This window comes from Bradyrhizobium sp. LeoA1Lang (assembly GCF_055413685.1).
Genome location: NZ_JBVAPG010000043.1, coordinates 1 through 57,635, shown reverse-complemented (window position 1 = coordinate 57,635; position 57,635 = coordinate 1). Strand labels below are relative to the sequence as shown.

The window sequence follows — 57,635 nt, the reverse complement described above, 5'->3', positions numbered from 1 at the left end:
TGCGGCCCTTCAAGCTCACCACAATCCCATGACGATCAAGCCCGTTGCCCATGTCACAAGGGCCGCGTAACATTCATTCTGGCAACGTCGGCCCGACGTAGTTCAACACCGATCGGGACATCCCCAAGTCGCCCGTGCTTCATGCGTTAGAGCATGATCCGGAAAAGTGGAGACCGGTTTTCCGAAAAAGATCATGCTCGTGAATATCGCTTTTGGCTCAAGAGTGGAGGGGGAGCCGAGTGGAGGGCCCGACGTCCGGCTTATTTGCTTGAAGTAGGGCAGCGGCTTCACGCTCAGCATGCTGCCGGCGAAGGCGAGGGGCATACCACCGATGACGAGTCCGGCAACCGCACTCCAGCCATCAGCTAGGTTGCGCTAATCGACTGTCCTCCAGCACATGTGCAGCATAGGCGTCATGAACGTTGCGATCCACTGGAACTGGTGAGCTAGTTCACAATGCCCGAGATCATTGAGTGTTAGATAGGTTTCATGCGGAGCCTGACCATGCGTGCCATCATCGTATTTGCTGTTCTTTTCGTGATCGTGGCTGCAACGCACCACGGTGCTTATCGACCGTATCCAACTGCTCCAATGCCTGCAGTCAATGTTCCTTGACCGGATTAGCCTGGGTTCGTAAAACATGGGCTCTTGAAGAGGAGTTGTAATGGCGAAGAAAAAGAAAGCCACGCGGGTGTTATGGTCGAAGGACGACCTGAAGACGCTCAAGACCATGGCGAAAGAGAAGCGTGGTCGAGACAAAATCGCAAAGTCTCTCAAGAGGTCGCCCGCAGCGGTGACCGTGAAAGCATCGGCCCTCGGCATTTCACTGAGCACCAAGTAGCTTGACATCCCTGCTTGCGAGGCTCGCGATGGGGAATGCGTAGGCCGATTCCGTCTCCGCGCGGCTCGGCCCATATCTTAGATAGATAGCTTCATCGCGTCGATGCAAGGCGTTCGCGTCAGCGCGCATCCGCCTTGCCTCCGCAATGCACATGTCGCTTCGATAGCGACCAGGTCGATCCGGATTCCGCATGCGAGACCCGTCCCGCGTGACGGCGTTGTCTCGCGCGTCGAGCGGATCGGCCAGCATCGAACTGATGAGTCCAAAAGACGCACCGGTTCGCGCAGCAATGAGTTGCGCGACCACGCAGCGCATGCCGCCAGGCAGGCGGCGCGATGCAATTCGCATGCGGGCGCCTTGCCTGCTCCATTCAAGCGCAAATTGAATATCCCCCGATTTGAAATTTATTTATCCGCGAAGAGACGTTCGGCTGGATTCAACTCATTAGAAAATCACGATTATCCACGTTTGGTTTGACGAAGATCGACATCTGGTTGTTCAGCAAAGGGCTGGGGTGCGACACAACAGCAAATTGAATTAAATCACGACTAATATTTAATTCGCGAAAATTAAACATTTTCAGACGGTGTCATAGCATGAGGCAGTTATACGAAGAGTCCGGTTTGGGCCGCATGGCTCTCGGAGTGCAGACGTGGCCACGCACGCTTCTGCGAAGAAATGTCCGAGTGTCAGCTTCAGACGAAGACGAGTCGCTGTCGCTGCTCGCCGCGCGGAATTTGCAGGAAGGTCTGGGCCTGAGTGCCTCAGGTGTCGCGGCGTCGGCATCCACTGCAACGTCGGACGCCGGATTTGCAGCGTTGACGACCGAGGTCCGGATGCCAACCTCCGCGGCGGCCGAACCAGCGCCGACAAATCCTGTGGTCATCCTTGGTCACGTGCCTTCGATTGCGACCCCGAACATTTTCGGATCTTCCACACCTCCAGCAGTCGCGCAGGTTTGTGGCTGCGGCTACTTCATTGCCCCAACACAATTGCTCGATCAGAAAGCAGCCAATGCGGCGTCGGCGCAGTTGCACGGCAGCCGCGTGTCTGGCGGAGCAGATTTCGTGTTGACCGGCCGCGCCGGGGTCATGGGCGCCTCTACCAGTGTCTCCATGTCCTTGGAGAACGTTGCGCCGCTCGCAAATTGGAATGCACCATCAGGCGGAGGGGCGATCAGAAGTTGGGGCATGCTGCCGGGCGGCGGAGAGACTGGTACCGGCACGGGGAAGGGTGAAATCGGAATTCTGTCGGGCTCGGTAACGACTGCAGAGCTTTCTCCTGCCGCGCGGCAGCCCAACACAACCGCGTCGCCTAACGGGCTTGCGGCCGCCGCGACTTCTACAAATCCAATCGTGCTCGAGAACCAGAAGCTGGGAAACCCGCAAAGCGAATGGGATATCGAGGGTGCTGGCAGCTCGAATATCGAAGGTTTTGCCACCGACATCAGCGTGAATCGTGGCAACCAGATCGATTTCAAGATCAATACGGATTCTTCAAACTACCGGATCGACATCTACCGCCTCGGCTATTATGGCGGCATGGGAGCGCGAAAGGTCGCGACCATCCAGCACACGGGCGTGCAGAACCAGCCGGCGCCGCTGCGTGACGACATGACCGGCCTTGTCGATGCCGGCAACTGGTCCGTTTCGGCTTCCTGGGATGTTCCGGAAGATGCCGTGTCGGGCGTCTATATCGCAAAGCTCGTACGCGAGGACGGCGTTGAAGGCGCCAATCACATCCCGTTCATCGTCAGGGATGACAGCAGCACCAGCGATGTCGTCTTTCAGACCTCCGACACGACCTGGCAGGCCTATAACGGCTGGGGCGGCGCGAATTTCTATGGCGGCAACGGCCCTGCCACAGGTCAGGGTGCCGGACGCGCCTACGCGGTGAGCTACAATCGGCCGATTGCCACCCGCGGCAGCGTTGGAAGCTTTGCAGGTCCGCAGGACTATCTGTTCGGCGCTGAATACGCGGCGATCTACTGGCTGGAGCAGAACGGCTACGACGTCTCCTACATGTCGGGCATTGACACGGACCGTTACGGCAGTCTGCTCCTCAATCACAAGCTCTATCTCGACGCTGGTCACGACGAGTACTGGTCCGGGCAACAGCGCGCCAATGTCGAGGCGGCCCGCGATGCCGGCGTGAATCTGGCGTTCTGGAGCGGCAACGAGATGTATTGGCGCACGCGCTGGGGCAACAGCATCAGCAGCGACGCCACGGCGTACCGCACCTTGATCTCCTACAAGGAGACCTGGTCGCCAGACGCGTCGATCGATCCAAGCGACCAGTGGACCGGAACGTTCCGTGATCCCCGTCTCAGCCCGCCGGCGCTCGGCGGAGGGAGTCCGGAAAATGCCTTGATCGGACAGATGTTCCAGGTCGATGATGTCGGCCAAGGCAGCGGCCTCCAGGCCATCACAATTCCCTACGACGACGCCAATCTGCGCTTCTGGCGCAATACCAGCGTTGCGGCGCTTCAGCCGGAGCAGATAGCGACGCTGACCAGGAACTATCTCGGCTATGAGTGGGACGAAGCGGTCGACAATGGATTCGATCCCGCCGGCCTCGTCCGGCTCTCCTCGACGACAGTCCCGGTTACCTCCTATCTCCTTGACTACGGCAACACGACCGGAAGCGCCATCTCGACCCATAACCTGACGCTCTATCGCGCGGCGAGTCGCGCATTGGTCTTCGCCGCCGGAACGGTCTACTGGGCCTGGGGTCTGAGCGACAATCACGACCTGACGCCAACGCCCACCGACGTGCGCGTGCAACAGTCGATGGTCAACCTGCTCGCCGATATGGGTATTCAGCCGGGAACGCTGCAGCCGGACTTGGTCGCCTCCACCGGCTCCACGGACCAGACCGCGCCGACCTCGAGCGTCAACGCGCTGGCAAACATCAGTGCCGGAGACGTGGTCACGATTTTCGGCACGGCATCGGATTTCGGCGGCGGCGTGATCGCCGGCGTGGAAGTATCGACGGACGGCGGCTTGAGCTGGCATCCGGCGATTGGTGACGAGACATGGTCCTATAGCTGGTCTCCGCAGGTCGCCGGGACCTACACCATCATGTCGCGCGCGGTGGACGACAGCATCAATCTCGAAACGCCTTCCGTGGGTCGCACGGTGACCGTCGCGGCTCCGACTTACATCTCGCTCTTTCCGGGCTCGGCCACCCCCGATACCGTCAACACCACGGATGCAAGCGCCGTCGAACTGGGCGTGAGATTCCAGACGTCGGTTGCCGGCACCGTAAGCGGCATCCGCTTCTACAAGGGCAGCCAGGATATCGGCACCCACACCGGCCAGCTCTGGAGCAGCACCGGCACCTTGCTGGCAACCGCCACATTCACAAACGAAACTGCAAGCGGCTGGCAGAGCGTGACCTTCTCCAACCCGGTTTCGCTGACGCCTGGAGCCACCTACATCGCCTCCTATCACACGAGCGTGGGCCATTACTCCTCGAGCGTAAACTACTTCATGAGCAATGTGACGAGCGGTCCGCTGACCGCTCTCGCCAGTGGCAATGGCGTCTATGCCTACAGCAGCAATATCGCGTTCCCGACAAGCACGTTCGCGGCGACGAATTTCTGGGTTGACGTCATGTTCAATCCTTCTGCCGCCAACAGCGCGCCCATAGCCGCCAACGACGACGGACCGATTGCGACACGCGATCTGGCCCTGACGATCGCGGCGTCGTCCCTGACCGGGAACGACAGCGATCCCGATGGGGATGCGGTCAGCGTCATCGCCGTGAGTGCAGCAACGCACGGCACCGTCGTGCTCAACACGCAGCCCAATCCGCAGAACAACACCATCACCTTTACGCCCGATGCCGGCTACACCGGTCCGGCGAGCTTCACCTACACGATCTCAGATGGGCGCGGCGGTACGGCATCGGCCACTGTCAGCTTCACCGTGGTACCGCCAGGAGCGGCTCCCGTCAGCCTGTTCAGCGCGTCAAGCACGCCGGCTCTGACCGACCTCAATGACGGATCCCAGATCGAAGTCGGGATGAAGTTCACGTCCTCGGTCGCCGGGCAGATCACGGCGCTCAGATTCTATCGCAGCGCGAGCGACACCGGCATCAACACCCTCGATCTCTGGTCGTCGACGGGCACTCGCCTCGCCACCGCCACCTTCACCAATACGTCAGCCAGCGGTTGGCAGACCGTCATGCTGCCGTCAGCGGTTTCGATCGACGCCAACACCACCTATGTCGCGTCCTATCACACCACCGGCGCCTATGTGGCGACCAACAACTACTTCACCACGGCCATCGCAAACGGCCCGTTGACCGCGCTTTCCAGCCTTGCCGCCGGCGGCAATGGTGTCTACTCCTATGGCGGCACCAGCACGTCCGGCATCTTCCCGACCAGTTCCTATAACGCCGCCAACTATTGGGTCGATGTCGTGTTTGCGCCGTCCGGCGGCGCCAGCAATCTGCCGCCGGTTGCCAACAACGACAGCGGCTACGACACCACGCAGAACACGGCGCTGACGATTGCGGCGGCGGCGCTGCTTGCCAACGATACCGATCCGGACGGCGGCACACTGGCAATCACGGGCGCGAGCGGCGCCGTCAACGGCACGGTCAGCTTCAACAGCCAGACCAATACGATCACCTTCACGCCGACCGCCGGCTATACCGGGCCCGCGTCCTTCAGCTACGACATCGCAGACGGACAGGGCGGCACGGCCACTGCAACGGTCAGTCTGACGGTGAATCAGGCAGCCAACCAGCCGCCGGTTGCGAACAACGACAGCGGCTACGACGCCGCGCTGAATACGGCTCTGACCATTGCCGCGTCAGCCCTGCTTGCCAATGATACTGATCCGAATGGCGATCCGCTGACCATCACCGGTGTGAGCGGCGCCGTCAACGGTACCGTCAGCTTCAACGCCCAGACCAATGTGATCACCTTCACGCCGAACGCCGGCTACACCGGCGCTGCGTCCTTCAGCTACGCCATCTCCGATGGGCGCGGCGGCACCGCGACTGCAACAGCCAATTTGACAGTGATCCCGCCGTCGGTGAGCTTGTTCTCAGGCTCCGACACGCCGGCGATTCTCTCGGATTCCGACCCGGCCCCGGTCAATCTGGGGATGCGGTTCACGTCCTCTGCGTCCGGCACCATCAACGGCATCAAATACTACAAGAGCGCCGGTGACACCGGCACCCACACAGGTTCGTTGTGGAGCAGCACCGGCACGCTGCTGGCGACCGCCACATTCACCAACGAGACCAGCAGTGGATGGCAGACGGTGACCTTCAGCAATCCTGTCTCGATCACCGCCGGCACGACTTACGTGGCAAGCTTCCACAGCAACGGCCGCTACGCGTCGACCAGCAACTACTTCACCACGTCGCGCGTCAACGGCCCGCTCACCGCATCCGGCGGCAACAACGGTGTCTATACCTACGGCACTGATAACCTGTTCCCGACCAGCACCTTCGGTGCGACTAACTACTGGGTGGACGTGCTGTTCAGCCCGGTGGGCGGCGCTGCCAACCAGACGCCGGTCGCGGCAAACGACTCCGGCTTCAGCGCCACTCAAAACTCGCCGATCTCGATTGCAGCCTCCGCGTTGCTTGCCAACGACACCGATCCGGATGGCGATACCCTGACGATCACGGGCGTCAGCAACGGCGTCAATGGCACCGCAAGCTTCGACGCTCAGACCAACACCATCACCTTCACACCTAACTCCGGCTATACGGGACCGGCGTCATTCAGTTACGCCGTCTCCGACGGCCAGGGCGGGACGGCGAGCGCATCCGCCTCCCTGACCGTCAACGCAGCATCCGCGAGCATCACAAGCCTGTTCGGCTCCGATCCGACACCGAGCGTGGTGTCAGTCAATGATCCGCAATCGGTGGAGCTCGGGTTCAAATTCCAGTCGTCCAGCGCCGGTGACATCACCGGGCTGCGCTTCTACAAGGGCCCATCGAACACCGGCACCCATACTGCGAATCTCTGGAGCAGCACCGGCACCCTGCTGGCCACCGCCACCTTCACCAGCGAGACGGCCAGCGGCTGGCAGCAGGTCAACTTCGCCGCGCCGGTCACGATCACTGCAGGGACGACGTATGTTGCGTCCTATCACACCTCAGGAAACTACTCCGCCGATCCCAACATGTTCAGCTCGGCGATCAGCAACGGGCCGTTGACCGCACCATCATCGGCTTCGATCGGAGGCAATGGCGTGTATGCGTATGGATCGGGCAGCCTGTTCCCGACGAACAGCTATAATGCGACGAGTTACGGCGTCGACGTGCTGTTCCGTCCACAACTCGCGGCATGAGGAAAGGAGTCAGTTCATTGTCGTCTCGGCGGCGATCAGTTCTTTTCCATCCGTGGTCCTGATCGTCAGCTTCACCTGTTCGCCGCTGCTGCCGTCAAGAATCGTTGCCGAAATGCGATTTCCATTTTTCGGATCGGCTTTCACGATGTCGTCGAACAGTGCCGTGTCGCCGCGTTTCAACGTTACGCGGAGCGGGGCGGCCGGTTCGATACTGAAGAACTGGAGAGACACGCCAGACGCCTTGGCCGAGAGATTGATCAGGATATTCTCATTCGCATGCGTCACGTTGCTCATGCCGACAGTCGGACTGTAGGTCTCCGGAATCGAGACCTCACCCAGCGCGGGAAAGTCAGCGCTATGGAAAAATTGGTCTGACACGCCCGCCCATAATTCGACGTACGGTCGCCACTCATTCGGCTCCTTGCGGGGATCGGTTTCGCTGGTGAACGCGTGGAATCCCCACGTCCACATTTTCAAGCCCGGCGTCAGCGTGTTGTCCGCGATGCGGATAATTCCCTCTTCGTTGTTATGGTTGATCACGCCCCAGAAATTCCCGCCCTGCATATCGGGTGCCGCGTAGGCGATGCCCATCGTCGGCCAGTTCTTGAAGAAGCGCAGGCTTTCGAAGCGCCGCGTGCCCATGCCCGCGCTCTCGTCGCCGTCTGCCAGATTGGCCGACCAGGCGGGCGTGCTGTAAGTTCGGATCGGCGCGATGATTTCGGCGCCGGCGGTCGTTTTGGGGCTTTTCGGCTCCGATCCCGGAGCGAGCGTCGTGCATGTCCAGTACTCGTACTGGATCGCCTTGTCGTGCGGATTCTTCAGCACCATGCGCGCATCGAGTGCGGCCCGACCGGCCTTGAGCGTGACGTAATAGGTCGCTTCGATCCCGGTTGAACTCCTGAATTTGCCAGGCCGCGCGGAATAATCGAAATTGTCTTTAAGCGACATCGCGACCGTCACTTCGTCGGCGCTCTCCTTCACCACCTCGAAAGCCCACGGCTTCAGCCACGTTTTGCCGTGCTCGGGATCCGGGAATGTAGGGAAGATGCCGCCGTATACCATCAGCCAGTCGTAGTAGAAATTTCCGGCCTTGATCCCGTAGGGCACGCCGACATCCGTGCGATAGAGTTGTTCGTGGCCGGTCGGCTTGTAAATGATGGAAAGAATGCGCCCGCCGAATTCGGGCACGAGTGTTACCTTCAGATATCGATTCTCGAGCACGTGAGCCCTGAACGTGCGATCGACGATCGTGTTCTTGTCGAGGGACCCGCTGAGAAATCCGTTCTCCGCATCGGTCGCGTACTTGACGGTACTCCACGTCATCGCCGTCTCTCTGAGAGACGCGCTGTCTGGCGCCGGCGAAGCTGCACGCACGACGTGAAACGCACAGAGCGCCGAAACTGCTGCTATTCCGAAACAAGCAAGAGCACGCGAGGGAACCCCGACCGGCATCTACGTCGCCTTTGAATGAGCACCAGCAGAATTCTAGTGCGCGTCGCCTCGAAACGGAACGCCAAAACCGCAATGGGTCAAACGCCGACGATAGGGACTGCGCAAGCTCGTTCCGCTTTAGATCTGAAAGCGGACGCCGACGGCTCGAGTGGTCGGGTCGGCTATGGGCCCAAGATCGGAAATACTGGACGCGACGTTGCGGCAGGCAGAAGCAGCGGACCTATTCTCGCGTTCAATCCGACGGACGAGCAACGCGACGTATGGATGCGAGCACCATGGGATGTGAGGCAAAGGCGTTACAGCATTGCTGGACGAGGCGCTAAGTATCGCTGCGCGTGGGCTTCGGCCGTGAATTCGACGAGCCGATCGCTCTGCCGAACGGGTGCGATCCCCCATGACTTTGGCAGCGCCGGCGTTTTGAGTTACGCCAGCCGTCAGCCGCCGGACCGAACCAAGAACGGATCCACGGACTCAGCTAACTGGGTCGCCAATTGGGCGGCGGCAGGCGGGGACTGCTTTTCGGGCGGCAGCGAGCCGACAGAATGGACCGCCAGTCCAGTACCAGCGGCAAAGGCGGCTATCGCAATTGCAACAAAATATTTGATCCTCATGGCGATGTTTCCTCCATCGGCCCTACGGACTAACCGGACATTCTCTGAAATGGTTCCACCGTCCGAACGGCGTCCGATCAAAAGTCAGGGAACGAAAGCTCCGGTCAAGACTTTAGAAGCACGAGACCGTCGCTCGCCGTTAACTACATGGCGCATGTCGCGGGATAGCCAAAGGTTCCTGCTGCGGGGCCCGCTGTTCTAAAAGAAGCGCTCGCGCAGATAGCCAAAAGCGGCGGTCTCCGGTTCCGTTCAAAATTGCCAGCCGCGTTCGCACGCGGGAGAGCTGCCGGAGGGGTAGGCGCGCTGGGTCTCCGATGCTGGCGCTTTTTCTTGCCCGAATGAGGCCGCGCTATGCGCAACCGCATTAACATAGACCACGGACACAGCCGAGCAATCGTTCAAGAGATTGGGGAGAGACTGCGCGCATTACTGAAGGAAGAGCCGGAACTACCGCGGCGCCTTAGAACACAAATCGACCGGCTCCGCGAATTGGAAGAGCAGTCGCCATCAATCATTCCCGATGTTGAGCGCTGGGACAAACGTCTGCGTTGAGCCGCCTTGGGACAGCACACCCGGCTCGGCCGAACAGGACGAGCAATGCCATCGGTGAAGCTCCGTGCGTCAAGAATTTTGAGTGAGTATGGTGCGGCGCAATCCGAATTGATCGGCAGCGCCGTCGTCCTTACCGACGGAAAGGCAGGCACGGTCGAGAACGTTTGGCTGGATGAACTGCACGGGCTTCGGATTTCGATCGAAGGTCATGATGGAAGATGGCCGGTCTCAACCATCAAGTTCCCAGAGGACTAGACCGTCGTATCGGCTGCTAACTGCCCAGAGCGCGCGCTCCTTTCAGAGCATTCCAATCAAGATGAAAAAGCCGACCTCGATCAGGAAAGTGATGGACATGATCGTGATCGTAAGGAACACGTCGCCCGCCGAGAGAGGGTCCATGAATGCCTCGCATCTTGCGAAGCCCCGGGAGTAAATCAGTCAGGCTAGAAAATGTTTCGGTTCCAAACGCGGACAAAGCGAGCTGCCGAGCGTCGACCAGCATGGGCGGCCTTAAGGCGAAGTCCGCAAAGGGTCAAAATCGCCGTTTTGACAGCCGGCTATCCGGAGACGCGCGGCGAACGCCCGGCAGATTTGGAGAGGCGGCTCAAATACAACGCCGCCCTGACCAGGGTTGCGATGCAGGATGCCGCCGTTCACCGGCTGCTGGTGGAGGTTCAGCGCCTGCTCAGGTCGCCACGCGTCCTCCAGGATCCGGCTGTCGACCGGCTCGGTCAGCGTGAGCTAATCCAACTGGCATCCTCTTCCTTTTCCAGAAGCGTTACGAAATGGCAGACCGACTAATGCCTATCCTTGAGCAGCCCTTCGGCTTCTTTGATTTCGGGGAGATCCTGCCACCCCGCGTCGAATTCAGCGAGGACGGGAGCGAGCACTGCGGATACCGCCCCAGGTCGGCCATTTGTGTTGTGCAGGCGCGCAAGTCCAAGTGCGCCGCGTAGCTCGAACGTCCTTGCCTGTTGGTGTCGGGCGATTTCCAGGGCTCTGTTGAAGGCATCTTCGGCACTGGAAAGGTTCGCAGCGTCATGACGCAACAAAAGTTCACCTTGGACGCGATGCAGTTCGGCATCAAGCCAATGCTGGCCGGATTGTTGCGCCCACCCGATCAATTCCCTCAAAGTTTCCAACCCGGCCTCGGGTTGGCCCGCCTCTGCATCCGCCACGGCAACATGCATCCCCCAAAACGGTTCACAGAGGTAGCAATCATTCTCGTGCAGCAACGTCCAGCCTCGGCGCATTTCCGTGAGCCCAACCATTCGCTCGCCTGCACGCCACTTTGCCAGGCCGTTCAGATAAGTGCCCGCCGCCACATACAGCGGCATCGTATGGTCGCGCGCCAGACCCAAGGCCAGGATTGTCTCCGTTTGCTCCAGCATGCCCCCGCATAGTCCGTCGAAAACAGCCCGATGAACGAGCGCATTGGCTTGAGCAAGCGCTCGCTTTTCACCTGAACCACTCACCGCTTCTGCAGCGAGCCGGCGCGCGCGATCGATCGCTCCAAGCGGCCAAAGCACCAGGGCAAGAAACCTCATGATAACGAACGGCAGATCGAGCGCGGACGCCCTGAACGTCGCGGGATCCGGCTCGGCACCATAGATCGCGAGTGCCTGTTCGAGATGCATTCGCGCGTTCAAGTACTCGCCGGCGAACCAGCAGGTCACCCCACTGGTCCAGTGTGCGACAATGGCGGCTATCGGCGACTCCGGCCGTCGGTCGGCGGCACCAATGATCGCATCCGCCAACTCCCGCATCGGCGCGATCTCGCCGTGAGTGAGGCATGCATTGAACAGGCCGGAATGGATCGGCGCGAGTTCAGCCGGATCATTGGTGTCAGCCGCGAACTGTCGGGCGCGCGTCCATGCGGCCACCGTCTCGGGAGCGCTGTGCCCAAGGCTGCCCCGCAACGCGCGGCCATATGCGATTTGAAGATGGAGCCGACTCATCATCCGATCAGGCTCAGCAGGCAGTTCATCGGCAATGGCAACGGCCTTGCCGAGATGTGCAATCGCCTCGGAATAGGCCGAGCGTTTCAACGCCTGCTGGCCGGCCTTGCGCCACCACTCAAGGGCTGACCCGCTCAAGCCCGCCTGGGTAAAGTGGTATGCCACGACTTCCGGCTCGGTCTCGGCCATGCTCGGAAACTGATCGCGAAGGACATCGCCAATGTGCTTATGCAGCAGTTGCCGGCGGCTCTTGAGCAGGCTCTCGTAGGCCGCTTCCTGAACGAGTGCATGCTTGAAGCTATAGCTCGCTTCGGGTGGCGTCCCGCGGCGCAACAGCAGTTCGGCCTGTTCGAGCTGCGCCAGCGCGGCGCTCAGCGTCAGCTCATCCCGCCCCGCTACGCATCGCAGCAGCGTGTATGGGAAGTCGCGGCCAATGGCTGCGCCGATCTGGGCAACCTCCTTGACCGGCGCCAGCCGGTCGAGCCGCGCCATGAGCGAGTCGTGCAGCGTCGCGGGAATGGCGAGTGGCGGTAGCGGACTATCGAGGCGATAGCGCCCGGCTTCTTCCACGAGCAGTCCGGACTCCAGCACCATCTTGGTCAATTCCTCGACGAAAAGCGGGATGCCATCCGTCTTGTTGATGATCTGCGTCATCATTTCGCGCGGCATCTGTCGACCGACAGCCACCTGCTCGACCAGTGCGCGCGTGTCCTGCCGGTCAAGCCGATCGAGCCGCAGCAGGCTGACATTGGCAAGGCCCGCCCAAGGCGGCTCGAACTCGGGCCGGAATGTCATGAGCACGAGGATTGGCAGTCCCCTGATCCGATCGACCGCGAGGTCGTACAGCTCGAGCGTCGTGGCATCAGCCCAATGCATATCCTCGCAGACAATCAGCACAGGTTGCTGCCGTGCCAAGCCCTCAAGCTGGTCGAGGAGCGCAGCGAATGTCTGTCGCCGCTGCTGCGCTGGAGTCAAGCCGAGCGGCGGATAGCGCTCGCCGGTTGCGATCGACAGAAGCGCGGCAATAAGCGGCGTCACACTCGCCACCTGCCGCGTTCCGAGCGCCAGCATTGCCTCAAGCTTGTCGAGCGTTTGCGCGGGTGTGTCCTGTGACGTGATGCCGGCTGCCCGCTCGAGCTGAGCGATGAAGGGATGAAGCGCACTGTTGGTATGGTAAGGCGAGCACTGATACCGCACCCGGCGGTGCGACCCCAGCGCGAGGCTCTCGGCCAGCGTTGCCACAAGGCGCGATTTGCCGATTCCGGCCTCACCGGAAATCAACACCACTTGACCCTGGCCCTGCCATGCCAGTTGCTGGCGCGAGAGCACGAATTCGATTTCTGCCTTGCGGCCGACAAAGCCAATCGAGCGCGCCGTGCGCACCGCCTCGAAGCGGCTCTCCGATGCCGCTGCACCTTCGACCGCCCAGACCGCGATGGGATCGGAGATCCCCTTGACCTCGCGGTCGCCGACATTGCGAAAAGTGAAGAGGTCGCCGAGCAGCCGGCGCGTTGAAGCAGAAACCACAACCACCCCCGGCTCCGCCAGGCTCTGGAGCCGGGCAGCGAGGTTCGGTGTATCACCGACCATCGCCTGCTCCTCCGACGCACCTCCGCTGATGAGGTCGCCGACCACCACAAGCCCGGTCGAGATCGCGATCCGCACTTCGACCCGTTCTTCCACGCGCGTTTCGAGCTTTCCCATTGCGGCGATGATATCGAGGCCCGCTCGCACTGCGCGCTCCGCGTCATCCTCGTGTGCGCGGGGATAGCCAAAATAGGCGAGGATTCCATCGCCAACGAACCTGGCGATCATGCCGTCATAGGCGGCAATGACCCTCGCGCAGGCGGCCCGGTAGGCTCTGATCACCTCCCACATGTCCTCGGGATCGAGGCGCGCCGAGAGCGCAGTCGAGCCTACCAGGTCGCAGAACATAACGGTGAGATGGCGTCTCTCGGCGTCGTGCCGATGCGCCGAGCCGGTGATGAGTTCGGCTTGATCGAGTTCGGCGACCGCACGGAGCATTTTACGGCGATGGCCGAGCAGGACTCCGAGCCTGTCGAAGTCCTCATCTTTCAGTTCGGGCAGGATGCCAATATCGATCCCGTTCTCGGCAAAACGCTTCGCGTATTGCCCAAGCCCAAGCTTATCGAGCCAGTCCGCAATCTGCTGCATTGGGCACCACCCACCCTCTGGTTGGCGGCTAGCCGAACTGAATTACCATGCTCCGACCACGATCTGCCTGCCGACTGATCCCCTCAAGTCTGATAGCCCGGCCGGTCTGGAACGAAATGTGAGGCCGCTGACAATAGGACCGAATTTTCTCCTGCCGAGGTAGAAAGAAAAACCGCCAGCGCGCCCCGGGTGAGGGAGGAGGCCGGGCAGCAGGCACAATCATCTGTTGGTACGTCTCTGCCTATTGGCTAAAGGTTCATGAGCGCAGGTGGGCTGAATGGGCGAACCTGAAGCGGTTATGCGCAGCATCGCTGCGACCTGTCGAGAATCGGAGGGAACCTCCAACCAAGTCTGTCCGAAACTGCGCTCTCGTCGACTGTAGAGCGGGTATTTCGAGGGTGGTTCGCGGCTCTCTGGTCGTCGGCGACCACAACCTGTTATATAGGTCTGCGTCCGAGAATTACTTAGGCTTAGGCGATCATGGAGGAACTGCATGTCCGCAGCTACCGACGTCATGGCCGAACTGGCCTTGCTGGAAGATCCAAAGCTGCGCGCAGCCAATGAAGAACGCGGCGACGATCATGGCGTCAATCTGTCTGCAGTGCGTGCGGTCGCCAAGCGCGTGAAGACCCAGCATGAACTGGCAAAAGAGCTCTGGGCCACCGGTGACACGGCTGCACGGCTGCTGGCGACCTTGATCGCCAGGCCAAAAGCCTTCTCCGCCGATGAGCTCGACGCGATGATCCACGACATTCGCGCGCCAAAGCTCCTGGACTGGTTTATCACCAACATCGTCAAGCCTGGGAAGCACGCTGAAGAGCTGCGTCTACGCTGGAAGGACGGCACGGATCTGGTCGGACGGGCCGGCTGGAGCTTAACGACTGATCGCGTGATCAAGCGTGCTGATGGGTTGGATTTGGACGGCCTGCTGGACCAAATCGAGATGGAGATGAAGGATACGCCTGCACCCAAGCAGTGGTCGATGAACCACTGCCTTGCCGAGATTGGCATCCGTCACCGCAGATACCGCCCTCGCGCCATCGGCATTGGCGAAAAGCTTCAGGTTCTCGTCGACTATCCGGCGTCGCCGGGCTGTACGCCGCCTTACGCGCCCGTCTGGATTGCTGAAATGGTGCGTCGCCAAAAGGCGTTGGCCTAGTGGCGTGCCGCACGGCGGCGCTTGCGATCGACTGTCGCTACCGCCGTTCAGGTCTTCGCAATGAAGTCCTCAAGATCATCAAAGAACCGCTGTTCAAACCCCAGCATGCGATGCGGATGATGGCCGCACTGTTTGTATTGGACAACTTCAAGACGGGGATTGGTCGCCAGCAGACTGCCGGCGTGTTCATCCGAAAATGCTCCTCCGAACCGTTCCTCGCCTCGAACGAGCTTTGCTGGGCACAAGAACGGTCGCTCGGTTGATATCGATGACAACGCCTCTTTCAAGCAGTCATCACGAAGACAACGCGGGTCGACGCGCTGTATCGCGGAAGCGTGGCTGAGCAAATGGCGGGCCGATATGTGGTCCTTGACGACACCTCCCAGGCGGTCAGGCCCATTGGAAAGAAACTCGACATAGGTTGTGAACGGCGGAGGCTCCTGCTGCCATTTCGTCAGCCGCAACAGCAAGAGTGAGAACAACTTCGAGAATATCGAGTTGCTCCATTCCTCCAGACGTCCCAGGAACCACGGCGGGTCCTCAAGGAATACGGCCCGAATGTTCGGATTGGTTTGGCTGAGCACACCGGCCACGCACGCGCCCAGCGAATGCCCAACGACGATTGCCGGACGGCCTATCGCCGCCAGAGCAGTCTCGGCATCGGAGATGTAACCCGCAAGGTCATAGTTCGGCGCGCGATCGGAGTGGCCGTGACCACGAAAATCGAGCGTCCAAACGCAATATCGATCGATCAATCGTTGCCTGGTTTCGTCCCACGTATCACGACTTACGCTTGCCCCATGCAGGAACAAGACAGGCACCGCATCCATCGGGCCATCGACTGATGCGGCAAGTCGTACATTGCCGTTCGCCAAGGTAAGGTCGGTCATGCATTATGCTCCGCGAAGCGGACCGTGGACGGCAGATTGCCGCAGGAGAGTGCGAGTTCCAAAATTGAGTCTCAAGAGCTGCTGTATCACTCCTGCGCGAACACAAAAATCGCTCAATTGCGTGCCATTTCTGCCACGTCCTTGGAAAAAAGGATCGTAGCAGTTGCTGGCTCCGGAGCCGGTTGTTGCACCCGTAAGAATCATCAGCTTAGCTCCAGTACGCCCTTGCCGGGGCTAGGTTCGTCTCGTAAGGGGATGGACCGAGACATGGGCCATCTTAGGACACGCCATCTTAGGACACATGGACACGCCGCGTACGTGCAACGTGCTTATGCTCTATCCGCGCTTCGCCGCGGACTCGTTCTGGAGCTTTGGCGAATCCTGCAAGTTGATGGGCGTTCGCCGCCCCGCGGCTCCCCTCGGCCTGATTTCCGTCGCCGCGATGTTACCGGGCCACTGGACGGTGCGCCTGGTCGACTGCAATACGGCGTCGCTCTCGGACGATGATCTTGCCTGGGCTGACGTCGTCTTCACCGGCGGAATGTTGCCGCAACAGGCTGACACGCTGCGGCTGATCGAGCTTTGTCGCTCACAGGGCAAGCCGGTGGCTGTCGGTGGCCCCGACCCGACCTCCAGTCCGCACATCTATGCCGCAGCCGACTTTCAGGTGCTCGGTGAGGCCGAGGGTGTTATTGGCGAGTTCATTGCGGCTTGGGAGAGCGGCGCCCGATCGGGCGTGTTCACAGCGCCCAAGTTCCAGGCCGACGTCACCAAGACGCCAGTGCCGCGTTTCGACCTGCTCAACTTTGAAGACTATCTCTATCTCGGTGTGCAGTATTCGCGCGGCTGCCCCTTCACCTGCGAGTTTTGCGATATCATCGAACTTTACGGACGGGTGCCGCGGACCAAGACCACCCCGCAGATGCTTGCCGAGCTCGATGCGCTCTACGAGATGGGATATCGCGGCCATCTCGACTTCGTCGACGATAACTTCATCGGCAACAAGAAGTCGCTCAAGCTGTTTCTTCCGGAACTCGCCGCCTGGCAACGCGCGCACGATTATCCGTTCGAGTTTTCGACGGAAGCCTCGATCAATCTGGCCGATGATCGGGAACTCCTGGAGATGATGGCCGCGGCCAACTTCTTCGGCATTTTCGTCGGCATCGAAAGTCCGGACCCGGCGACCCTGGCCGCGACCAAGAAGAAGCAGAACACCCGACGCGATATCGCGGAGAGCATTCACAGGATATACGGCGCCGGGATGCTCGTCACCGCGGGCTTCATCGTGGGCTTCGACAGCGAGAAAGTTTCGATCGCGGGCGCCATGGTCGACTTCATCGAGGAGGCAGCCATCCCCGTCTGCATGGTTGGCCTGCTCTATGCCTTGCCAAACACGCAGCTCACACGCCGCCTTGCCCGCGAGGGTCGGCTGCACCCCAATCATGATATGGGGCCAACCATCGGCGGCGATCAGTGCACCGACGGCATCAATTTCGATCCGACGCGTCCGATGCGCGACATCCTGATGGACTACAGACAAATTCTGGAGAGCGTCTATCACCCTGCCGCGTATGCGAGCCGTGTCGACCGATTGATGACGATGCTCGACCGTTCGAGGCAACGCCAGGAACTGCCTGTCGGTGACATCCGTGGCAAGGTGCGGGCGCTGGAGACCGTGCATCGCGTCGTCACCGCCATTCCCGAAGCGCACGATCCGTTTTGGCGAACGTTCCTCAACAGCGCCAAGCGAGACTCGTCCTCGGCACGAATCGCGGTAGCCATGATTGCGGCCTACGCGCACCTTGGACCTTTTTCACGCCAGGTCATCAGCGCCATCGATCGTCGTCTGGCCATTCTGGATGGGCCACCCTCAAATTCGACGGCTAACATCGCGATGGCCGAGAACAGAGCCTGACGCCCGCGAGATGCGGCGGACGCAGATCTAACAAGCTGCACAAGGCAAATTGAGTGCTCGACGCCACCCCGAGCTCGCTCCGCTTTACATCTGAAAGCGCAATAAAATTAATCTACATGCATTTTTATCTTGACACAACTAAAACTAGAACGTGTCATTCGAGAATATCGCCTTGCCGACCCGTGTGACCGAATTTGAATGATGGTGATAGCCGGCCCCGCGAGCGCATCGGCCCAACGCTTCTGAAATGGCAACAGGCAGATGCAAAGTTGTTTGATGTTCCGGAGGCCGCTTCGGGTCATAAGCCGGCGGTGGGATTCCACGGAAAGAGGTCTGGTCTACTTCTCAGAGCGAACATTTGGGAGAGGTCGGTCTGTTTCAGAAGGCCAACAGCGGAAGCCGCGATTGGACTACAGGGACTGCGTACTATCGTCAGCGATAAATATCTTGCGTGAACCGGTTCACAGATGGATGGGCCAGACCGCGATACGTTAACGCCGGCTCTTGTCCGACGGGCGCCAGTGCGATCAGCATGTTCGAGAAAGCGTCGAACATCGACGTCCACCGCTCCGTCGCACACACGTGTTTCGCAATTCTGGGTGTTTCGCAATTCTGGATCTATGAGCCTGTCCAAGAACGACTGATCTCGTCATCTCTACGCAATTCAGAAATTCGATCGGAGAATGAGCCACACGACAGATTAGATGGAGGAACCAATGGTGAAGAGAGCGATAGCGCTCGGCGGTGGCGGTCCGGCAGCAGGCCTGCACATTGGGGTTCTGGAAGCTCTTGCCGACGCAGATATAACCTTTGATGTGTGGACATTGTCCTGCATCGGCGCTTGGGTTGGGATCGTCTACAATCAGTTTGATCGAGTTGCAAATAAGGATAGGGCGGAAAAGACCTATCAGTTCTTCAAAAATGGCGTGTTTCGAGACGATGAAGGCTATAGGCGCTTTCCCATAAACACCGTGTTCGGTCCGGATTGGGAGAGCGTTGGCAAGGCTGTGACCAACTTCGTCACAGATCCCAATACCTATAAGGATATATGGAGCCCATCCAGCATCATGAATGCCTACAGGGAGTCCATGTCGCTCTGGTTCGCTCAACAGCCTGACACAGACGGCGGGAAGAGGTTCGCGAACCTGGACAGGGGAGACGTAAACGGATGGATTCTTAATCAGGTGCTGGCACCTAATCCTTTCGTTCGTTATCTCACGTCCATGATGTATCTGTCCCACGTCACTGGCCTCTCCAGGATCAACTATCCGCACAGCCAGTTTATGAAGAGCATAAATTTCGAGGCGCTGAAAAAACCTGGAACGCCATGCATATTTCACAACGCCTGGAATCTTGACGCACATAAGCTTGCGTTGTTTTCCAACCGTCCAATGACCCAGAAAGCCGACGAGAAAGAGTACAAGGGGCCCATCAGCGCATCCAGCCTATGTGCGTGTTCAGCCCTTCCCTTCGTCGAAGAAACCGTACGGATCGACGGAGTTACATACTGCGAAGGAGCCCTGGTCGACACGGTCAACTTCGAGAGCTTGCTCGAGGAGCACCATAAGCCAGACGATCCGCTACACGAAATATGGGTGAGCAGGATCGTCGATGCCAAGCAAGTCCGCAAGCCGCAAAACCTTCACGATGCGCTGGCAAATCTCTGCCAATTGTTCGCTGCGACCGTTGGCGAAGATGACGTCAGGCTGTTCAAATACCATGTGCGGTACGACCCACCAAAACCCGGGGACAAGAAGTGGGAAGGCACCGTCGTCGAGATTCGGGTGCCGGGGCACATCAGTTTCAAATGGAATCACAGCAACCTGGATATGGGGCGAAAGCTGGGGAAGGCTGCTACGGAACAAGCAATCAAAGCATACAACAAACACAAAGGGCTTCCGGAGCATGCCGGGCCACATTTCATAAATGAGGATCCGAAGAAGAACGACCCGCAGGGATGGGGGGAGGTGCTAGATACGTATCATGATTGTCAGAAGCGAGCGGCTTAACGCCAAGGTAAAGTAGCGTTACGGCCGACCTTCTGAGCCAGGCCACGATATCGGGCGTCCAAGCGAAATTACCGCAGCCGGTCGAGTAATGCCTTTGCTTGCCTTAGATCCTGCGTATCAAGGCCCTCGGTGAACCAGGCGTAGATGGGCGCGAGCAGCTCGAGCGCTTTCTCGCGCCTGCCGCCCTGATCGATCCACAAGGCGGCAAGGTCTACGGCAACTCGAAGTTCAAGGGCCTTGGCGTGCTGGCTTCTTGCAATTGTCAATGCGTGATCGAGCATTGATTGCGCCTCGGTGCCGGCTTCCGGTACGCCATGGAAGAGCGACACGCGCGCTTTCAGTCGATACAGTTCGGCCTCAAATATCCGTTCGCTATTACGCCTGGTTGTAGCTAGGCCCTGTTCGATAAGCTCCAGCGTAGCTTCGCATTGTTGGCTCGATAGCAAGGCCGGACAGAGGAGCACGTAGAGTGCTGTGATGCCGAGCTGATAGCCCGCGCTGTGATGTTCCTTCATCGCAGTCCGGATTTCCGCGAGCGCGGCGGACGAAGGATCAAGAAAGGTGGCGCTTATCCCCCGGACGGCGCGCGCCAATCCTCGCCATTGCCGGAATCCGTGTTCCTCCGACAAGGCGAGACAGCGTTCGGCATAGCGGTGTGCAGTCAGGAACTCGCCCCGAAGAGCGTGGAGAATGGACGCATAATAACATCCATAGGCCTGCGAATGCGGATGACTGATGGCGTCGGCACGCCGAATGGCGGCATTCAGGCGTGCGAGTGCCGTATCTGTGCGGCCCAGCAGCCAGAGGGCCCATGACATCAAGGCAAGATCGGCCACGCCCGCATCCTGGCCGGCGGCACGCGCCGCCAATCTGTCCTGCTCGCTGCTCGCCTCGAACGCTTCGAAGGCCCGTTCGATCACGTCGTGGGCGCCCGCAAGATGTCCCATGAAAAGACGAATCATCCCTTGCCCACGCATCGCGTTGAGCAATGTTGGTCGATCGCCGCGCGCCTCCGCGAGATCGAGCAGCGCCGAGATCATTTCCTCAGCGACCGGCAACTCACCACGCATGACGCTCGCGGTGGTCAACCAAAACATGATTTGTAGTTCCTCGGGGGGATCTCCGAGGCGCTGGCACAGCTCGCGCGCACGAGTGAAGGTCGCCACCGCATGTGGCGAGGCCGGCCCCTCGGTCGCGATTAGGCATGGTCCCAGCGCGAATTGGAAATCAAGCTCGCGTCTGTCCTTCTGTGCGCCGTCGGCCGAATGGGCCAAGATCTCGATGCCTTTCCGCAAGTGTGCGATGGCTTCGAGGTTGGCGGAGCGCATGGCCGCCTTATTGCCTGCCTGGAGCCAATATGCTCCTGCCTTTTCGAACAGTCCTGCCTCCGTCAGGTGGAGTGCGAGAGTCTCGGGTTGAGTCTCCACAATTTCCGGGAACCGTTGCTCGAAGACGTCTGCGATGGTGGCATGCAGCGCTGCGCGTCGGCTCTTCAGAAGTCCGGCTTCGGCAGCGTCCCGCACGAGCGCATGCTTGAAGGTGTAGACCGCGCGAGGTATCTCGCCCCGGCAGAATATCAACTCCGCCCGAACCAACTGGGCAAGCGCCTCCTCAAGCCTCTGCCTCGGCAACCCGGTAACGGCCCTCAGCAGTTCGTAAGAGAACTCGCGCCCCACAACTGCGCCGATCTGAGCCACGTCCTTTACCGGGGCCAATCGGTCTAGTCTGGCCATCAGGGATGCGTTCAATGTCGTTGGAATCGCCATCGAGGGTAGCGGACGGCTGAGCATGTAATGGTCGTCCCGCTCCTGCAGCAGCCCGGTTTCGAGCACGGCCTTGGTCAGTTCCTCGACGAACAGGGGCACGCCATCGGTACGGGAGAGGATTTGGTCCATGACCTCCTCCGGGAGCGTCTTGCCGGCTGTGATGCGCTTGACCAATGCCGCCCCGCTGCGCCGGCTCAGCCGTGTGAGCGGGACCGTCGTCACATGTGCATGACCAGGCCAGGGCGGCGTGAACTCTGGTCTGGCGGTGATCAGCAGCAGCACGCGAAGTCGCGGCATCCTTTCCAGTGTAACCGCGAGCAGCTCCAGCGAAGTCGGGTCTGCCCAATGGGCATCCTCAAAGATGACAAACACTGGCTGCCGCGCCGCCAATGCGTCGAGCTGAGCCAGGAACGCCGCCAGCGTCATCTCCTTGCGCTTCTGCGGACTCAGCTCGGGCAGGCGGTAGCGCTCGCTGAGCGGCAGCGACAGAAGGTTGGCCAGAGCCGGCACCACACGGTCTGCTTCAGCGCCAGACCGCAAGAGCAGAGCTTCAAGCTTGGCAAACTTCTCCGTCGGCGTCTCGCCTCGCTCGAACCGGGCAGCACGTTCGAGATTGGCGATGAATGGATACAGCGCACTGTTGGTGTGGTGCGCCGAGCAGAAATGGCGTACCGTAATGTGTGGTTCGGTCCGGAGTCGCTCTTGAAGCGCCAGCGCAATGTGCGACTTACCGATACCTGGCTCTCCAGTTAGAACCACCACGCAGCCTTCGCCTGACGTGGCATGCTGCCAGCGCCGCAACAGCAGCTCGATCTCCTCGTCACGCCCGATCAGCGGTGTCAATCGAGTCTTGCGCTGCGCCTCGAAGCGGCTTTCCACTCGGCTTATCCCGAGCACCTGCCAGGCAGGTACTGGCTCCGCCCATCCCTTGAGCGCGATCGAGCCGAGGTCGCGGTATTCGAAATATCCGGCGGTGAGCTGGTGCGTACTCTCGGAAATCAGCACCATACCGGGTTCGGCGAACTGCTGCAGGCGAGCAGCCAGGTTCGGTGTCTCACCAATGACCGCCTGCTCCCTGGCGGCACCTTCACCGGTCAGATCGCCCACGACGACCATGCCGGTGGCGATACCAATGCGGACCTGTAGCTTGGTGCCGATGTCCGTCTGGAGGTTGGCCACGGCATCGACCAGTGCCAGCCCCGCGCGTGTCGCCTGCTCGGCATCGTCCTCGTGCGCCTGGGGATAGCCGAAATAGGCAAGCACGCCATCCCCCATGTATCGCGCGATGACGCCCTCATTCCGGGAGATAACCTCCGCGATGCAGTCGTGATAGGCGCTGATGACCGAGCGCAAGTCCTCCGGGTCCAGTCGGGCCGAAAGTGCCGACGAATCCACCAGATCGCAAAACATGACCGTGAGTTGGCGCCGCTCGGCGCTGTCCCGCGGCGCTGGTTTGGCGCCCCTTCGGGCCGATACAGGGATTTCACTCTTAAGTTCTGCAATCGCGCGCAGAATCTTGCGCCGGTGCCCAAGCAGGACGCCGAGATCCTTGAGGTCCTGCTCCGTGAGATCGCCGACGACCGAGAGGTCGATGGCGTTCTCGGCGAAACGCTGGGCGTACTCTCCCAAGCCGATCGATGCTAGCCACTCTGCAATACCCGTCATGGTATACCTATGGCCTCTGCGATCAGAATAGCACATTGGAGAGGCCTGCGAAGGCGCATCTGTCGACGGAAGCCCCGATCGCCGGACTTCTCACGCAATTTAACACAGTGGCCCGGGCGAAGGGTGGACGCTGCAAAGCGACGTCTGTTAGGGGGTCCCGGCTTGTAAAAACGGCCTTAAACGGCGTCGGGTGAGAGCCAGGACCCCGAGGGTTGTCTCAGGCTGCAAGCGCGGGGATCAGCGGCTTGATGCCGACAATGTTCATGGCTCGAAGATTATAGACCAGAACCGAGAGCGCCATCTCGCCGGCTACTTTTGGAAGCGTTTTGGTAAGGAAGTGTGTCGCTCCCATACGGGCCTTCATCGTGCCGCGCCGCGATCAAAGACTTGGCAGCGCGACTCGATCGCGTCGAAAGGCGCCTATCGCATTCGGCGCAACAAAAACTCGTAAAACTTCGGATTGTCGGCTCGCGAGACATTGATCCTGATCGCTTTGGCCAGAGAGCTATTTTTGTCCAGGCAAAATAAACTCCCAGGCGCGATAAAGATGCTTTCCTTTGCTCCCTCACGCGCAAGCTTCATGTCGTCCACGCCCTCTGGAAGCAAGAGATAAAGATAATATCCCGCTTTGGTCCCGGAATAGATCTGGTGGCCGGCTCGCAATAGATCGGCTTCAACTCGGCTCAATGCAGCTTCGGTCCGCTGCCCTAGTCTCTTCAAGTGCCTGTCGTAGTGGCCATCCACGAGCAATCGATGGAGCAGGCGTTCGACGTGTCCCGAGCTGTTTACAGTGGTGAGCATCTTGAGCTCTGCAAGCGTCGCGATGCGGTCGCTGCGGGCCGCGATGAAGCCGGATCGCAGGCTCGCCGAGAGAGTTTTCGAAAATGTTCCAATCGATATGACGTTGTTCAGCTGGTCCAGCGTGGCCAATCTGCTGTTGGCTGTCATCGGAAGGTCGACGAATGGATCGTCTTCAACGATAACGAGATTGGATCGCGTCGCCGTTTTGAGGATGGCGTGCGCAACGGGAAGAGTTATTGAACCTCCTGTTGGATTATGACCGAGCGACTGCGTGAAGAACAACTTCGGGCGCTCCGTTTGTATCTTAGCTGCGAGGTCGTCGACGTCGGGGCCATCAGGCATGCGTCGAACGCCCACGATCCGAGCCTGCGCGAGGGTGAGCTTTGCGAACAGGGGATAGTAGCCTGGTTCGTCGACCAGAACGGTGTCGCCAGGCGACAACATCGCTCGGATGATCAGGTCGAGCGCATGGTTAGCTCCGAACGTGAGCAGGAGGCTGTCCTCCTTGATCGCAATCTGCTGCGCGCGTAGCCGCAAGGCGATCTGTTGCCTGAGCGGCAGGAAACCAAGTGCGGACCCGTACGCGTCGGCATCGGCCGGCAGCATCCTTCCATTACTGCTTAGGTATCTCTTGATCTCCGAGTGCTCCGTCCACGATGCGGGTGGTCTTCCATCCCCAACGCGTATTTCGAAGTTCTGCGAGAGTTGGGCGTTCAGCAGCGAGGCGATGTCGACTGCTTCCGTGACGTGCCTTGGCCTTCCCTCAGCACCTCCACGAAATGTAATGACGAAACCAGATCCCGCCTTTGCCGTAACGAGGTTGTCGAGCACCAGCCGGTCATACGCTTCGACAATGGTGTTTTTGGAAACGCCAAATTCTGCGGCGGCTTTTCTGATCGAAGGCAGACGGCTGCCTTCCGGTAAAGCACCGGAAAGTATCTGCACGCGCAGTCGATTGGCTAACCCGCCGGCTAGCGTCGCTCCGCGATCGCGTTGATCAAGTGTAGGCGCCACGCAATGCCTCCTGGTAGGTACAGTGCCGGACAGTTCTTCAAAAGTGTATCTTGGACCCGACAGTACTAAGATGACCTCCAGCGGTCCAATGGGAAGCTTGCGACGGCAGGAGTCACTCCCAAGCGAGATGCCAGACACTTGGCGTACCGACCACGTCGACCCCACCCTCTCCCGGGAAGGGTACAGTTATGGACAGTATTTTGAAACTGTCCCTTTCGATCGCAGTGCGATGGTGCCTAACGTCGCGGCAATCGAAAAACTCTCGATGGGAGGCGCGGCGATGGCCGGAGTGGATGAACAGCCCAGAAATATCAACTCGCGCTTGGAAAACCTGCGCAACCTTCCGCCCGCCGAGAGGATGGGTCGCGTGGCCAATGCGACATCGCTGGGTGACGCCGAGAGAGCGGCCTTCAGCGCCGGCGCGCTGCCGATCGCGCTCGCCAATGGCATGATCGAGAACGTCATTGGTACGTTCGAATTGCCAATCGGCATCGCCACCAATTTCACCGTGAACGGTCGTGACTATCTCGTTCCGATGGCGATCGAAGAGCCTTCGGTGGTCGCAGCAGCGTCGTATATGGCCCGGATCGTCCGCAAATGCGGTGGCTTCCAGACGTCGAGTTCAGCGCCGATGATGCGAGCGCAGGTGCAGGTGTTGGGGGTGACCGATGTGTATGGCGCTCGCGCAAGGGTGTTGAGGGAGCGCACAGCGATCATCGCTGCAGCCAATAGTAGAGACAAGGTTTTGCTTTCGCTTGGGGGCGGATGTCGCGACATTGAAGTTCATGTCTTTGAGCACACCCCAGTGGGGCCGATGCTCGCCGTACATCTCATCGTCGACGTTCGCGACGCGATGGGAGCCAACACGGTCAATACGATGGCCGAGACGGTTGCTCCTATCATCGAAAAGATCACGGGCGGCTCGGTCCGTCTCCGTATTCTTTCGAACTACGCGGATCTGCGCATCGCCCGCGTCATGGTGTCCGTGACACCAGATGCGCTGCAGACCGACGAGTATAGCGGCGCGCGTGTTGCTCAAGGCATCGTCGAGGCTTGCGCGTTCGCGATCGTCGATCCCTACCGGGCGGCAACCCACAACAAAGGCATCATGAACGGCATCGATCCGGTTGTTGTGGCCACCGGCAATGACTGGCGGGCGATCGAGGCTGGTGCCCATGTCTGGGCGGCCCGGTCCGGCCGCTATACGTCGCTTTCCAACTGGGAGATTGACGGCAATGGCAATCTCGTCGGCACGCTCGAAATGCCGATGGCGCTCGGCCTGGTGGGCGGCGCCACCAAGACCCATCCAGCCGCTCGGGCCGCGTTAAAAATCCTGGGTGTCCAGAGTGCTCAGGAACTGGCGGAGGTCACCGTCGCCGTTGGGCTGGCTCAGAACATGGGGGCCCTTCGGGCGCTCGCGACTGAAGGAATCCAGAAGGGGCATATGGCGCTTCACGCCAGAAACATCGCGATCGTTGCCGGAGCTGCTGGCGATGAGATCGAGAAGGTCGCCGCCGCGCTTGCTGCCGATCACGATGTTCGTGTCGACCGCGCCAAGGAAGTTCTCGAGAAGCTGCGTTCGTAAAACGTTGAAACCATGCACGCCACTCTGTGCAGGCATTATGCCGCCTCGACGAGCGGGCATGAAAATGTATCTTCGGTGCTCACGCTCTTGAACGAAAATCACTCGCCATGTCGGCGGGAATTCGTATGGGATGGGAGGATAACGTGAACAAGGAAGAAAAGATTGGTGGACTAGAGGCGCGCGGCGGCCCTCTCGAGAACGTAACGGTTCTCGATATAACGCGTGTCGTTGCGGGTCCATTCTGCTCGATGTTGTTCGCTGACTTGGGAGCCGCCGTGATCAAGGTGGAGCACCCCGGCGAGCCGGACTATGCGCGGACATTCCCTCCGTTCGTTGGCTCGGACGATGAGCAACTCAGCGCCTTCTTCACGCAATTCAACCGCAACAAGCTGGGAATCACGCTCAATCTCAAATCCGATGACGGCAAGGCATTGTTGAAGAAGCTGGTCCGAAAGGCCGACATCCTTGTCGAGAACTTCCGTCCCGGCACGATGGACAAGCTTGGCCTCGGTTACGACGTCCTGCGGGAGATCAATCCCAGGCTCATCTACACCGCTATTAGTGGTTTCGGCCGCACAGGCCCCAACTCGTCCAAGCCTGCTTATGACAACACAGGGCAAGCGGCGGGGGGACTGTGGTCCATGAACGGCTACGCCGACATGCCCCCGGTCCGCGTAGGCACGATCATCGGAGATCTCGCCGCCTCGCTCTATGCCGCCATTGGAACGTTGGCGGCGCTGCGAGAGGCCGAGACAACAGGCGTCGGCCAGGTTGTCGATGTCTCTCAGCAGGATTCCGTCCTGACATTGACCGAGAATGCAGTGGTCCGATACACGGCCCAGAAGGAAGTCGCCTCGCCACTGGGAAATGATCATCCATTTGTCCGACCCTATGGCCAATTTGCCTGTAAGGACGGCTACGTCTTCTTCGGTGGCTATACCGACAAATTCTGGGCGATCACCTGTGCCCTGTTTGGCGAACCGGAGCAGGCCATCGACCCAGCGATCAATACGATGGAGAAGCGGTTCGATCGGGTCGTGGCAGAGACCAAAGTCAAGCCGCTGCTGGAACGTTGGTTCAGTCGCTACACCAAGGCCGAGCTCGAGGCGATGGCGGGCGACAAGATCCCGCTTAGCGCGATCAAGACCATAGCCGAAGTGGTCGAAGACCCCCATATCGCCGCGCGCAATATGATCGTCAACGTGCCGATAGCCGGCAAGCTGATCGGAATGTTCGGTCTCCCGATAAAGCTGTCCGGGACGAAACAGACATCATTCGAGAAAGCGCCACTGCCTGGCGAGCACAACGCGGAGGTTCTCTCCCGGTTGGCGGATGTAACGCCTGCCGAGCTGGAGCGTCTCAGGGCGTCGGGAGCGGTCTGATGTCGATTGATTTCACCAAGGACGGGAACGTCGCGACGGTCCGAATCAACCGGCCGGACAAGCTGAATGCGCTTACCTTGGCCATGTATGATGATCTCGGGCGCGCATTCTTCGAAATCAAAGCTGACGATGAGGTTCGGGCAGTTGTGTTGACGGGGGCAGGTGACCGGGCATTTTGCGTCGGCGCCGATCTTACGGAGTCCATTCCAGAACTTGCCGCCGATAAGATTGACATCTCTGCTTGGGATCCGGCCCACATCAAGTTTCCCGGCTTTTACAAACCGGTTGTCAGTGCCATTCGTGGCTTATGCATGGGCGGCGGCTTCGAGGTCATGCTGGCGACGGACATTCGGGTCGCCGCGCGTGGTGCGGTCTTTCAGTTGCCCGAACCGAAACACGGCATTGTGCCGGCCGGCGGCACGCTCGTGCGTCTGGTCAGGCAGATTGGCTACGCGCATGCGATGGAGATCATGCTGACTGCGGAGCGCTTTTCCGCAGACGACATGCTCGCTAAAGGCGTGGTCAACCGGATCGTCGATGCGAATCAAGTCGAGCCGCTTGCCTTCGAGCTTGCCGCAAAGATCGCTGCGCTAAGCCCGATCGCGATCCAGACGATCAAGGAAGCAGCGCTGACGCTTCAGGATTTCCCGCTTGCGGAAGCATTTCGCCAGGAGGCTGCGCTCGGTCAGCGCACTTTCACGAGCGATGATGCCAAGCGCGGTTTGGCCGCCTTCGCGAATAGAGGAAGCGGGAGGTCATGACGCAAGGGTTGCTTCGAGGAACCGCGGGGCAACGCCGGTGCGGCAGGACGATTTCACTGCGATGGGCGCATTGAGCCGATCGATATCTTGAAAGGTCAATGATATGAGACAATCCGAATTCGGTTTATCTTGCTTTGCGACAGCGGTTGCCAGCCTATTTCTTTGCACCGTCTCCGCCGCTGCGCAAGACGCACAGGTTTCGGATGGCGTTGTCCGCATCGGGCTCATTGAGGATATGTCGGGCGTCTATGCCGATATTACTGGTAAGGGAGCGGTCACTGCCGCGCAGATGGCGGTTGAAGATTTCGGCGGCAAGGTGCTTGGCCTGCCAATCGAAATCGTGTCCGCTGATCATCAGAACAAGCCCGACATCGGCGCCACTATCGCACGCAAATGGTTCGACACGGATAAGGTAGATGCAATCCTCGACGTTGCGTCCTCGTCCCCTGCCTTGGCCGTCCTTGAGATCGCTAAAGAGAAGAAAAGGATCATTGCGCTCAGCTCGCCGGGGTCAACCAGAATCACCAATGAAGTCTGCGGACCCTACGTGGTTCATTGGGCCTATGACACGTTCGCGATCGCCAATAGTACGGGAAAGGCGCTCGTCAGTCAGGGATTCGATACTTGGTATTTCGTGACGGCCGACTATGCGTTTGGCCAGGGCCTCGCAAAGGATACAGGCGACGTCGTCACCAATCTAGGTGGGCGTGTTGTGGGGAGCACAAAACATCCGGTAGGAACAGCCGATTTCGCGTCTGTCTTGCTCACGGCGCAGGGGACGAAAGCGAAGGTCATCGCGCTTGCCAACGCGGGCGGCGACACCATCAATTCGATCAAGCAGGCGGCGGAGTTTGGATTGACTGCAGGCGGCCAGAAGCTCGCGGCACTGGCTGGTTTCATTAATGACGTTCACGGACTTGGATTGAAGGAAGCGCAGGGGCTGACGCTTACCGAAGCGTCGTATTGGGACATGAACGACGACACGCGAAAGTGGGCGCAACGCTTTTACGCGACGATGAACGCCATGCCAAATATGCTTCAGACCGGCACGTATTCATCGGTCCTGCACTATCTGAAAGCCGTTCAGGCCGCGGGCACGGATCGAACCGACGACGTGATGCAGAAAATGCGGGAGTTGCCGGTCAATGACGTCTTCTACAAGAATGGCAAAATTCGAGAAGATGGCCGAATGGTTCATGACATGTATCTGTTCGAGGTAAAGAAGCCTGAAGAGTCCAAGCGCCCGTGGGACTACTATAAATTGCTTGCCACAATACCTGCCGATCAGGCATTCCAACCATTAACTCAATCAAGATGTCCTTTGATCAAGAAATAGGGCACCAATGTCGGCTTTGGGTGTGCGCCGTGTAAAAACGGTCTGCGGACGCAATATGCCGAAGCGTTTCAGGTGGCAGACGGACACGACGTCGCTCCGCTCATGACGTTCGCGATTTCAGCAGTGCCAGAGTGCACACACTAACTTTGCGATGCCGCGTTCGATTCTTGTCTACCTTGTCCCAGGCGCGGCTCTGTCCCAGCCAGCAGCCGCTGAATGTTGGCACGATGGCGCACAATCACGTAAAAGCTGCCTGCAATTACCAGTAACCGATAGGGCAACGGTTGCTCCAAGCCGCAGACGAGGGCAATCGCACTGAGCGCCGCTAGTATCGAACCAAGGGAAACAATCCGAGAAATAGCCAGCGCGACGCCAAAAGCCGCGGCGGCACCTAAACCCACTGGCCAAGACAGCGCCAGTAGTACGCCGAGCCCCGTCGCAGCGGATTTGCCACCTGTAAAGTTCAACCAAATCGAACGGCTATGGCCCAACAACACGGCAAGTCCGGCCAAGCAGACAGCCCAGGGCACCCAGGTTTGTAGATCAAGCGCTGTCGGTGGCGTGATCGATGGCAATGCATAGAGCCAAGAATAAAACCAGCGGGCAAACTCGATCGCTCCCACACCTTTCAGCACGTCTACCAGGAGGACTATCAACGCAGGCCATTTCCCCAGGGTTCGCAACACGTTCGTTGCCCCAGTGGATTTGGAACCATGCTCTCGGATGTCAATGCCCTTGAGCAGTTTACCTGCCAGATAGCCAGCGGGCGTAGAACCGAAGAGATAAGCGGTCGCCAATCCAACCATACTCGCTATCCAAAAAATCATAGGCTTCCCCTCAATGCTCTAATGTCAGGCAATCGTCATTTGGAGTCTACCTCTATGACCGTCTTGGCCGGTTGATGTTCGCATTGCCCCAAAAAGCCCCGAGGCTACAATTGGCACGGAAGCATCGCATTTGCCTGGACGCCCGTGATTCAGGCTCCCGCAGCAGTCCAATCCGCTTCAGTCCTTTTCTCTGCCGCGCCCGCAACCGGGTCGAGCGTTTCTTTAATCGGATCAAGCAATGTCGTCGGGTGGCAACGCGCTACGATAAGCTTGCTGCCAATTACCTTGCTTTCGTCCAGCTTGCGTCAATCAGGTTGTGGTTGCGCGTTTATGAGTCCGCGCCCTAGAACGGACGACACCATGTAGAGATTTGACATGAGGAACAGCGAATGCCACGGGGCGCTGAAGCGCGGCCAGACGGGGTCATCATTTCCGCTTCACGCCTCGATCGTTCGGCCCTCGGCTTTTCCGCCATGCGCGATCTGACGGCAGAGCTGACGGACGTCTTTCTGCTAGGCGCGGCGGAGGAGTTCGGCAACGTCACAGCAACGGCCCACCTTGGTCAGGCTCTTCTGGTCGATGGGCGCGTCAGCTCTCTCTTGTATGACCGGACGCCAGGACATGTGAGGCGCGGCAGCGCCGATCATTACCAACTGCAATTCCATCTCCAAGGCCAGACCCACGCGGAAACGGAAAGGCGCGGCTTCACCGTCCGTCCGGGAGACGTCGGCCTCATCGACATGACGCATGTCGGCCGCTACTGGACGACGGCTCCCGCGAATGGCGGCTTCGCTCACTCGCTGGTCTTGATCGTGCCGCGACGCCTTTTGGCGCCCATGTTGAGCGAACCCGACGCGGTCGGCGGAACCATCCTTCCGGCGGGCTCGCCGCAGGCCAGGCTTGTCGGCGGGCTTTTGCTCTCGCTCTGGCGACGGGCCCGGTTCATGACGCTCGAAGAGGGCGCGGCCGAGGTTCGAGCCGCAATGCCGCTCATAGCGCAGGCATTCGGCGCCCGCGCCCAGTTCGCGGACGAAACGCGGCATCCGCGCAACGCGAAGATCCTGCAGGAGGTGCTCTCGCATGTGGAGCGTCATATCGATGATGGCGCTCTCGATGTCGCCACGATCTGTGCGCGGTTCAACGTTTCGCGCTCGGCCCTCTATCGCGCGCTCGAGGCGGAGGGCGGGCTGGTCAGGCTCATCCAGCGGCGGCGGCTGCTGCATGCCTTTTCGCTGCTCTCCTCGCCGGGTCTGCGCCAGCGCCGCATCATCGATGTGGCCGTCGAATGCGGCTTCTCCAACGATGCCGCCTTCGTGCGCGCCTTCCAACGCAGCTTTGGCCTGACACCCGGCGACGTGCGCGATGCGGCCGACCCTGCAAGGCGTCATTTTGCGAGCCTCGACCTCAGTTGGGCCGGCATGCGGAGGACGGAGCTGCTGGGGTGGATCTCCCAACTGGGTCACGGTGAGTGAAGCGTCCAGGCGTTGGGACGCTCGATCAATGATGCCGCCTTCCTTGCCGCTAGAAAGGATTCTCTGCGTCGATCGACACAAGGGAATTGGTGATGAGTGCGTTTGGGCTGGGGCGGGTTAGGGTCGGTAGCTTCCGCGCGCGCGTGTTACAGCGATCAGCCCTGTCCTGCGGTGTGGCATTACCTTTCCTCGTCGTCCTTGGAGGTCCCGTTTCGGCGGATGACTTCGTCGGAGCGCCAGGCACGCCGGGTGGCGGAGCCGGTGGGACGCCAACCGTCATCATAGATAGCGCCGGCATTATCAGCGGGACCGACAGCTATGCCGGGGGCGCCGGCGGCGCGGGCTCGGGCGGTTCGAGTGGATTCCCCGTCGGAGGCGCTGGCGGTGCCGGCGGGATGGGCGGGACGGGAGGCATTCTCTCGGAGGCGATCCCCTCGAGCATCACCAATCAGGCCGTGATGAATGGCGGCGCCGGCGGTGCCGGCGGGATGGGAGGCACGGGTGCCCTCCCGGGCGCGGGCGGCAATGGTGGGGGTGGCGGCGTCGGCATACGGCTCGACACCGGAATTACCCTCACCAACGGCATATCTGTCACCGGTGGCGCCGGCGGCGCGGGCGGAGGCGGAGTGAACGGCGCCGCTACAGGATCAAAAGGCGGGAACGGCGGTGCCGGCGGCAACGGCATCGTGGTCGATGCCAACAATATGCTGCTCAACTCGAGCGCCATTACGGGAGGGGCGGGCGGAGCCGGAGCCATAGGCGGCAATTCAGGCATATCGCGGGGCGCCAACGGGGGGAACGGCGGCACCGGCGGCGCGGGCGTCACGCTGGGAGCGCCGGAAGGCGCGGCAAATGCGACGCTCATGAATGCGGGCCGGATTGTCGGCGGAGCGGGCGGCAATGGCGGCAATACGGGCGCGGATGGCGGCACCTCGCCGGGAGGTGGCTTTGGTGGAGCGGGCGGGGCTGGAGGAACTGGCGTTCTCATGGCCGGAGGCAACAGCCTCTCCAATTCCGGCTCCATCGAAGGGGGAGCCGGAGGGCAGGGCGGCCTGGGCACGACACTCAATGGCGCGACGCTGCCTCAGGGCGACGGCATCCGGGTGAACGGGAGCGGCGCCTCGATCACCAACGGTGTCGGCGGCCTCATCCGCGGTGGAGCCGGCATAAGCGCCAACATCGGTACCGGCACCATCGCCATCGAGAACCACGGCACCATAGAGGGGACGGGTCCCCTCGGCATGGCGATAACCCAGCAAGGCAACGGCACATCCACTCTCATCAATACCGGCACCATCAATGGAAATGTGGAGCTGAGCGGCTACGACGTCACGCTGAAGATCAGCACGACCTCCATCATCAACGGCACGGTGTCTGCCGGCCTCCTGTCCGGTCCCGGTCCCAAGACGCTGGAATTGTTCGGCGCGGGCACCGGCCAATACGACGGCAGTTATGTGGGCTTCAATGCGCTCGTGGTGGATGGCGGAACCTGGATCGTCTCCGGCAACAACGCCTTCAACAGCGCCACGGTGAGAGGTGGCACGCTCTCCGTCGCCGCCAGCGAGAGCATCGGCAGTGCCGCCGCGAGGCTCACCCTCGATGGCGGTGCGCTGGAGAACACTCAGGCATTTTCCATGAGCCGCAACGTGACCCTCGGCAGCGGTGGCGGCACATTCCTCACAGATGCGCAGCTCACCCTCACAGGCATCGTCGACGGTGGCGGCACACTGGTAAAGAACGGCAGCGGAACGCTGGTGCTCAGCGGTCCGAATACTTATTCGGGTGGCACCCTTATCGAAGCGGGCAGCGTATCAGTCTCTGCCAACGAAAATCTTGGCGCCCCATCGGGCGGGATAACGCTGAATGGCGGCACGCTGCAGGTGACGGGAACGGCATTCACCTCCACCAACCGCGCCATTAATCTGGGCGCCAATGGCGGCGGCTTCGATATTGCGGATACAGCGAATACCTTCACCATCGCCCAGGTGCTTTCGGGCACCGGCAGCCTCACGAAGTTCGGTGCCGGCACGCTCGTCCTCACGGGCGCGAACAGCTATTCTGGCGGCACCACGGTGTCCTCCGGCACGCTGGTTCTGGGCAACTCGACGGCGGCGGGAACCGGAGCGGTCAACGTGCTCTCCGGCGGCCTGCTGAAGGGCAGCGGCACCATCGGCGCTCTGTCGGTGGGCAGCGGTGGCATGGTGGCGCCGGGCAACTCGCCCGGCAGCCTCACGGTGAACGGCGCCGTGAGCTTCAATGCCGGCTCCATCTATCAGGTGGATGTGACGCCCCAGGGCCAGCACGACCTCATCACCTCGACCGGGGCGGTGAGCATCAACACTGGCGCCGGCGTTCAGGTGCTCGCCGTGCCTGGCGTCTATGGCCCCAACACCACCTATGCCATCCTCACCACCTCCAGGGCAGTGAGCGGCAGCTTCGGCTCGGTGTCCTCCGACTTCGCCTTCCTCACCCCGACCCTCAGTTACGACGCCCAGAACGTCTATCTGACGCTGGTCTATGACGACGGAAGCAATGCTGGGGGAGGCGGTGGCGGCGGTGGCGGCTCCAGCCCGCGCTTCGCTTCCTATGCGACCACGGCCAACGAGTTTGCCGTGGCCAATGCCGCCCAGGCTCTGGGGATCGGCAACACGCTGTTCAACGCCATCGTCTCTTTGCCGGTCTCCGGCGTGCCCGGCGTGTTCAATGCGCTTTCCGGCGAGGTCTATCCCTCGGCCATGTCCGTTCTCCAGGACGAGAGCCTGATCCTGCGCCGGGCGGTGCTGGACCGGGCCCGGATGCCGGTGGCGGCGCCCGCTGCCGCGCCGCTCGCTTATGCCGCCAAAGCCCCGTCCGGTGCCGCCGTCATCGAGCTGCCGGGCACGCCTAACGCCTTCTGGGCCCAGGGCTTCGGCGCCTGGGGCCGGATCGACGGCAACGGCAATGCCGCCACTATCTCCGGCGATGTCTCCGGCATCATCGTCGGCTATGACCGCACCTTCTCCGGCGGGACAGGCGACTGGCGCCTCGGCTTCGCCGCCGGCTACTCCTCGTCCAACTACCACGTGGATGCGCGCTCCTCGTCCTTCTCCAGCGACAATGCCCATGTGGCGGTCTATGGCGGAACGAGCTTCGGGGCCTTGGGGGTGCGGTTCGGCGGGGCCTATAGCTGGGCGGACATCAGCGCGGACCGCAGCGTGGTCTTCCCCGGCTTCTATAATGCGCTTTCCGCCGACACCTCGGCCCGCACGGGTCAGGTGTTCGGCGAGGTGGGCTATGGGCTCTCCTCCGCCAGCGTGAGCCTCGAGCCGTTCGCAGGGCTGGCCTACGTCAACGTGGATCTCAGCGGCCTCACCGAGATCGGCGGCTCCTCCGCGCTGACCGGCTACGGCGGCAGCGAGGGCGTGACCTATTCCACCCTGGGTGCCCGCATCAGCGTGCCCTTCCTCCTCGGCCCCATCCCCACGGCCTTCAAGGGCACGCTCGCCTGGCAGCACGCCTTCGGCGATATCACGCCGGAGGCGCTATTCGCCTTCGGCCCCGGCACGACGCCCTTCGCCATCTCCGGGGTGCCCATCGCCAGCGATGCGGCGCTCATCGAGGCGGGCCTCGACATGGCGTTTAGCGCCAACACCTCGCTCTCGATCTTCTATGCCGGCCAGCTTGCCGAGACCGACACCAACAACATGGTCAAGGGACGCTTCACGCTGAGGTTCTGAGAGACCGATAACAAGCGAAAAGTCTGCTCTTGGGATCAGGCGCAGCCACCGCATCGCAGTACCCCATCATCAGCGCCCGCCAAGTGCGGCGTGGCGCGGCTCGCCAGGCTGCAGGACGGTCTGGGACGCGCGTGCGACATCGCAAGTACCCACGCACTGCTTGATACAATCAGGTAGAATAAGGCTCGTCTGCCGGGTCGGGGCCTCGTGTCGAGATCATGAGGAGGTCAGTCCATGAAGATCGAACGCACCACATTCGGCACCATCACGATTGACGGAGAGACCTATGAACACGACGTGATCATTCGTCTGTCCGGCGAAGTGGCAAGGCGGAAGAAGAAGCTGTCGAAGAAGTACTACGGCACCTCGCATGTCCTCTCGAAGGACGAAGCGAAGTTCGTCTTCGAGAAGGGATGTGAGCAGCTCATTCTGGGCTCGGGCCAGTTCGGCAATGTGCATCTATCGCCGGAAGCTGACGCGTATTTTGCGAGAAAGGGCTGCACTGTCCTGCTGCAGCCGACGCCCAAGGCGATTCACACGTTCAACAGCTCGCATGCGAAGAAGATCGGCCTTTTTCACGTGACCTGCTGAATCGGGCCAGGCCGCGACCGCGCTGGGGATGAGCAAAAGTCCGAGAGCGGCATCGATTCACCCTCGTACGTGCCGATCGGCGGCGGAAACGACCATCGCCTGGGTCCGCAGGTCCTGACCAATGTCCGCACTGACGTGAGCAGAGCCGGCCCCGAGAGGAGGCTTTGGGTCAAAGTGCGACTTGGCGTGGAGGGCGACTCCTGGCGCAAAGTGGACATTCGGTCGGACCCGCGAGTCTGAGAAGGGCCAATAACGGAAGTGGTGCGCAAAGCAGAAGGCCGCCTGAAGGCTCTCGAAGTCGAACTGAAGAAGTCAACGGACTTCGCACCGCTTCGAAAGCGGGCACCACGAGCATATTCCATGGATAGACGTGCTGGGGGCAGAGCTTATGAAATTTACAACGCCAGTAGTGTCTCCAGGCGCGGCACGCTGAAATCGATGAAGGCGCGCACCTTCAGCGGCACCAGCTCGTCATGGCGATGGATGATCTGTACCGGCGCCTCCGGCGGCGCGAACTCAGCCAGCACCTCTCGCAGGAGGCCTGAGCGGATGGCGGGGCGGACATGGTAGGAGAGGACGCGGATCAGCCCCATTCCCGCAATGCCGGCATCAATCGCCGATTCGATTGTATCGAACATAATGCGGGAGCGGATCGGCACTGAGGCGGTGCCTTCTGACGTCGGGAACAACCAGCTTCCCGGCGGATCAAGACCATGGAAGCTCACGCAGTCATGCGTATTGATATCGGCGAGCGTGAGGGGCTCGCCGCGCCGCGCAAGATAGTGGGGGCTTGCGCAGACGACACGCTGAACGGTGCAGACGCGCCGGGCGCGCCAGCGGCTGTCCGATAGTGGGCCGACGCGGACCGCGACGTCGATGCCTTCGTCCTGCAGATCGAGATTGCGGTCGTGGAACCGGCAGTTCAGCCGGACATCGACGAACTGCGTCATGAACTCGGCGATGATAGGCACGAGATGCATCCGCCCGAACACGAGGGGCGCCGTCACCGTTAGTTCGCCGCGGGGGCTTTGGTACTCGCCCGCCGCGTTACGCTCCGCCTCACTGATCTGCTCCAGCACCTTGCGGCAGGCCACGACATAGGGTGCACCGGCATCTGTCAGCTTCACCTTTCGCGTCGTGCGCTGCAGCAGCTTGGTGCGCAGATGCGCCTCCAGCTCCGCAACGCGCCTGCTCACGGTTGTCACCGGCACCCGCATCTTGCGAGATGCGCCCGAGAAACTCCCAGTCTCCACCACCGCGAGCAGGGTCGACATCGCATCCAACCGATCCATGATTGTGCCAATCTACAGGAAAATGATTGCCAATCTTAGATGATTATCGCGCCCGATAGGAGGGTCTATCTTCCTTTTCATCGAAACACCGAAAGGAAGCCGAAGATGAATACCTCCACCCGCAAAGCCGCCCTGATCACTGGAGCATCCGGCGGCATCGGCGCCGTCTATGCCGATCGGTTGGGCCGCCGCGGCTACGACCTGATCCTGGTGGCCCGAGATGCCGGCCGGCTGACCGCAGTAGCCGAATCCACCACCCGCCATGGTGTTGCCGTGGAGACGATCCGCGCGGATTTGACCAAGGTGGCCGATCTCCGACGCGTAGAAGAGCGACTGCGCACAGACAGCGCCATCTCCATGCTGGTCAACAATGCCGGCATTGGCGCCGCCCCGGGCCTCGCAGATGCCGATATTGATGCGCTGGACCGCATGATCCACGTGAACGTGGCGGCGCCGACCCGACTGGCCGCCGCCGCTGCCAGCGCCTTTTCAGCCGCCGGGCGAGGCACCATCGTCAATATATCCTCGGCGCTCGCCCTAGCGCCGGAGCTTTTCAGCGGCGCCTATAGCGGCACTAAGGCCTATATCCTGAACCTCACGATCTCGCTCCGCCAAGAAATGGCGCCCCGAGGCGTGCAGGTCCAGGCCGTGCTTCCGGGCGCCACCCGCACCGCCTTCTGGGGTCCCGCCGGCGAGTCCCTGCCGGCCAAAATGGTGATGGAAGCCGAAGAGCTGGTGGACGCTGCGCTCGCCGGCCTCGACATGGGCGAAGATGTCACCATCCCCTCGCTGCCGGACCGCGCCGATTGGGACAGCTTCGATGCCGCCCGCAGCCGCCTTGGCCCCAACCTCTCCCGCCAGCATGCAGCGGCTCGCTACGGCCAGGCAGCGTAATCCGGACCTCTCGCACAAAAGAAATGAACCGCGCGGTGGAGGCTGGACGGCCTTCCGCGCCAGACAATGGAGACAGCAAATGACCACTTTCACCCAACGCCGCGTGCCCACCGCTGGCGGGAACATCTATGTGCGGGACTATGCCGGTAACGGCCCTGCCTTCGTGATGCTGCACGGCTTCCCGGATAACGGGCACATCTACGACGATCTCATCCCGCACCTCGTCGCCGGCGGCCGCCGGGCCATCACCGTGGACTTCCTCGGCTTCGGCGCCTCCGACAAGCCGGAGGGTGCACAGTACAGTTTCGCCCAGCAGCGCGGCGACGTCGAAGCGGTGCTCGATGCCCTGCAGCTCGACCGCGTTGTGCTGGTCGGCCATGACGCCGGCGGGCCGGCCGCCCTCAACCTAGCGCTCCTACATCCCGAGCGCGTCGCATCCGTCGTGCTGATGAACGTCTTCTACGGCGAGGCGCCTGGCCTTCTCGTGCCGGAGTTAATCGAAATTTTCTCGCACAAACCGCTGCAAGCGCTGGCGCACCATTTCCTGGCGAGCCCGCAGCAATTCGCCTGGCTGATCGAGTTCCAGCGCCAGTTGCTGCTGGGCGATGCGGCGGCAGGCCAGACGCGCTACCAGGAATTGCTTGGGCCGCTGATCGACGCCAACTTCCGCCAGCAGCCGAGCGCTGCCGTCGCATTCGCGCAGATGACCAGCCAGCTGAAGGACGAGGTTGCTGCAAATACCGGGCGTATCGTGGCGCTGCGCCGCGCGGAGGTGCCCGTGCAGCTCATCTGGGGCCGCAACGACCCCTACCTGCATCTCTCGACAGCGGCGTTCCTCCAGGCTCAGCTCCGAAAAGCCTCGCTCCATGCGCTAGACGCCGGGCACTGGCCGCAGATCGACGCCGCCGAGGAAGCCGCCCGCATCATGCTCAATGCCTGATTACAAGCGACGCCCGGTCCCTGGTGGCCGGGCGTGCGCTCCCTGATCGCAGGAGACTCACCATGAAACGAACGCTGTGGGCCGCACTTGCGGCCGGACTGGCCTGGACAGCCGCCACCATGCCTGGCCAAGCGCAGACTCAGCAATACGCCGCGCCGACCACCCGCATCCTGGCGATCGGCACGATCACCCCGGGCACCAGCCTTGCCTCCGTTCGCGCCATTCTGCCTACCGAGGTCCGCGAGACTGTGAAGCTCTATCTGGCCGGCAAGATCGAACAGTGGTTCTCGCTCGCCGACCGGAACGGCGTTGTCTTCCTCCTCAACGCGAAGGACCCCAAGGAAGCCCATGCGATGCTGGAAGCCCTGCCGCTAGGGCAGGCGCACCTCATGCAGTTCGAACTCCTGCCGCTCGCCCCCCTCGCACCTCTACGGCAGCTCCCTGGCGTCACAGACGGCTCTCCATGACCGGGGCATTTTGCCTGACGCTCGAAGACTTATAGCAGCGGCCGAATGATGCTCGGCCGTACCCTCAGGAGGGTGAAATGACCGACGCCGTAACACCGGTTGCGTCCGCAACGCAGATTTCCGACAAGCTCTTCATTGCTCCCCAGCCGGAGCTCGGCGCCTTCCCCGATCTTGCCGCGGCCGGTTTCAAGGGCGTCATCAGCAACCGGCCGGGCGGCGAACACCCGGACCAGCCGAGCCCCGCGGCTGAGCGACAGGCAGCCGAGGCGGGAGGCATGGCCTTCCATTTCATACCCGTGACTGCAACGACGATCACCGAAGCCGATGTGCGGTCCTTCCAGAAGGCGGTGTCCGAGAGCACCGGCCCCGTCTTCGCGCATTGCAGAAGCGGTATCCGCTCCGCGAACCTGCATGCCATCGGCGAGGTGCTGGATGGGCGCCTGGCCCGCGAGAATCTGCCCGCACTCGGCGGGCAATGGGGCGTCGATCTTTCGGTTGCCGCCCAATGGCTAGCACGCGAGGCTGAGCGGCGGACGCGCGTAAAGGGCTTCTTCGACCCGCGCACTTTCAGCGTGCAATATGTCGTGTCGGATCCTGCGACCGGACAATGCGCGATCATCGATCCCGTCCTGGATTTCGATGAAAAATCGGGCTCTGTCGCCACGGTGAACGCCGATGCCATCCTGCGCTACGTGGCGGAGGAGAAACTGACCGTACAGTGGATTCTCGATACCCATCCGCATGCCGACCACTTCTCCGCCGCTCACTATCTGCATGAGAAGACCGGCGCGCCGACCGCGATCGGCGCACATGTGGTCGATGTCCAGCTTCTGTGGCAGTCCATCTACAACTGGCCCGAGCTTAAGACCGACGGCTCGCAGTGGGATCATCTTTTCGAGAACGGCGAGCGCTTCACTATCGGCTCGCTCGACGCGCGCGTTCTCTTTTCACCAGGCCACACGCTGGCGTCGATCACCTACGTGATTGGCGACGCCGCCTTCGTGCATGACACGATCTTCATGCCCGACTCCGGCACGGCACGCGCCGATTTCCCGGGCGGCAATGCGGAGCAGCTCTGGGATTCGCTGCAGGCCATCCTTGCCCTCCCGGAGGAAACGCGCATCTTTACCGGTCATGATTATCAGCCCGATGGTCGTGCGCCCCGCTGGGAAAGTACGGTCGCAGAGCAGAAGACGCGAAATGCCCACCTCGCGGGAGTGGGTAAGTCAAAGTTCGTCGCTCTCCGTAAAGCACGGGACGAGAGCTCGCCGATGCCGAAGCTCATCCTCTCCGCCCTACAGGTCAACATCCGTGGGGGCCGACTTCCGGAACCCGAGAGCAACGGTCACCGCTATCTCAAGATTCCGATGGGTGCTTTGGGCGAGGTGGAGTGGGGGCAGTGATCGCAGGATTTATGGATTGCTTGACGAAAGGCAGAACGTACGCGGCCGAATCGTGAAGGTCGGCTCGGGGTCATAATGCGACCCGACGGGGAGAGCAGCTCTTGGCGCAAAGCGGACATTCGGTCGGACCCGCGAGTCTGACAAGGGCCACGTCCGGACATTGGGGCGCGCCTACGCCCCTTCCGCATTCCCGCCATAAACGAGGCAGAGCGTACCTTGGGTCGAGAGGGCGGATGGATGCGGCAATGGAGATGAGCCAGCACAAGGGAGAAGCCAATGACCAGATCAAATGCGATGATTATTCGCAAAGCCTACGAGGACTTCGCACAGGGAAACGTCCCTGCGGTCTTTGCAGCCTTTGATCCGAGCATTTGCGCCTCTGAACGCAAGCGTTCTTGATCGTGTATTCACCGCGCGGGCTAGGTCGCAAGTACAGTCTAGGTCGCCGCACAGGCGACGACAGCACACTGACGCTTGCGGTGTAGCAGCCAGACTGCGATCGCCATATTCACGATGTTCCAGGCGATGCCATTGACCAGCGCCGCTGCGTAGGAACCGGTCCAGTCGTAGATCGCGCCGGCCATCCAGCCCCCCAGCGCCATGCCGGCGAGAGTGACCGAGATGGCGAGGCTGACGCGAAAGCCGGCTTCCTGCGCCGGGAACAGCTCACGGATGATCACCGCATAACTCGGCACGATGCCACCCTGCGCCAGGCCGAAAACAGCGGAAATGACGTAGAGTGAGACCAGCCCGTTGAACGGCAGATAAAGCGCGAGTGCCATGGCCTGCATCGCCGAGCCCAGCAGCAAGGTCGGCAGGCCACCGATGAGGTTCAACACCCAGCCGAAGATCAGACGGCTCGCCACACCAAAGCCGAGCATGACCGCCAGCATCTCGGCTCCGCGCGCAGGGCCGTATCCCAGATCGCCGCAGTAGGCGACCAGGTGGACTTGCGGCATCGACATGGCGACGCAGCAGCACAGGCCTGCGAAGGCCAGCAGACCTTGGGTGACACTCGGAGCCAGGCCGATGGCTTGGTTGGTATTGCCGGTGCTCGCCGCTTCGAGCGCAGCCTTGTGGGATGTCGGCCGCCGCCGCAGAACCAGCGCGAGCGGCAGCATCGTTGCCAGGCAGAATATGCCGATGCCGACATGGGTCTGCCGCCAACCGACCGCAGCGATGGAATGTTGGACGATTGGTGGCCAGACCACGCCGGCAAGAGAGCTGCCAGCAGTAGCCAGGGAAATGGCGAGGCCGCGGTGCCGATCGAACCACAGCGAGGCGTCGGCCACCAGGGGCGCGAAGCTCGCTGCGCCGCCGAGGCCGATGGTGGCGCCAGAAACAACCGCAAAGACGGGCAGGCTCGGAGCGAAGGCCGTAAGGACATAGCCGAGGCTCATCAGGATCGTGCCCCCGACCAGGGGTGGCAAGATGCCGAATCGATCTGCCAATCGGCCGACAATGATGCCGCCGATCATGAAGCCGATGGTTGTGAGTGTGTAGGGCAAAGTCGCGTCGGCGCGAGGCACGTTGAAATCAGCCTGCACGGCTGGTAACGCCACGACCAGAGACCACATGCCCACGCAGCCCAATGTGCTGAGGGTGATGGAGGCGACGAGGCGAATCCAGGAATATGAAGTCTCGATCGACGGCATTTCAGGCGGCACTGCGCTTGGTTTCCTCGATGTCTGCGTGTAAGTCCGCCATAGGTACGGCCCGCCTTCAGCAGCGACAAAGCAGGATTTCTGTTTTGTAGAACGAGCGAAACTCATGCACCCTGCGGCCCTACCGCTTAGCTCGGAGCCGGCCATGACGTATCTGCTGCCGCCACTCAATGCCCTGCGCGCCTTTGAGACCGCCGCCCGGCATCTCAGCTTCAAGCAGGCCGCCCACGAGCTGCACGTCACTGCCGGTGCCGTCAGCCAGCAAGTCCGCCTACTGGAGGAGCGGCTGGGGGTGCAGCTGTTCGAGCGGCGGACGCGGCAGGTAATCCTGACTTCTCCCGGCGAAGCCTATCTGATGCGAGTACGCCAGGCGTTTCGTTGCCTCGCCGACGCCACTGCCGAACTCAGGCCTGAAGGCGTCACTAGTCTGTTGCATATTGGGGTACATGCGAGTTTCGTCGTTGATGGGTTGCGGACGCGCCTGGCGCAGTTCCGCGTGGCCCAGCCGCAGGTAGCCATTCGCCTCAGCCAGCCGGCGGGTCTGCACGAGCTGCTCGAGGGCAAGGTCGATGTCGTGATCGCGCAAAGGTTGCAGCGCTATCCGGGTTACAGGTGCGAGCCTCTGGAAAGCGGCTTCCTGATCGGCCCGCTTGGCACCTCGGATTGTCCGGAGATCGAAACCCTGCGGTCCTGCCTGCATGGCCACGTCGAGCTTGAGCCCGCTACCACAATCAAGGCGCCACTTCTGCCCTTTGCCAGGTGATGTCCGGTTCTGGACCCTTAGACGCCTCCGTGATGAAGGCCGCCAGCTAAGGCGGCCTTCAATCTTGGACGCCGATTGCTAGAGCATGATCCGGAAAAGTGTGAAGCGATTTTCCGAAAAGATCATGCTCAAACAATAACCTAAAGCGCGATGATGATTCATCCTCATCTCATCGCGCTTTAGTTATTGCGGTAGCCCCTCGACGGCGAAGCTGCGGAACTTCGCGAGTTTGTTGCGGAGTGGTAGGAGTTCTTTGAACGCCGCTGAATCGCGATAAGCTTTGATTTTTTCAACACTGTCCCACTGTTGGATAACAATGCGCGGTTTCGGCGGCTCTCCTTCGATGGTTGTGGTTTTGCCTCCAGCGGCGAGGAACTTGCCGCCGGCGGATTTGATAGCGGCCTGCGCCTTCGGGACGTAGTCCTTCAGGTAGGTCTCCATGTCCGAGGGCTCAATTTCAACGACTTGATATACTGGCGGCGTAGCCTGGGCATTAAGTCCTTGAACCGCTATCGCACCGAGCCCGAAGCCCGCAAGCATCGCCAATGTTACTGAATAGCGCGTCTTCATGACGTTACTCCCTGGTCATTGCAAAAATTATTCGGTCGTACTGGCGCGCACGACCAGCGATTGCGAACGCAAAAAGCACCGGCAAAAAGGAGCGTCGGTCTATTAAGGTGAGACACCTGCCGACAGCATGTGTGCTGCCAATACTAAATAGGGATTTCGGCACGTCCCGTTGGCAGCTCGCGGACTAACCCAATGTCCGTCTAATCAGCGTACAACATCGGCCGGGTTGTCGGAAGGGTACAGGACTGCCGCGCCGTCGCAATCTTGGAGCCGGTGACCTATGAGCCACGAACGCGTCCGCACACTTGGGCGGGATAGTGAACCGTATGCCGCCATTCAGCCTCGCCGAAGTGGCGCGCTATGTGTGTTAGGTACCGCGCCCCACAGCCTGTTGATACGAGCTTCGAAGCCCGCGACAGCCGCTTTTGGCCCAAGCGGCGGTTGCAGGATGTCCGCTATGCCGCCGCTGCCAGGGGATAAGCAGACATCCGGCGAATCGGCCAAAAATGACGCGAGTGACCCAACTCGGACGTGATTACCCCAGAACAAGGCCTATCTTGTTCCGGTTATTCGGGAAAGGTGATATTCTTCTGGTCTCCATCAACGGCACGGAGTGGGTCCATGAAACGGTTTCCCCTCGCAGTGGTCGTTGGCCTGGTTGCCGCGACCGTTTCGCAACCTGCTGACTCACAATCTGCTGAACAACGACTGGGCAAAGTGCATTTTGCCACGTCCTGCAACCCGGAGGCCCAGGAGTTGTTCGATCTCGGCATGCTGTATCAGCACTCGTTCTGGTACAGCGCATCGAGACGCACCTTCGAGGAGGCCCTCAAGGAAGACCCGCAATGCGCCATCGCCTACTGGGGGATTGCGCTCAGCTATCTCTATAACCCGCATGCGCCGCCGCCGCCGGACAGTCTTCCTCTTGGTCTCGAAGTCGTGAAAGAAGGCCAGACGCTCGGCGCCAAGACGCAGCGCGAACGGGATTACATCGATGCGATCGCCGCGATGTACGTCGATTATGACAAGGTCGACCATCGCACACGGGTACAGAGGTATCTTGCGGCGGAAGAGCAGGTCGCGACACGCTATGCGTACGATGACGAGGCGCAGATCGCGTACGCGATCACGCTCAACGTCGCAGCGTCCCCGACCGACAAGACATATGCCAACCAGCTAAAAGGTGCGGCGTTGCTGGAGCCGATCTTCAAGCGCCAGCCCGAGCACCCGGGCGTCGCCCACTATCTTATCCACCTCTACGACTATCCGGCACTCGCGGAAAAAGGCCTCGATGCGGCAAGGCGCTATGCAAAGATCGCGGCTCACGCGCCGCACGCCCAGCACATGCCATCGCATATCTTTACCCGCGTCGGCCATTGGAAGGAATCGATTGCCTCGAACCAGGAATCCGCGCGCATCGCCAAGGAGGACGGCGAACAGCACGACCAAGCGCACGCGATGGACTATCTGGTCTATGCCTATCTCCAGTTGGCCGAGGACAAGGAAGCGCGCGCGGTGGTCGACGAACTCGCCAAGCTTGAGTTCAAGCTCGAGCGGTTCCCCGGCCCTTACGCGGTCGCGGCGAGCCAGGCTCGCTATGTGTTCGAACGCGGCGACTGGAAGGCGGCGGCCGCGCTCCAGCTGCGGCCGACCAAATATCCCTATGTAGATGCGATTACTTATTTTGCGCGGGCGGTCGGCGCCGCGCGGTCCGATAACACGGCTGCCGCCAAGGCCGACATCGCCAAGCTCGTCGAGTTGCGCGACAAACTGAATGAGGCAAAGGATGCCTACTGGTCCAACATCGTCGACATCCAGCGGCAGGTCGCGAGCGCCTGGGTGCTGTACGCCGAAGGCCGGTACGACGAGGCGCTCAATGCGATGGGTGCCGCTGCGGACGCGGAAGACAGGACCGAGAAACATCCCGTCACTCCGGGACCGCTGGCGCCGGCGCGCGAGCTCTATGGCGCAATGTTGCTCGACCGCGGCATGGCCAAGGAAGCGCTTGCCGCCTATGAGGCCGTGCTCAAGAAGGAGCCTAATCGGCTCGTGACGTATATCGGGGTGAGCAAAAGCGCCAAGGCGTCCGGCGATCAAGCAAAGGTCCGAGAATGTGCGGTGCAGATTGCTCGGCTCACTGCTGATGCCGATGTATCGCGACCCGAGCTGATAGAAATGCGAGAGACAACCGGAAGCAAACTCTGATGCTGCGCAGGATGTGGCGCCATGGTGGGGCGGCCATGCTCGGCGCCGTTGCACTGTGTCTTTGCGACGTGCCGAAGCTCGGAGCCATGGAGTTCCTTGGTCAGGCCGGTGTGCTGGGCGAATGGGAGCTGACCGGCAATCTCATCGAAAGCGGGTCGGGCCCTCGCAAGGAATTTTCCGGCCCGCTGAAGATGAAGCACGTGGGGATCTGCACTCAGGACGGACCAGAGGAACGAGCCGGAGAGATACGGCTGCAACTCGCTGGCCCGGATGCGCAGGTGACAGCCGAGATGGTGTTGGACGGCGCTCGCTGTTCGTATACCGCCAGCAAAACGCGCGCTTACGAGGGGACGTTGTCGTGCACCGGTCGGGCATCTGTTCCGTTGCTTGTGTGGCTCAAGTAAGCCCTTGCCATCATTCTGTGTAGGGCAGTTGCAGACCGAAGGCAGTCGACAAGGTATCGCGGGGACTAGCCTGTATCCCCGACCTAATCGCTAGAATTGTGGATCGTGCTTAGTTAGTGGCGGGACACCTTCGACCGTTTCCGTGCGCGAACGTCCGCTGTAAAGCCCGAATGTCCGGAACATTCGCCAAGCGGGCACCGTTGGTTTTATCAGGATCCGCGCTAGACTAGACCAGCTTCTCCGCACTTAACGTCGCTTCGATCTCGGCAAGGATCCGGGCCAGCCTGTCCGCCCATGCCTTCTGTCCGGCCTGATCGGTGATCAGGTCCTGGCGGATCTCGATTCCCGTGTTCATCAGGCCGCGCCTCTCGGCGTGAAAGGGGATGGTGTAGTCGGTCTCGTCGCTGACCGCATAGGGCTCGTTGTTGCCGACCACGAGGTCGCCTTCACTGCGCAAATGCTTCAAGAGCAGCGGCGGCAGCACGGTGTCGCGGTGATAGAGCGTGCCGATATGCCAGGGACGCGCGATCCCGGCATAAACAGGCGTGAAGCTGTGCATGGACACCAGCACCGTCGGCTTGCCCGCGTGCAGCCGCTGGTCGATGATCTCGCCGATCCGCCGGTGATAGGGATCGAAGATCGCCTGCCGCCGCGCCTGTGCGGCTTCGCGCGTCAATCCTTCATTGCCGGGGATCGTGATGGCTTCGCTGATCAGGGGGATCGAGCTTGCGACATGCGGGGGGCGGTTACAGTCGATCACGAGCCGCGAGTAGCGCTGCGCGACCAGATGCGCGTCGAGCTGCGTTGCAAGCTGCTCGGCGACTTCGGCGATCCCGATGTCCCAGGCAATGTGCCGCGTCAGCTCGTTTTCGGAAAGGCCGAGATCGCCGAGCCCGCGCGGGATCAGCCGCCCATAATGGTCGCAGGTCAATAGGAACGGCGAGCGGCCATCGGCATTATGTTCGTGGACCGGCGGGGTGTTTTCGTCCGTGAGCAGGAACGTCGCGCCGGTCGTGGTGTCCAAGATTTTATCCTCAACTTTGCCTATCGAAGCGGCACGCCGATCTTAAAAATGAGCAGCGCCCACTATAGATTAGACCGCCGAAAGTCACGATGATTGCCGGACGATGCCGTTACTCAAGATTCATCACAAGACCGTATATCGCTACACCCATCCAGTGGCGTTCGGCGAGCACCGCATCATGCTGAGCCCGCGCGACAGCCATGACCTGCGCGTGGTCGAGAGCGATCTCAGAATCGAGCCGCAGCCGATGTCGCTACGCTGGATCCACGATGTGTTCGGCAACAGTGTGGCGATCGCGGCTTTCGACGAGCGGGCGGACACGCTGTCGTTCGTCTCGACCGCCACCGTCGACCATAATCCGGCCGAAGAATTCGCGCTGACGCCGGACGATCCCGCTTATTTCTATCCATTCCTCTATGACGAGGACGAATTTCCGGATTTGCTGCAATATGTCAGGCCGCAATATGCCGATCCGGACGGCGAGATTTCGGCCTGGGCGCGGCAGTTCCTCGATGCCGAAGCGCCGACGCCGACGTTCAAGATCCTGAGCGGCATGACCCATGGCATCCGTGAAAGTCTTGACTATCGCAAGCGCCATGAGCAGGGCACGCAGCATCCGCTTCATACGCTGCAGACCGGCTCCGGCTCCTGCCGCGACTATGCGCTTTTCATGATCGAGGCGCTGCGGCGCCTCGGCATCGCCGCGCGGTTCGTGTCGGGCTATCTCTCGACGCCTTCGGACAGCTTCCATGTCGGCGGCGGCTCGACGCATGCCTGGGTCCAGGTCTATCTGCCGAGCGCAGGCTGGATCGAGTTCGATCCGACCAACGGCATCGTCGGCACGCGCGATTTGATCCGCGTCGCCGTCGCCCGTGATCCGCGCCAGGCGATCCCGCTGCACGGCGTCTATCTCGGCGCAGCGGAAGCGTTCGTGAACATGGAAGTTGCGATCACCGTCGAGCCGGTCGGCGAGGAGGAGAGGGACGTCGTGCCGGCATGACGGGTTCGCATCGCTAGAAGGATTGGAGCGAGGATGGAGATCAAGGTCGGCTTCGAGATTGCCTATGCGGCCGCGCAGTCGACGCCGATGGTGATGATGCTCTCGATCCATCCCTCGCGCTTCCAGGACATCGTCGGCACCGAGACCATCATAGCCGAGCCCAATGTCCCGATCGGCTTCTATCGCGACAGTTTCGGCAATGTCTGCGGCAGGCTGGTGGCGCCCGCCGGTGGCGTGACCTTGCGCGGCCACGCGCTGGTGCGCGACTCCGGCCTGCCCGATATCGTCAATCCGAGCGCGCAGCAGATTGCGATCGAGCAATTGCCGGACGAGATGCTGCTCTATCTGATGCCGAGCCGCTATTGCGAGACCGACAAGCTCACCGACATCGCCTGGTCGCTGTTCGGCAACACGCCGCCCGGCTGGGCGCGGGTGCAGGCGATCGTCGCCTTCGTGCACCATCACGTCACCTTCGGCTATCAGCACGCCCATCACATGAAGTCGGCGCATGATGTCTACGAGAGCCGCACCGGCGTCTGCCGCGACTTCGCCCATCTCGCGCTCACTTTCTGCCGTTGCATGGGCATCCCCGCGCGCTACTGCACCGGCTATATGGGCGACATCGGCGTGCCGCCCGACCCCGCGCCGATGGATTTCTCCGGCTGGTTCCAGGCCTATCTCTCCGGCGCGTGGTACACGTTCGACGCCCGCCACAACATGCCGCGCATCGGCCGCATCCTGATGGCGACCGGCCGCGACGCCGCCGACGTCGCGCTGACCACGAGCTTCGGCCGCATGACGCTGGCCAAATTCATCGTGATTAGCGAAGAGGTGGCGGCGGCTTAATCTCCGCTCGCAATGACATAGAAAGCCATGATCTCCGACCGTCTCTTCGTCTACGGCACCTTGATGCGCGGCTTCGACCATCCGATGGCGCGGCTGCTCTCGGGCAATGCCGATTTCATCAGTGAGGCGCGCTGCCAAGGCCGGCTCTACCGGGTGGCGCATTATCCCGCGCTCGAGCTCTCCGACGATCCCGCCGACATCGTGCACGGCGAATTGTTTCGCCTGCGTGTTCCGGACGAACTGTTACGCGAGTTCGACATGTATGAAGCCTGCGGCGAGGGTTTTCCGCAGCCGACCGAATATGTCCGCCAGATGCTGCCGCTCACATTGGCCGACGGCACCACGGCCGAAGCGTGGACCTATGTCTACAACTGGCCGCTCGCGCACCTGTCGCGCATCGCCTCGGGCCGGTTCCTGGAGCTGTAAGCCGCCTCACTCCTCCCGCTGCACGCGGATGTCGACCTCGCGCTCGACATAGCTCCATTCTTCGGTCGCGCGCAGCATCGCCACCAGTTCGTCGAACAGCGCCGTGTGCTCGGGCGCGAATTCGAACCAGGTGAGGAAATCGAAGGGCTCGCCGAGGTCGCGGCTGTGGAACAGTTGCCGTGCGATCGCGGGCAGATATTTCAGCGTGCCGGCGATGTGGTGCGACTTGTCCTCGAAGATCTCGCGCCGCTCTTCCGGCGTCAGATTCCACCACGCCACCGTCTTCCGGATCGGGATCAGCGCCGCGCAGCTCGCCTCGCGCCGGCCGAGCTCGGCCTGCTGCGCGTCGAGCTGTTCCTTCTCCGCGCGGTTCGTATAGCGCAGATAGCTGATGACGCCGGCGAGCCGCCAGGCCGTGGTCGACGGCAACAGCGGCAGCGCGATCGCCTCGCTCGCGATGATCGACAGCGCCGCCACGCGCGGCAATGTCTCGCCCTTCACCTTGGAGATCGAGGTGACGCGCCAGCCGCCGCTTTGTCCGCCTCTAAATGTCGTAAACATGCCACTATCCAACAGCGGAACCGGGCGCGGTGCAAGATGCCAGTACCGTCAAGGTGGCCAACAGCGCCCGGAGGGACCTGTGAATACCGGGCGAATCGCCACAATCCTGATACTCTGAGCCCGCGCTCACTATATCGGTGACCCCTTCACGCTGGCCCCAAATCCGCCCCATGCGCTTCACTCCGCAATTCCTCGACGAGCTGCGCGCCCGGCTTCCGGTCTCGGAAGTCGTAGGCAAGCGCGTGCGGCTGAAGAGGGCGGGCAAGGAGTGGAAGGGGCTGTCCCCGTTCCAGCAGGAGAAGACGCCCTCGTTCACGGTCAACGACCAGAAGGGGTTTTATCACGACTTTTCCTCGGGCAGGCACGGCAACATCTTCGACTTCGTGATGGAGACCGAGGGCGTCTCCTTCCCCGAAGCCGTCGAGCGGCTGGCCTCGATGGCCGGCATGCCGCTGCCGGCGGTGACGCCGGATGCCGCCCGTCACGAGCAGCGCCGCAAGACGCTGCATGATGTGATGGAACTCGCGGCCAAATTCTTCGCCGACACGCTGGCCTCGCGGAACGGGGCCAAAGCCCGCGGCTATCTCGCCGACCGCGCGATCTCGCCGGCCACGCAATTGCAGTTCCGCCTGGGTTATGCGCCGCCGGAACGCTTCGCGCTGAAGGAATTCCTGGGCTCCCAGGGCATTTCGACCGAGGACATGGTCGAGGCCGGGCTGCTGGTTGCCGGCGACGACATCCCCGTGCCTTACGACCGCTTCCGCGACCGGGTGATGTTTCCGATCACCGACCTCCGCGGCCGCGTGATCGCCTTTGGCGGCCGCGCGCTGGAGAAGGACGTCCCCGCAAAGTACCTGAATTCGCCGGAAACCCCGCTCTTCCACAAGGGCGACAACCTCTACAATCTCGCCACCGCCCGCCAGGCCGCGCACGACGGCGCTGCCCTGGTCGTGGTCGAAGGCTATGTCGACGTCATCGCGATGGTCACCTCGGGTTTTGCCGGCGCCGTGGCGCCGCTCGGCACCGCGCTCACCGAGAACCAGCTCGCGCTGCTCTGGAAGATGGCGGACGAGCCGATCCTCTGCTTCGACGGCGACCGCGCCGGCCAGAAGGCGGCGTATCGCGCCGCCGATCTGGCGCTGCCGCATCTGAAGCCCGGCAAGAGCCTGCGCTTTGCGCTGCTGCCGGAAGGGCAGGATCCCGACGATCTCGCCCGCTCGGGCGGGCGCGGCGCGATCGAGGAAGTGATCTCGGCCGCCCGCGGCCTTGCCGAGGTGCTCTGGTCGCGCGAGATCGAGGGCGGCAATTTTGCAACGCCCGAGCGCCGCGCCGCGTTAGAGGCCCGCATCGGCGAACTCACCAATGCCGTCCGCGACGAGGTGGTCCGCCGCTACTACCGGCAGGATTTTGCCGAGCGCCTGCAGCGCAATTTTGCCCCCGAGGCCGCCCGTGGAGGCTATGGCCGCGGCCCGTTCCGCTCGGCCAAAGGCGGCGAATCACCCCGCCGTTTCACCCCTCGCGCCCCGGGCGGCAGCCGATTCGGCCCGCCAGCCGGCCCGACCCAGGGGCTTCTCCGCGGCCCCTACCAGGCGGCGAGCCCGCAGCTCGCCAACAGCCCGATCATGCGCGGCCAGCGCAGCGCGCTGTCCCGCCGCGAGGCCCTGATCCTGCAGACCCTGATCAACCATCCCTGGCTATTGCATGAGCATCTGGAGGAGGTCGCGGCTCTCGAGCTCGCCCACCCTGAGGCCCACAAGCTCCGTGCCGGCATCATCGCCGCCTTCGCCAACGACCACCACCATTCTCCCGATGAGGAAGAGCAGGCCGAAAAAATGCGGGCCGACCTCGATGCGGGCGGATTTTCACAAATCCTTCAAAGGGTTGAGCGGGCGATCACGACCCAGGCGGTGTGGGGCGTCAAAGTCGGCGCCGCACGCGAGGATGTTCTTTCCACCTGGCGGCAACTCGTTGCCTTGCATCAGAAAACACATGCATTACTTAGGGAAAAGAAGGACGCCGAGGAGGCTTACGCCGAAGATTCCAGCGAGGCGAACTGGGCGTGGCTGCGGGACATCCAGGCACGAATGGCAGAAGCCGACGGCACTGAGGCCCTGATCGAGGGATTTGGTGAGCTGTCGGGCCGGTTCCAGCGCAGCGTGTGATGAAAGAATCATGCGGACGGTTCGGGCCGGGCCCGCAAAAAGACTCGCCAAATCCATGGTTTGGCTGCAAAAACAGGGTTAAGCGAAACTTAATAGGCACACCCTTATTAGGTGTGCAGACCGTCAGGGCGGACTAATGCGGAATTATGGGGTGGCGACATGTTGCGCCGCCCTTTCCGTATCATGAGTATGGTCGGGGAGGACGTAACGGTTTTCCTGATCCTGCTCAAGCGAAGAGATTGAGTGCGAATGCTTCTACAATGGGAAGCTGTCGCGCTTGTGACGTCAGTGGATCATGAGAGGCGCGCGTCGTAACGCCGGCCTCACGTGAAGCGCGTTTCGGGAGCTTGATGAATGGCCACCAAGGCAAAGACGCTGCAGGTTAAGGACAAGGAAAAAGACGACAAGGCAGCGGATGCCCCCGAGAAGGAACAGGCGGATGCGCCGTCGCCCTTGCTTGACCTCTCGGATGCTGCCGTCAAGAAGATGATCAAGCAGGCCAAGAAGCGCGGCTTCGTGACCTTCGATCAGCTCAACGAAGTGCTTCCCTCCGACACCACCTCGCCGGAGCAGATCGAGGACATCATGTCGATGCTCTCGGACATGGGCATCAACGTCACCGAGGCCGACGACGTCGACGGCGAGGAAGAGGACAAGGACACCGACGACGAGACCGACAACGAGCTTGTCGAGGTCACGCAGAAGGCCGTCACCGAGGTCAAGAAATCCGAGCCGGGCGAGCGCACCGACGATCCCGTGCGCATGTATCTGCGCGAGATGGGCACCGTCGAGCTGCTCTCTCGCGAGGGCGAAATCGCGATTGCAAAACGCATCGAGGCCGGCCGCGAGGCGATGATCGCAGGCCTCTGCGAAAGCCCGCTGACCTTCCAGGCCATCATCATCTGGCGCGACGAACTCAACGAAGGCAAGATCTTCCTTCGCGACATCATCGATCTCGAAGCCACCTATGCCGGCCCTGACGCCAAGGGCGCCATGAACACGGCGATGATCGCGGGGCCGGTCGCTGACGGCGCGTCCGCCGCCGAGGGCGGGGAAGTGACCGGGCAGGCCGCGCCGGCCCATGTCGCACCGCCGGCCGCGCCGCCGTCGCCGACCCCGTTCCGATCGGCGCCCGCCGGCGGCGAGCCTGATACCGAGGAGAAGGATCCGGGCGAGGCCGCCGCCGAAGCCGACATGGACGACGACGAGTTCGAGAACCAGATGTCGCTCGCGGCGATCGAGGCCGAGCTGAAGCCGAGGGTGGTCGAGACCTTCGACAAGATCGCGTCCGAGTACAAGAAGCTGCGGCGTCTTCAGGAACAGGATATTGCCAACCAGTTGCAGAGCGAGTCGCTCTCGCCCTCGCAGGAGCGCAAGTACAAGAAGCTGAAGGACGAGATCATCGTCGAGGTGAAGTCGCTGCGCCTGAACCAGGCGCGCATCGATTCGCTCGTCGAGCAGCTCTACGACATCAACAAGCGGCTGGTCTCGTTCGAGGGCCGGATGATGCGGCTTGCCGACAGCCACGGCGTCGCGCGCGAGGATTTCCTGCGCAACTACCAGGGCTCGGAGCTCGATCCGCGCTGGCTCAACCGTGTCTCGAAACTCTCCGCCAAGGGCTGGAAGAATTTCGTCCACCACGAGAAGGACCGCATCAAGGATCTGCGCCACGACATCCAACAGCTCGCAGCGCTCACCGGCCTCGAGATCGTCGAGTTCCGCAAGATCGTGCACGGTGTGCAGAAGGGCGAGCGCGAAGCGCGCCAGGCCAAGAAGGAGATGGTGGAAGCCAACCTCCGCCTCGTGATCTCGATCGCGAAGAAATACACCAACCGCGGCCTGCAGTTCCTCGACCTGATCCAGGAAGGCAACATCGGCCTGATGAAGGCGGTCGACAAGTTCGAATACCGCCGCGGCTACAAGTTCTCGACCTATGCCACCTGGTGGATCCGGCAGGCGATCACGCGCTCGATCGCCGACCAAGCCCGCACCATCCGTATCCCCGTGCACATGATCGAGACCATCAACAAGATTGTGCGCACCTCGCGCCAGATGCTGAACGAGATCGGCCGCGAGCCGACCCCGGAAGAGCTCGCCGAAAAGCTCGGCATGCCCCTGGAGAAGGTGCGCAAGGTCCTGAAGATCGCGAAAGAGCCGTTGTCGCTCGAGACTCCGGTCGGCGACGAAGAGGATTCACACCTCGGCGATTTCATCGAGGACAAGAACGCGATCCTCCCGATCGACGCCGCGATCCAGTCGAACCTGCGCGAGACCACCACCCGCGTGCTCGCCTCGCTCACCCCGCGCGAAGAACGCGTGCTCCGCATGCGCTTCGGCATCGGCATGAACACCGACCACACCCTGGAAGAAGTCGGCCAGCAGTTCTCGGTGACGAGAGAGCGCATCCGCCAGATCGAAGCCAAGGCGCTGCGCAAGCTGAAGCATCCGTCAAGGAGCCGGAAGCTGCGGTCGTTCCTCGATAACTGACCAAGCCATGACGGCGCAGCGCCTTGTTGTCTGGTACAACACGCGCTGCCCCGTTTGCGACGCCGGCATCGACTGGCAACGCAACAAGCTTCTTGCCGCCGTTCGCGCCGGCACCATCTCCTTCAAGGACATCAACGAACAACCGGATGCGCTCGCAAGCTACGGCGCGTCCGTCGATGACGTGCGCCGCCGCCTGCATGCGACCGATGAAGCCGGCCACCTGATCGTCGGCGTCGACGTCGCGATCGCGATCTGGCGGCTCACTCCGGGCGAAGGCTGGCTCGCGACGCTGCTCGGCAATCGCGCAATATTGCCGGTGACACGGTTTGCCTATGATCGCTTCGCGGATGTGCTGTTCGCCTGGAACAAGCGGAACGGACGCTGGTGAACGCCGACGATTGCTTATCGGACGATGATTGAGGTCGCGAGATCAAGCACCTCGGTACTGCCTGCGCGCGTTGTTCAGCGAGGGCTTGGCGGAAGAGCATGACTTCGTTCCATCGTTCAGCACGTTTGGCAGCGACCTAGAACGAGCTTTCTTGGCCTCGTTTCAGCGCGGCCAAGAACTTCTGAGCCAACCCGATATCAGATTCCTTTCCGGTTTCCATGAGCGCGACGGCACGCTGGCGAAGAAGCTCCAAGTCAACGATCCTACTCCAAGTCGGACTCACTCGTTCGTAATTCCCTGAAGATGACCTTACTAGGCCTATTGAGGATGTCAGTAGGCTGATCAACTCTGCGGGTGAGTTCACAGCCTTGCTAGTGAAGGCTCTTACCTCCTCCTCGTGGTTTGCGCCCCACCAGAACCAGAGCAGTTCCTCGGGCTTTGCTTGCTTCCAAATCTCGCCCGATGCCGCTAATTCACGAATGCGATCAACTACTAGGTTGCGAACGGAATCGGTTTCATCTCCAAACGTTACCCTATGACGGTCATTCTTCGCTCCATCGGGGTGAGAATCCCCGGCTATGTCCCTCACAATATCGGTAAGTAGCGTAAGATCGCTAGCTGAGTGAACAGTCGATCTGATAAGCGACACAATCTCATCATGAGGTAATCTCGCCAGTCCGTTTACGATAAGCCAACGCAGGCGGTCCTTGTTGTCTACTGAGAATAGAAACTTTGTTTCTTCGTCTCTATCTGCAATTAGCTCGGGGCTCTCTTTGACTAGCTCTTCCAGCCAATCAGCGCTCAATTCTCTACTCGAGCTGAACTCAGCGTCTAGGAGCTCGATAAAAATCCGTCGCAGGTCCGATCGGTTTTGACTAGACGCAGATACCAGTTTCTTGCGTAAGGTAGCAAAGGCTTCGGCGGGCGTTGTTCTAATAGCTGCTTCAAACTCTTTCTGGCCCCAAGAGTCCGATTGGGGACTCAAGGCAAAGTAGTTCATAGAAAAGTCGATCAAAGAAAGACGGCGTTTACGCCTTCTCGTCGCAACGTCGCTATCGGGTGGGACAAAGGTCTCAACGACGTTCTCTATCTTTGGAAACAATAGCGCTAGCGTGTTCTTGGCAGCCTGTTCATTCTTCGCCCCGACTAAGCCGCTGGCCACAAGTTCTTTAAGTTTTTTGCGTTCCGAGTCGCTCATTCAGCTAGCTCATCCAAGTTCGGGGATGTCCCGATCGGTGTTGAACTACGTCGGGCCGACGTTGCCAGAATGAATGTTACGCGGCCCTTGTGACATGGGCAACGGGCTTGATCGTCATGGGATTGTGGTGAGCTTGAAGGGCCGCA

At 61.2% G+C, this 57,635-nt stretch carries 43 protein-coding genes and 2 pseudogenes; 30 read left to right on the top strand and 15 right to left on the bottom strand.

Translation table 11 applies throughout. The features are described from left to right. The first annotated feature begins 664 nt into the window (after positions 1-664). Together ACZYOF_RS16895 and ACZYOF_RS16890 are read left to right on the top strand one after the other, a co-directional pair. On the top strand, positions 665-841 hold the full coding sequence (locus ACZYOF_RS16895; protein WP_165421322.1) for a hypothetical protein: 177 nt from the start codon (positions 665-667) through the stop codon (positions 839-841). A gap of 836 nt (positions 842-1,677) precedes the next feature. Continuing rightward, entirely contained in the window at positions 1,678-7,158 is a 5,481-nt protein-coding gene (locus ACZYOF_RS16890) for a DUF4082 domain-containing protein (protein WP_463716467.1), read from the top strand. Positions 7,159-7,167: 9 nt separating this feature from the next. Here ACZYOF_RS16890 and ACZYOF_RS16885 read toward each other — a convergent pair whose 3' ends face one another. After that, a complete protein-coding gene (locus ACZYOF_RS16885) occupies positions 7,168-8,610 on the bottom strand; it encodes a DUF5107 domain-containing protein (protein ID WP_463716465.1) in 1,443 nt (480 codons plus the stop codon). A gap of 434 nt (positions 8,611-9,044) precedes the next feature. Beyond that, positions 9,045-9,221, bottom strand: a complete 177-nt coding sequence (locus tag ACZYOF_RS16880) for a hypothetical protein (protein WP_282531096.1) — start codon at positions 9,219-9,221, stop codon at positions 9,045-9,047. A gap of 351 nt (positions 9,222-9,572) precedes the next feature. Here ACZYOF_RS16880 and ACZYOF_RS16875 point away from each other — a divergent pair, with 351 nt between their 5' ends. From ACZYOF_RS16875 to ACZYOF_RS16865, 3 genes are all read left to right on the top strand, one after another. Continuing rightward, entirely contained in the window at positions 9,573-9,773 is a 201-nt protein-coding gene (locus ACZYOF_RS16875; protein ID WP_463716464.1) for a hypothetical protein, read from the top strand. 45 nt (positions 9,774-9,818) lie between these two features. Beyond that, on the top strand, positions 9,819-10,028 hold the full coding sequence (locus ACZYOF_RS16870; protein WP_130580648.1) for a PRC-barrel domain-containing protein: 210 nt from the start codon (positions 9,819-9,821) through the stop codon (positions 10,026-10,028). 291 nt (positions 10,029-10,319) lie between these two features. Further along, the gene (locus ACZYOF_RS16865) at positions 10,320-10,574 is read left to right on the top strand and encodes a hypothetical protein (RefSeq protein ID WP_463716463.1); all 255 of its coding nucleotides are present in this window, start codon (positions 10,320-10,322) and stop codon (positions 10,572-10,574) included. Here the strand turns inward: ACZYOF_RS16865 and ACZYOF_RS16860 are convergent. Beyond that, complete coding sequence (locus ACZYOF_RS16860) at positions 10,571-13,906, bottom strand: adenylate/guanylate cyclase domain-containing protein (protein WP_463716462.1); 3,336 nt, start codon at positions 13,904-13,906, stop codon at positions 10,571-10,573. The two genes, ACZYOF_RS16865 and ACZYOF_RS16860, sit on opposite strands and share 4 nt — an antisense overlap. A gap of 493 nt (positions 13,907-14,399) precedes the next feature. Here ACZYOF_RS16860 and ACZYOF_RS16855 point away from each other — a divergent pair, with 493 nt between their 5' ends. After that, positions 14,400-15,065 (top strand): DNA alkylation repair protein, encoded by a 666-nt coding sequence (locus ACZYOF_RS16855; RefSeq protein WP_463716461.1) that lies wholly within the window; start codon positions 14,400-14,402, stop codon positions 15,063-15,065. Between the two features lie 47 nt (positions 15,066-15,112). Here the strand turns inward: ACZYOF_RS16855 and ACZYOF_RS16850 are convergent, their stop codons facing one another. After that, positions 15,113-15,955, bottom strand: a complete 843-nt coding sequence (locus ACZYOF_RS16850) for an alpha/beta fold hydrolase (protein WP_463716460.1) — start codon at positions 15,953-15,955, stop codon at positions 15,113-15,115. Between the two features lie 301 nt (positions 15,956-16,256). Here ACZYOF_RS16850 and ACZYOF_RS16845 point away from each other — a divergent pair, with 301 nt between their 5' ends. Beyond that, the gene (locus ACZYOF_RS16845; protein ID WP_130580644.1) at positions 16,257-17,870 is read left to right on the top strand and encodes a B12-binding domain-containing radical SAM protein; all 1,614 of its coding nucleotides are present in this window, start codon (positions 16,257-16,259) and stop codon (positions 17,868-17,870) included. Between the two features lie 432 nt (positions 17,871-18,302). Here ACZYOF_RS16845 and ACZYOF_RS16840 read toward each other — a convergent pair whose 3' ends face one another. After that, positions 18,303-18,425 (bottom strand): hypothetical protein, encoded by a 123-nt coding sequence (locus ACZYOF_RS16840; RefSeq protein WP_463716459.1) that lies wholly within the window; start codon positions 18,423-18,425, stop codon positions 18,303-18,305. A 161-nt stretch (positions 18,426-18,586) separates the two neighbouring features. Between ACZYOF_RS16840 and ACZYOF_RS16835 the strand changes: the two genes are divergently transcribed. Continuing rightward, positions 18,587-19,879: a patatin-like phospholipase family protein gene (locus tag ACZYOF_RS16835; RefSeq protein ID WP_463716458.1), complete on the top strand. Its 1,293-nt coding sequence runs from the start codon at positions 18,587-18,589 to the stop codon at positions 19,877-19,879. 68 nt (positions 19,880-19,947) lie between these two features. Here the strand turns inward: ACZYOF_RS16835 and ACZYOF_RS16830 are convergent, their stop codons facing one another. The 3 genes and pseudogenes from ACZYOF_RS16830 to ACZYOF_RS16820 form a co-directional block, all read right to left on the bottom strand. Then, a complete protein-coding gene (locus ACZYOF_RS16830; RefSeq protein ID WP_463716457.1) occupies positions 19,948-23,310 on the bottom strand; it encodes an AAA family ATPase in 3,363 nt (1,120 codons plus the stop codon). A gap of 217 nt (positions 23,311-23,527) precedes the next feature. Beyond that, positions 23,528-23,680 (bottom strand): annotated as a pseudogene (locus tag ACZYOF_RS16825) (IS5/IS1182 family transposase); the annotation flags it as partial. A 50-nt stretch (positions 23,681-23,730) separates the two neighbouring features. Continuing rightward, the gene (locus ACZYOF_RS16820) at positions 23,731-25,125 is read right to left on the bottom strand and encodes an aminotransferase-like domain-containing protein (RefSeq protein WP_463716456.1); all 1,395 of its coding nucleotides are present in this window, start codon (positions 25,123-25,125) and stop codon (positions 23,731-23,733) included. A 280-nt stretch (positions 25,126-25,405) separates the two neighbouring features. Here ACZYOF_RS16820 and ACZYOF_RS16815 point away from each other — a divergent pair, with 280 nt between their 5' ends. From ACZYOF_RS16815 to ACZYOF_RS16800, 4 genes are all read left to right on the top strand, one after another. Beyond that, positions 25,406-26,710, top strand: a complete 1,305-nt coding sequence (locus tag ACZYOF_RS16815; protein ID WP_463716466.1) for a hydroxymethylglutaryl-CoA reductase, degradative — start codon at positions 25,406-25,408, stop codon at positions 26,708-26,710. A gap of 143 nt (positions 26,711-26,853) precedes the next feature. Next, positions 26,854-28,092, top strand: a complete 1,239-nt coding sequence (locus tag ACZYOF_RS16810; RefSeq protein WP_463716455.1) for a CaiB/BaiF CoA transferase family protein — start codon at positions 26,854-26,856, stop codon at positions 28,090-28,092. Then, a complete protein-coding gene (locus ACZYOF_RS16805; protein ID WP_463716454.1) occupies positions 28,092-28,853 on the top strand; it encodes an enoyl-CoA hydratase/isomerase family protein in 762 nt (253 codons plus the stop codon). The genes ACZYOF_RS16810 and ACZYOF_RS16805 overlap by 1 nt, the downstream gene beginning before the upstream one ends. Positions 28,854-28,956: 103 nt before the next feature. Continuing rightward, complete coding sequence (locus ACZYOF_RS16800) at positions 28,957-30,189, top strand: ABC transporter substrate-binding protein (protein ID WP_463716453.1); 1,233 nt, start codon at positions 28,957-28,959, stop codon at positions 30,187-30,189. A gap of 140 nt (positions 30,190-30,329) precedes the next feature. Here the strand turns inward: ACZYOF_RS16800 and plsY are convergent, their stop codons facing one another. Continuing rightward, positions 30,330-31,016 carry a glycerol-3-phosphate 1-O-acyltransferase PlsY gene (gene plsY / locus ACZYOF_RS16795; RefSeq protein ID WP_463716452.1) on the bottom strand — a complete coding sequence of 229 codons (687 nt, stop codon included), beginning with the start codon at positions 31,014-31,016 and terminating at the stop codon, positions 30,330-30,332. 188 nt (positions 31,017-31,204) lie between these two features. Here plsY and ACZYOF_RS16790 point away from each other — a divergent pair. The 4 genes and pseudogenes from ACZYOF_RS16790 to ACZYOF_RS16775 all read left to right on the top strand — a co-directional run. Beyond that, positions 31,205-31,363 (top strand): annotated as a pseudogene (locus ACZYOF_RS16790) (IS5/IS1182 family transposase); the annotation flags it as partial. A 42-nt stretch (positions 31,364-31,405) separates the two neighbouring features. Then, the gene (locus tag ACZYOF_RS16785) at positions 31,406-32,488 is read left to right on the top strand and encodes a helix-turn-helix domain-containing protein (protein WP_463716451.1); all 1,083 of its coding nucleotides are present in this window, start codon (positions 31,406-31,408) and stop codon (positions 32,486-32,488) included. 395 nt (positions 32,489-32,883) lie between these two features. Further along, the gene (locus ACZYOF_RS16780) at positions 32,884-36,204 is read left to right on the top strand and encodes an autotransporter outer membrane beta-barrel domain-containing protein (RefSeq protein WP_463716450.1); all 3,321 of its coding nucleotides are present in this window, start codon (positions 32,884-32,886) and stop codon (positions 36,202-36,204) included. A 234-nt stretch (positions 36,205-36,438) separates the two neighbouring features. Continuing rightward, on the top strand, positions 36,439-36,795 hold the full coding sequence (locus ACZYOF_RS16775; RefSeq protein ID WP_130581670.1) for an Mth938-like domain-containing protein: 357 nt from the start codon (positions 36,439-36,441) through the stop codon (positions 36,793-36,795). A gap of 395 nt (positions 36,796-37,190) precedes the next feature. On the opposite strand, the gene ACZYOF_RS16770 is transcribed toward ACZYOF_RS16775, so the two are convergent. Beyond that, positions 37,191-38,087, bottom strand: a complete 897-nt coding sequence (locus ACZYOF_RS16770) for a LysR family transcriptional regulator (protein ID WP_463716449.1) — start codon at positions 38,085-38,087, stop codon at positions 37,191-37,193. 105 nt (positions 38,088-38,192) lie between these two features. Here ACZYOF_RS16770 and ACZYOF_RS16765 point away from each other — a divergent pair, with 105 nt between their 5' ends. The 4 genes from ACZYOF_RS16765 to blh all read left to right on the top strand — a co-directional run bounded on the left by ACZYOF_RS16765 (position 38,193) and on the right by blh (position 41,791). Further along, positions 38,193-38,981 carry an SDR family NAD(P)-dependent oxidoreductase gene (locus ACZYOF_RS16765; protein ID WP_282531087.1) on the top strand — a complete coding sequence of 263 codons (789 nt, stop codon included), beginning with the start codon at positions 38,193-38,195 and terminating at the stop codon, positions 38,979-38,981. 79 nt (positions 38,982-39,060) lie between these two features. Beyond that, complete coding sequence (locus ACZYOF_RS16760) at positions 39,061-39,921, top strand: alpha/beta fold hydrolase (RefSeq protein ID WP_463716448.1); 861 nt, start codon at positions 39,061-39,063, stop codon at positions 39,919-39,921. Positions 39,922-39,983: 62 nt separating this feature from the next. Then, positions 39,984-40,388 carry a hypothetical protein gene (locus tag ACZYOF_RS16755; protein WP_282531085.1) on the top strand — a complete coding sequence of 135 codons (405 nt, stop codon included), beginning with the start codon at positions 39,984-39,986 and terminating at the stop codon, positions 40,386-40,388. A gap of 77 nt (positions 40,389-40,465) precedes the next feature. Then, positions 40,466-41,791 carry a bifunctional sulfur transferase/dioxygenase Blh gene (gene blh, locus ACZYOF_RS16750; RefSeq protein ID WP_463716447.1) on the top strand — a complete coding sequence of 442 codons (1,326 nt, stop codon included), beginning with the start codon at positions 40,466-40,468 and terminating at the stop codon, positions 41,789-41,791. Positions 41,792-42,228: 437 nt separating this feature from the next. Here blh and ACZYOF_RS16745 read toward each other — a convergent pair whose 3' ends face one another. Beyond that, positions 42,229-43,368 carry an MFS transporter gene (locus ACZYOF_RS16745; protein ID WP_463716446.1) on the bottom strand — a complete coding sequence of 380 codons (1,140 nt, stop codon included), beginning with the start codon at positions 43,366-43,368 and terminating at the stop codon, positions 42,229-42,231. On the opposite strand from ACZYOF_RS16745, the gene ACZYOF_RS16740 reads away from it, so the two are divergent. Next, the gene (locus ACZYOF_RS16740; protein WP_463716445.1) at positions 43,367-43,489 is read left to right on the top strand and encodes a hypothetical protein; all 123 of its coding nucleotides are present in this window, start codon (positions 43,367-43,369) and stop codon (positions 43,487-43,489) included. The genes ACZYOF_RS16745 and ACZYOF_RS16740 overlap by 2 nt on opposite strands. 111 nt (positions 43,490-43,600) lie before the next feature. Then, on the top strand, positions 43,601-44,218 hold the full coding sequence (locus ACZYOF_RS16735; protein ID WP_463716444.1) for a LysR family transcriptional regulator: 618 nt from the start codon (positions 43,601-43,603) through the stop codon (positions 44,216-44,218). Between the two features lie 183 nt (positions 44,219-44,401). Here ACZYOF_RS16735 and ACZYOF_RS16730 read toward each other — a convergent pair whose 3' ends face one another. Further along, entirely contained in the window at positions 44,402-44,788 is a 387-nt protein-coding gene (locus ACZYOF_RS16730; protein WP_130581675.1) for a DUF1330 domain-containing protein, read from the bottom strand. 621 nt (positions 44,789-45,409) lie between these two features. On the opposite strand from ACZYOF_RS16730, the gene ACZYOF_RS16725 reads away from it, so the two are divergent. Both ACZYOF_RS16725 and ACZYOF_RS16720 read left to right on the top strand, forming a co-directional pair. Beyond that, the gene (locus tag ACZYOF_RS16725; protein WP_463716443.1) at positions 45,410-46,993 is read left to right on the top strand and encodes a hypothetical protein; all 1,584 of its coding nucleotides are present in this window, start codon (positions 45,410-45,412) and stop codon (positions 46,991-46,993) included. A 35-nt stretch (positions 46,994-47,028) separates the two neighbouring features. Next, a complete protein-coding gene (locus ACZYOF_RS16720) occupies positions 47,029-47,397 on the top strand; it encodes a hypothetical protein (protein WP_463716442.1) in 369 nt (122 codons plus the stop codon). A gap of 226 nt (positions 47,398-47,623) precedes the next feature. On the opposite strand, the gene ACZYOF_RS16715 is transcribed toward ACZYOF_RS16720, so the two are convergent. Next, entirely contained in the window at positions 47,624-48,421 is a 798-nt protein-coding gene (locus ACZYOF_RS16715) for an N-formylglutamate amidohydrolase (RefSeq protein ID WP_463716441.1), read from the bottom strand. A gap of 103 nt (positions 48,422-48,524) precedes the next feature. Here ACZYOF_RS16715 and ACZYOF_RS16710 point away from each other — a divergent pair, with 103 nt between their 5' ends. The 3 genes from ACZYOF_RS16710 to ACZYOF_RS16700 are packed head-to-tail and all read left to right on the top strand — an operon-like array spanning position 48,525 to position 50,693. After that, positions 48,525-49,421 (top strand): transglutaminase family protein, encoded by an 897-nt coding sequence (locus tag ACZYOF_RS16710; protein WP_282532236.1) that lies wholly within the window; start codon positions 48,525-48,527, stop codon positions 49,419-49,421. A 33-nt stretch (positions 49,422-49,454) separates the two neighbouring features. Beyond that, entirely contained in the window at positions 49,455-50,267 is an 813-nt protein-coding gene (locus tag ACZYOF_RS16705; protein WP_282532237.1) for a transglutaminase-like domain-containing protein, read from the top strand. 27 nt (positions 50,268-50,294) lie between these two features. Beyond that, positions 50,295-50,693, top strand: a complete 399-nt coding sequence (locus tag ACZYOF_RS16700; protein ID WP_463716440.1) for a gamma-glutamylcyclotransferase family protein — start codon at positions 50,295-50,297, stop codon at positions 50,691-50,693. Positions 50,694-50,699: 6 nt separating this feature from the next. Here ACZYOF_RS16700 and ACZYOF_RS16695 read toward each other — a convergent pair whose 3' ends face one another. Next, positions 50,700-51,254 carry a chlorite dismutase family protein gene (locus tag ACZYOF_RS16695; RefSeq protein WP_130581682.1) on the bottom strand — a complete coding sequence of 185 codons (555 nt, stop codon included), beginning with the start codon at positions 51,252-51,254 and terminating at the stop codon, positions 50,700-50,702. Between the two features lie 170 nt (positions 51,255-51,424). Between ACZYOF_RS16695 and dnaG the strand changes: the two genes are divergently transcribed. The 3 genes from dnaG (at position 51,425) to ACZYOF_RS16680 (ending at position 56,291) form a co-directional block, all read left to right on the top strand. Continuing rightward, complete coding sequence (dnaG, locus tag ACZYOF_RS16690) at positions 51,425-53,416, top strand: DNA primase (RefSeq protein WP_463716439.1); 1,992 nt, start codon at positions 51,425-51,427, stop codon at positions 53,414-53,416. Positions 53,417-53,770: 354 nt separating this feature from the next. Then, entirely contained in the window at positions 53,771-55,903 is a 2,133-nt protein-coding gene (gene rpoD / locus ACZYOF_RS16685; RefSeq protein WP_282532240.1) for an RNA polymerase sigma factor RpoD, read from the top strand. Positions 55,904-55,910: 7 nt separating this feature from the next. Then, positions 55,911-56,291, top strand: a complete 381-nt coding sequence (locus ACZYOF_RS16680; RefSeq protein ID WP_463716438.1) for a thiol-disulfide oxidoreductase DCC family protein — start codon at positions 55,911-55,913, stop codon at positions 56,289-56,291. 136 nt (positions 56,292-56,427) lie between these two features. Here the strand turns inward: ACZYOF_RS16680 and ACZYOF_RS16675 are convergent, their stop codons facing one another. Further along, positions 56,428-57,489, bottom strand: coding sequence for a hypothetical protein (locus ACZYOF_RS16675; RefSeq protein WP_463716437.1), 1,062 nt, complete (start codon positions 57,487-57,489; stop codon positions 56,428-56,430). Between the last annotated feature and the right edge of the window lie 146 nt (positions 57,490-57,635).

What these genes read in the sequence shown, in the direction of transcription:
- ACZYOF_RS16895 (WP_165421322.1), top strand. Translation starts at nt 665, where the DNA reads ATGGCGAAGAAAAAGAAAGCCACGCGGGTGTTATGGTCGAAGGACGAC.
- rpoD (WP_282532240.1), top strand. Translation starts at nt 53,771, where the DNA reads ATGGCCACCAAGGCAAAGACGCTGCAGGTTAAGGACAAGGAAAAAGAC.
- ACZYOF_RS16880 (WP_282531096.1), bottom strand. Translation starts at nt 9,221, where the DNA reads ATGAGGATCAAATATTTTGTTGCAATTGCGATAGCCGCCTTTGCCGCT.
- ACZYOF_RS16885 (WP_463716465.1), bottom strand. Translation starts at nt 8,610, where the DNA reads ATGCCGGTCGGGGTTCCCTCGCGTGCTCTTGCTTGTTTCGGAATAGCA.
- ACZYOF_RS16730 (WP_130581675.1), bottom strand. Translation starts at nt 44,788, where the DNA reads ATGAAGACGCGCTATTCAGTAACATTGGCGATGCTTGCGGGCTTCGGG.
- ACZYOF_RS16675 (WP_463716437.1), bottom strand. Translation starts at nt 57,489, where the DNA reads ATGAGCGACTCGGAACGCAAAAAACTTAAAGAACTTGTGGCCAGCGGC.
- ACZYOF_RS16785 (WP_463716451.1), top strand. Translation starts at nt 31,406, where the DNA reads ATGCCACGGGGCGCTGAAGCGCGGCCAGACGGGGTCATCATTTCCGCT.
- ACZYOF_RS16870 (WP_130580648.1), top strand. Translation starts at nt 9,819, where the DNA reads ATGCCATCGGTGAAGCTCCGTGCGTCAAGAATTTTGAGTGAGTATGGT.
- ACZYOF_RS16800 (WP_463716453.1), top strand. Translation starts at nt 28,957, where the DNA reads ATGAGACAATCCGAATTCGGTTTATCTTGCTTTGCGACAGCGGTTGCC.
- ACZYOF_RS16700 (WP_463716440.1), top strand. Translation starts at nt 50,295, where the DNA reads ATGATCTCCGACCGTCTCTTCGTCTACGGCACCTTGATGCGCGGCTTC.
- ACZYOF_RS16710 (WP_282532236.1), top strand. Translation starts at nt 48,525, where the DNA reads ATGCCGTTACTCAAGATTCATCACAAGACCGTATATCGCTACACCCAT.
- ACZYOF_RS16845 (WP_130580644.1), top strand. Translation starts at nt 16,257, where the DNA reads ATGGACACGCCGCGTACGTGCAACGTGCTTATGCTCTATCCGCGCTTC.
- dnaG (WP_463716439.1), top strand. Translation starts at nt 51,425, where the DNA reads ATGCGCTTCACTCCGCAATTCCTCGACGAGCTGCGCGCCCGGCTTCCG.
- ACZYOF_RS16735 (WP_463716444.1), top strand. Translation starts at nt 43,601, where the DNA reads ATGACGTATCTGCTGCCGCCACTCAATGCCCTGCGCGCCTTTGAGACC.
- ACZYOF_RS16680 (WP_463716438.1), top strand. Translation starts at nt 55,911, where the DNA reads ATGACGGCGCAGCGCCTTGTTGTCTGGTACAACACGCGCTGCCCCGTT.
- ACZYOF_RS16835 (WP_463716458.1), top strand. Translation starts at nt 18,587, where the DNA reads ATGGTGAAGAGAGCGATAGCGCTCGGCGGTGGCGGTCCGGCAGCAGGC.
- ACZYOF_RS16695 (WP_130581682.1), bottom strand. Translation starts at nt 51,254, where the DNA reads ATGTTTACGACATTTAGAGGCGGACAAAGCGGCGGCTGGCGCGTCACC.
- ACZYOF_RS16755 (WP_282531085.1), top strand. Translation starts at nt 39,984, where the DNA reads ATGAAACGAACGCTGTGGGCCGCACTTGCGGCCGGACTGGCCTGGACA.
- ACZYOF_RS16830 (WP_463716457.1), bottom strand. Translation starts at nt 23,310, where the DNA reads ATGACGGGTATTGCAGAGTGGCTAGCATCGATCGGCTTGGGAGAGTAC.
- ACZYOF_RS16815 (WP_463716466.1), top strand. Translation starts at nt 25,406, where the DNA reads ATGGCCGGAGTGGATGAACAGCCCAGAAATATCAACTCGCGCTTGGAA.
- ACZYOF_RS16775 (WP_130581670.1), top strand. Translation starts at nt 36,439, where the DNA reads ATGAAGATCGAACGCACCACATTCGGCACCATCACGATTGACGGAGAG.
- ACZYOF_RS16765 (WP_282531087.1), top strand. Translation starts at nt 38,193, where the DNA reads ATGAATACCTCCACCCGCAAAGCCGCCCTGATCACTGGAGCATCCGGC.
- ACZYOF_RS16745 (WP_463716446.1), bottom strand. Translation starts at nt 43,368, where the DNA reads ATGTGGTCTCTGGTCGTGGCGTTACCAGCCGTGCAGGCTGATTTCAAC.
- ACZYOF_RS16760 (WP_463716448.1), top strand. Translation starts at nt 39,061, where the DNA reads ATGACCACTTTCACCCAACGCCGCGTGCCCACCGCTGGCGGGAACATC.
- plsY (WP_463716452.1), bottom strand. Translation starts at nt 31,016, where the DNA reads ATGATTTTTTGGATAGCGAGTATGGTTGGATTGGCGACCGCTTATCTC.
- ACZYOF_RS16890 (WP_463716467.1), top strand. Translation starts at nt 1,678, where the DNA reads ATGCCAACCTCCGCGGCGGCCGAACCAGCGCCGACAAATCCTGTGGTC.
- ACZYOF_RS16740 (WP_463716445.1), top strand. Translation starts at nt 43,367, where the DNA reads ATGCCCACGCAGCCCAATGTGCTGAGGGTGATGGAGGCGACGAGGCGA.
- ACZYOF_RS16855 (WP_463716461.1), top strand. Translation starts at nt 14,400, where the DNA reads ATGTCCGCAGCTACCGACGTCATGGCCGAACTGGCCTTGCTGGAAGAT.
- ACZYOF_RS16840 (WP_463716459.1), bottom strand. Translation starts at nt 18,425, where the DNA reads ATGTTCGACGCTTTCTCGAACATGCTGATCGCACTGGCGCCCGTCGGA.
- blh (WP_463716447.1), top strand. Translation starts at nt 40,466, where the DNA reads ATGACCGACGCCGTAACACCGGTTGCGTCCGCAACGCAGATTTCCGAC.
- ACZYOF_RS16805 (WP_463716454.1), top strand. Translation starts at nt 28,092, where the DNA reads ATGTCGATTGATTTCACCAAGGACGGGAACGTCGCGACGGTCCGAATC.
- ACZYOF_RS16780 (WP_463716450.1), top strand. Translation starts at nt 32,884, where the DNA reads ATGGGCGGGACGGGAGGCATTCTCTCGGAGGCGATCCCCTCGAGCATC.
- ACZYOF_RS16725 (WP_463716443.1), top strand. Translation starts at nt 45,410, where the DNA reads ATGAAACGGTTTCCCCTCGCAGTGGTCGTTGGCCTGGTTGCCGCGACC.
- ACZYOF_RS16860 (WP_463716462.1), bottom strand. Translation starts at nt 13,906, where the DNA reads ATGCAGCAGATTGCGGACTGGCTCGATAAGCTTGGGCTTGGGCAATAC.
- ACZYOF_RS16705 (WP_282532237.1), top strand. Translation starts at nt 49,455, where the DNA reads ATGGAGATCAAGGTCGGCTTCGAGATTGCCTATGCGGCCGCGCAGTCG.
- ACZYOF_RS16770 (WP_463716449.1), bottom strand. Translation starts at nt 38,087, where the DNA reads ATGGATCGGTTGGATGCGATGTCGACCCTGCTCGCGGTGGTGGAGACT.
- ACZYOF_RS16720 (WP_463716442.1), top strand. Translation starts at nt 47,029, where the DNA reads ATGCTCGGCGCCGTTGCACTGTGTCTTTGCGACGTGCCGAAGCTCGGA.
- ACZYOF_RS16875 (WP_463716464.1), top strand. Translation starts at nt 9,573, where the DNA reads ATGCGCAACCGCATTAACATAGACCACGGACACAGCCGAGCAATCGTT.
- ACZYOF_RS16850 (WP_463716460.1), bottom strand. Translation starts at nt 15,955, where the DNA reads ATGACCGACCTTACCTTGGCGAACGGCAATGTACGACTTGCCGCATCA.